Genomic DNA, 45,844 nt, shown 5'->3' with positions numbered 1-45,844 from the left:
GCTCCCCTCAAAACCAGGTTTCCCTATCAGAGCCGTGGAAGACCACCACGTTGATAGGCAGCATGTGGAAGCGTGGTAACACGTGAAGCTAAGCTGTACTAATCGCTCGATCGGCTTGATCGCCCATGCGTAGCGGCAAGCCCGACACATGAAATACTTGTATCAGTGCACGAAGGTACTAATCAGATCAGAAATTCTTCTTCGTTTCCTTCGACGACCAGGTGGTCATAGCGAGGGCCCTCCACCCGATCCCATCCCGAACTCGGACGTGAAACCCCTCTGCGCCGATGGTACTGTGTCTTAAGGCACGGGAGAGTAGGACGCTGCCTGGTCTTCAAAGGAAACGAACAAGAAAAACCTTCACGATGAAAACACCGGCCCATAAAGGCCGGTGTAACGCTTTTAAGGGCCCGCAAAGCCCAACGCCTTACCGCGGGGTGGAGCAGCCCGGTAGCTCGTCAGGCTCATAACCTGAAGGTCGCAGGTTCAAATCCTGCCCCCGCAACCAAATTAGCCCGTAAGTCCAATGACTTGCGGGCTTTTTGATTCTTCGGCTGCGATGGCCGGAAAGTCATGTCAACGCCATGTCAACAAATCCCCAGGCGACCATTGGCGCGGCGTGTCAATGCGTGGCGACCGTTATGCCGCTGCCGTCGCCACCCCGTCCAGCCGCACGCGCACCGTGACCGCGCCATTGCCGGCGGCGGTGACGGCAACGCCCACCGGGTACAGCCCGGCAGCGGGCGGGGCGATCACTTTGGCGGCATCGTCCCAGGCCACCCGATCACCAAGCGCGAACACGGTTGCCAGAGCCTTCGGCAGATCATAGACCCCGGTGGTGGCGATTTCCACATTGGTCGCTTCCGGCGCGGTGGTGGCGGCGATGCCGAACAGCGCCCCGACGATCACGCCCTGGCCCGACACCACGCCCCCGGTCGGTGCCGGCACGGTGATCATGTGGCCATTCTGGATGAAGTTCTTCATGGTCTCATACTCCCTTGCTCGAATTGATCCGCACCTGGGTGACGCGGTTTGCGATGCCGAGGCGGCGTTCCAGATCGGCCAGGGCCGAGGCCATCTCGGAATCGGAGCGGTATTCCACCTTGCGCCCGTCGCATTCCACAATGCGGGTGCCGGCGTAGCGGGCGCGCAGCAGCGCCTCCCGCCAAGCCAGAAGCTGGTCGCGGTCGGCCATTACGCAGCCCCCGCATTGGCGTACCAGCCGCGGTGATCGACGAAGCCAGCGCCGAAGTCGAGGATCACCCGGATCTCGACGCCGTCCACGTCCCAGCCCGACTTGGATTCCACCTGCGGTCCCTCGCTGCCCGAGAGGTAGGCGAATTCCAGTCCGTCGATCTCGGCAGGATCGGCGGTGACGTACCACCGGCTGGCGCTGGACAGGCGCGGCTCGACCACCATGGTCAGCGAGCCGGCGAAGGGATTGACGTCGGCCGCCTTGGCTGCCGCCACCGAGGCCAGCCAGCGTTCGGCCTCGGTCTCCAGGGTCGGCGGCACCAGCAGGTATTTGGGCGTCACCCGGATGACGCGATCCTCGATGCCCTTCTGGGTGCGCAAGCTGAGTCGGGCCGCCGACAGGGTGGTGTCGGAGATGGCAGCGCCCGATCCCGCCTTGTTGCCATGGTCGGCATGGAACAGCGGCTTGTTGTCCGACAGCTTCGGCCCGTTGCCGGAATTGGCCTCCACCAGTTCGACCAGCAGGCGGGCCTCGGTCTCGGCCGCGCCCTGGCCCATGCGCCGCGCGAGGTCTGAGAAGGCGTCGAGGTCGTCGTTGACGATCACCTGGCGGGTGATGCCGATCTTGCGCGCCCAGGTCTCGATCTTGTACGCCTCGCGGGCCTCGGCCATGGTGCCAGCCTTGATCTCGCCGTGCTCGCCCAGCTTCTCCAGCAGGGGCGCTTCCCCCAGCATGATCTTGTTGACGGCGCGGAAGTCGCGGGCCGAGGTCTGGCGGCCCAGTTGGCGGATGCCGGAAGGCGCGGCCTGATAGGCGGCGCGCAGGGTGCGCCCCACCGTGTCGCCCAGGATGATGCCGAAGTCGCTGGTGGTGTGGAGCGCGCGGGTGACCATGGCGGCGGGCGACAGGCCGGTGACCGCATGGCCGCGCAGGGTGAGCAGTTCCCGCGCCATCTCGGCGCAGGTGGAATAGGCGTAGCGCCGGGCCGGTTCCGACAGGGCATGGGCCGGATTGATGCGGGCATAGAGCGCCTCGCCCATCTGGCGGGCACGGGTGTCGGGATCGTCGTGGCTGGCGACGTGTTCGACGCGGGGCTGCTCGGTGCGGATGATGGGTGCGCTGCGCTGGGCCAGTTCGGCGAAGGCGGCGCGGCGGGCCTCGTCGGCGGTCGCGTCACGGTCGATCAGGCCATCGACGAAATCCTGGCCCAGCCCGGCAACGCGGGCGACGGAGCGGATTTCGGCATTGATGGCGGCGCGGGTCTGGACACCATCCCCTTCGGGGATGGTGGTGACGGGTTCGGGCATTCTCTCCTCCATGCGGATATGGGCACCGGGATCGGCCGGCGTCGGGACCAGGGAAATTTCGATGGGCGTCCAACGGGTGGCGGTCAGCACCCGCAGGCCCTTGTCCAGGCTTTCGGCCCATTGCTCGACGGTGTAGCCGACCGAGATGTGGCGCAGGATGCCGCTCATCACGTCTTGCCAGACCGGCTCCACCTCGGGCCGGGCCGAGAATTGCACCAGGGCCACGCCCTCGCGGCCATCGACCGAGGCGGAGCGGACGGTGCCCAGCACGTCGCGCACCGCGTCCTGGCGATGGGCGTCCAGCACCGAGGCACCGATCAGGCGCGACAGGTCCACCGCCTCGTGGGCCAGCGACAGCCGCTCCTCGTAGGGGCCGGACAGGTCGCGGCGGCGGACACCGGCCCCGGTGCTCCACACCACCTCGGCGGTGCGGGCCTGAGCATCGATGCTGGCGGGAGCCAGGGTGCTGCGGCGGGTAATCAGGTCAGCCATTGTTGGGCGCCTCCATGGTCAGGCCGAGGCGCTTTTCCCGCTCGCGGTCGGCGGCGATGGCGGCATCCACGTCCTCTGCGTCGTAGCCGCGTTCGGCGATGCTCATGCCTCGGCTCTTCAGCCCCGCCTTGATCTGCTCAATCTCGGCCCGCGCGTCCTTCAGAGGATCGACCCAATCCCATTTGGGCGGCAGCCAGTCGCAGGCGAGGAAGGCGGACGGATCGCGGTCGAAGCCGGCGGCGGGCAGGTGGCCCGCCAGGACGGCGAGGCGGACGAAGCGCTCCCACACCGGGCGGCAGAACTGATGCACCAGCACTGTGTGCTGGACCTGCTCGATGCGGCGGCGGAACTCCACCAGCCCGGCGCGGATGCTGGAATAGGTGACGCCCTCGAGGTCGCCCGAGACCAGCTCGTAGGGCAGGCCCAGCCCGCTGGCGATGGCCCGGATGTGGGTCTTGGTGTAGGCGCCGTAATCGCCGGGATCGGCCGGATCGGAGAACTGGATGTCGGCGCCGGGCGGCAGCGGGATCAGGCTGCCCGGTTCCATGCCGACCTGGAGCACCCCACCGATGCCGCTGCCGTCATTGAAGCCGGCCACCGTGCCGTCGGGATCGCGGATGAAGCCGGTGAACAGGGCGGCGACCTTGGCCTTGACCAGGGCCGCGTCCTCGTACTGATCGAGTTCATGGACGCGCAGCAGCACCGGGGCCAGCCAGGTGATGCCGCGAACCTGCCCCGGCGCCAGCGGCTGGAACAGATGGGCCATGTCGCCGGCCGGCAGGCGCACGGTGTCCAGCGACAGCGGCGCGAGTGCGTCGCCGGGGCGATGGGCATAGCAGTGATAGGCGACGCGGCGACCATTGGCGTTGAACTCGATGCCGGCCCGAATGCAGGCACCGGCCCCGATGTCGCGGTGAAGGTCGAGCGGCACCTGTTCGCGGTCGAGCAGGTCGATGGCCAGGGGCAGCGGGGAAACGTCCGCGGCAACGCGCAGGCGGGCGAAGCTCTCACCGCTTTCGACCATGGCGCGGAAGGCCAGGGCCTGGAGGCCATAGAAATCGGTCAGGCCGGCGGCATCGGCCCGATCCGTCCAGCGGTCCCACAGCAAATGCAGGGCGTCGCGGACCTTGGCATCGGGGTGGCGCGAGCGCGGCTTGATGCCGGCGCCCACCGCATTGGCCGCCAGCGACTGCACCGCCGCCGACACCCAGGGATTGTTGCGGGCGTACCAGCCGGCCCGCCGTGCCGCCGTGGTAGCACCGGCCTGGATCGAGCCATTGAGCCCGTCCACCGTGCGGGCGCCGTCCCAACGCCGACCACCGCCAGCCGCGTCAAACGAGCGGCGGCGGTCGAGCCCAACGGCACGGAGAAGTGATTTCCACATGCCCCCGATTATCGGAGACGGCGGATTCCCTGGCTATTCAGAGAGTTTGGGAAAGATTGGTGGGGAGAAGCAGAAAGGAGGTGTGGTCGCAACTGTCAGCAGGATTTTCAAACGGAAATGGCGCAGAAAGACAGGAGTTGGAGCATCACGGTCGCTCTTGGCCCCATTGTATGAGGGCCTGCCGACAGGCGGATTTAAAGGGGCGGACCTGACCCACAATGAGCCATTTTAAATGGGTTCTGAAGAGGCGTCTTGTTGACGGCATCGTGATACGATAACCTTTAAATTATTAGTACTTTTTGCGCAAACAGCACCGTAGTTATGGCCTTCCGAAGCATTGGGGATGCTGCATGAGTTCACCTGACGCCCTGGGCAAGCTCGGCCACCTCAAAAGTGGCGCTGGTGCAGCGAAAGTTAAGTCTGTAGGTGCCATTGTCGGAAAGACGGTACTCCCGCCCTCTAATCTTTCTGGGGTGGGCGCTGGAGCTGCCAAGGCTGCCCCTGCCAGCATCGCTCTCGGCAAGATCAGCATCCCCTACACCCACCTTACCGGGGTCGGCTCCGGAACTATCAACGTGACCTCAGCCGGGATCGCGAACGGGACCAAGCTGGTTTCATCCATATTTTCCGGAAAAGGGCTGAGCCTCGGCCTCGGCTTAGGTCTCGGCGCTTGGGGGCCTGCATTGCTTGTGGGAACCGTATGCGTTGCTGGGTATGGGGCCTATCGGATGTATGCCGCCAATCCAAAGGGCAAACCCCGCTCTCGGACCAAGAGTGGTCAAGAGACCGCCACACTAGTCTCCCAAGTCGCGTCAATGGCTGATGCTGTTTTCGCCGCAGGATACGGAGCATTTAGAAAGCTGGTATCCTCACCTGATGATGAAGCGGCCCTGGCTGCGGAGCTTGCCGCCGAAATTGCAGCCGCCGAGAAGCTAATCGCCGAGGCCAACGAAGCTGAGAAGCGTGCATTAGCGGCTGGCGCCAATGCCAAGCAGGCCATCAAGTTAGCAGCTGCCGCCAAGCGGAGGGCAAAAGCTGCTTTGGACCTTCAGCATTCAACAGAGTCCAAGCTGGCGGCTACTCGGGCGCGAAAGCGGAAGGAAGCTGCCGCCAACGTGTAGCCCCCTTTTTCATGAAGCATTATTTCCAGAAATAGGAAAACTCACAGCCAGATCGCCCCCGCACATAGTTGCGAGCGCCTCTTACTATTAGAGCAAACCAGTATCCACAATAAATTTCTCTGGACAGATTTCGCCTCAGCTTGCGAGAATGGGGGCGTGTTATGATATATGCGCATACCAGCCTATATCTCTCCGAAGGGACTCGGGGTATCTTCAGCAGAACGGTTTGTCGCTCTGCGTCATTGTTTAGGGAGCTGTTAGCATGCTTGACCAAATGATCATGGCCAAGGTCGAGGGAACCACCCAGGCAGCTCTCCTGTCGTCGATGACCGGAAATTCCTACACGGTCGGCCAAGTTACTGCTACTGGGAATGGAATGGGACACTGGTTATTCCTGAACCCCGCTGGCGCTACCGCTGGAAAGGGGGCCGTTGCCCTCAAGCTGGAGGGTGCCCGTCAGGTCGCGCAGTTGTCCGGGATGGTGGGCAAGACCGTTACCATCGGAAAAGCCCCCCTCGTTGCAGATGGCGTGAGCAAATGGCTTGTGCTGTGCCCCAAAGCCGGTATCGCGGCAAAGGGCGCTGCCGTTGCTGCGGGCGCTGCCGGTGCTGGTGGTCTGACTGCTGCCGCCACCCAGGGCGGCGGGAACGGCATGATCATGATGAAGCTCGAAGGCGCAAGACAGGCCGGGCAGGTCCAGATGATGACCGGCAAGACTTTCATGGTGGCGAAGACCACTGCCGCTGGGAATGGAGCCGCAAATTGGCTCTTCCTTCAGCCCGTTGGTGAAACCGCTGCCACCATGAAGGATCTGGTGGTCCTCAAGGTTCAACATGGTGCTGGGCAAATGCCGTGGCTGGTCGGCAAGACCTTCGCTATTGGCGAATCTCCGATGATGGCCGGTACGACGAGCAAGTTCCTGGTTCTCAATCCTGTGACTGGTGTCGCCGCCAAGGGCGCGGCCGGAACCGCAATCGCCGCCAAGGGTGCCATGCAGACTGTGGCATTGCAGACCGCCGGTAAAACTGCTGTGGCGGGTTCGGTTGCCAAGGGTGCCGCTGCTGGCGCCGCCACCAAGGGTGCCGCCGCTGTCGGCACTCTATGGACTGGTACCGGCATGAGCTTGGGCCTTGGTTTGGGACTCGGCGCTGCTGGTCCTGTCATCCTGGGTGGCGTCATCGCCGCAGCCGGTTACGGCATTTACCGCTACCGCAAGGCCCGGACCACCTCGACAACGTCCGAGGTTGATGACGCGATTTCGGACGCAGTGATGGCTTAGGCAGGACGATATGCTTACCCCTTACGTGATCACACTTCGTGCGGCGTAAGCTCGGTATGAACAGGAGGACGTTGGTCTGTGACTAATGTCCCTCAAAAAGGCCGAAAGCGGACAAGCCCCTGTTCCAATGCATCAGGTGAAATACCCTGCGCTGCTGCGTGTTCAAGCATTGTCACGCCCCCATCGGAGCGGAAAGACAACGACGTAGAGCGTGGGGATCGAGGCACATTCATTGATGAATGCCTCGCGCTCATGCCCAAGGTTGAAGCTGGTCTGAATGCATACCGTTCATCAGCAAATGCCCATCTCGAAAGCCCACCAAGTAGCATCATTCGTTTCATGGCCAATGGTGCAACCGTCCACGCCCTAACGGATTTGGCATGCTTTGCGACGGCTTTTGAAGCGGCCCTACTTTATGGGGAAACGGAGGGTTGGACGGACAGTCTGACCGAGGTTTCCGAAAAGAGCTTCGCCATGCTGTCACTTCATCTGGAGGTGGCTAAAGCCAGGGCGGCCTGGAACTCCGATTGGGACATTGATTTAGTCGCAGACCTGATGATCGCCGCCAGCTCGCTGGACCAAATTGTGGATAAAGTGGCGGATAACTCACCACACCAATCGGGCATGAGCGTTGGCGAAGAAAGCTCCTCGGCCCATCTACCCTCCAGCCCACAGATGTCCCAGGTTCAGTATCACAAGCAAACCGCCACCCTTTGGGACGGTCGGGAAAGTCTATTTCTCAAGCTTTGGAGCGTTTTGCAACGAACAACGGCGACATGGTCGAGTGTGAAAACGAGTAAGCCTACCAGCATGGTCAAACGCCCTAAAAAAGCTAGGCGCTCGCGCGGCGAAGACGATCCGATCCTGGAGGCTCTTCGCTAAATCAGAGGGTTGGGAGGATATCATGATCACAAGCACCGTGACTGGATCGAAAATCGCTGCCGCAAGTGCTCCAGGCTTGGGCAAAGCCGCCATCCTGATCTTGAGCGCCAGCATGGGTGTCGGTGTCTTGATCGGCTTGTCACTGGTGACCGCTGCGGGCGGTTTCTATGTCTGCCGCAAGTTGTCCGGTGCGGCTGAACCCATCACATAATGTTGCACTCGTTCCATATCTAGGATGCAGCGGTGTCCCATGGATGAGGAAGAACTGGCGTGGCTTGCATCAAAAGTCGTGATCGCATGGTCGCGCAGGAATGGGATTTTCGGCGATAAGCTCTTCGATTTGAATGAGGACATTACGCAGTCGATGCGTGCCATTCTCGGCCAAAACCCTGCGAAACTCGCCGCAGTTCGTGGCAGCCGTACACTCAGTGAAATCGGATGCCGGAAATCACTGCCCTCCCTCGTTCATCTGTTCTTTTGCGATTCCTGCGGAAAGATTTTCCGCAACATGGCATCAGAACTTCACCACAAGCGGTACTGTTCCTCTAGAGATGGGCAGCACCGTCAATTAGGATAAGATGATTTTCAGCGTCCTCCCTCTGTCCCTTGCTCACTGCTTTGTGGCAGTCTGGTCGATCCGGGTAATGATTTCTACCCACCGCATCCAGTCGTCGAGATTGTTTTCAAACTCGATCAAAAGGGCAACGGAGCGACTACCATCACGACGGATTTCCTGAAATTTATTCACCCCCAGAACCACATCCATATTCGGGCAGATAATCTTGGTGACGGCCTTGACCTCGGCTCCATGAGTTTCGAATTTGACACCGTGCATGGAAAGATTGATGGCAGCCGTTTCCCGCTTCTCACCATCAGCACTGATCCATTGAATTTCCATGGCTCCGGAAGGCACAGCAACACGCAATGAAAACCGTCGCTCGACCTTGACAGCTTCGCTTTCCGCGATAAGAAGTTTCCGCCGTAATTTCTCCGCGTCATCAAGGGCGCCTTTGACCTTGGCGTCTATGTACTGGGAGGCAAGGTCCACCGGAACGGCTGGTTCGGCCTTGGCAGCCGCTCGTCGCCGGTAGACGATCAAAGCTCCAATAACTCCGCCCAACAACACAAGAAAAATCCCCCATATGGGTGACTGACTGGCTTGCGTATCCGCAGGAGCTACGGGCTGGGGCGCAACCGGCTCAGCCACCCTTGTTTCGATGGGGGGAGATAGCGGCTTTGGGGCGGGTTGCTCCCTCGGCTGAACCTTCGCAGCGATCTCGGGAATTGTGGTCAAGGCGACTGCCGCCCGGTGCTCATGGTCGTCAGGTAGAGCCTCTTTGACGATAGCACTGGAATGCTGCTGCAAGGCCGTCATGGCCTTCTGCAATTGCTCGACCGGGTTTTCCTGAACAGCCACCCGCATGGGCAGATATTGGGCTCCCGCCGCCTTGGCCCAGGTCTTCAGATAGTATGATGTCCCCGACAAATCCCAGATGATCAGTCGATCCCCGATCAGCTTCGCGATGCCGGGCATCTGGCCTTCGATCAGATCGATATTGCGGGCGTGGTACAAAGCACCGAGCTTTTCAAATCGCTTGCGTTTAGAGACCCCGGCATCCTTCATCTGTTGATACTGACGGTTCAGATCGTCATAGCGGGGGTCCGCTTGAACCTCCTTGCTGAGATAGCCGAGCTTGGCATCCCAAATCTCAGGCTCACCATCGGATATGATCACGGCCAGTTTCGTCGAAGGCTTCGCGTAATTCAGCAGATAGCGAAAGGGCATCTCCAAATCCGTCGCCTTGCCGACCGTTTCAATGCCGTCAATGGCCCGGTTCACGGCATTGATGTCGGTGGTGGTGTCGCGATCGATGGCGAGGTGGCGGTACAGGGCTTCGTCGAACCCGACGATTTCGATCTTATACGGATTGTCGAAGGTCTTCAGGAAGGTAAGCAGCCAGGCCTTGGAGGCGAGTTTTGGATCATGCTTTCCAACCGATCCCGATTGATCGAACAGGATGATAATGTCCGGTTGCTCTTGGGCTGAAGCTGGACGAACCGGGCCAAGAACAACACTGACAATCAGGGCGGCAGCCAGAATGATGCGAGCAAGCATGTCCGCCTCCCGTCTATTCGAGGTTGGACAGAATGGTCGAACGCTTCTCCGCAAGGAAGTCCTTGATCTCGGTCTCGGCCATGAGCTTCCGCTCCGAGGCGAAGGTCGAGAAATATTCATGGATGCTGTCGAATTCGGCTGTAACTTTCTCGATCAGCTGACGCCGCAAGTCAGTGACCTCGGTCTGATAGCTGCTCTCGAACCGTTCCTGAAGCCGCGATTTCTCGGACTCCGTCCACGCCATGATCTTGGACAGTGCCAATTCCTTCTGTGCGGCGACGGCCTCTTCCATCTCGGCTACTTTTTCCCGGCGGCGCTCGTCGATATCCCGATCCAGTTCGGCCATCTCAGCCTCAATCTCACGCTGCCGAGCCAAGAGATTGGTGATGCTCTCATCGAGAGCGTCCTTGGTCCGAGTGAGATCGGCAACGTCGGCGGATAGTTCATCCACATGCAATTTCTTACGGTCGGCGTCGGCCTGAAGGTCAGAGACGACATCGGCCAGCTTCCGCCCACTCTCGCGAAGCTCGCTAACACGAGCCTCAACTGCATTTTTGGCCGTGACAGCAGCATTGATTTCGTCTTGCTCGGCAGCCAGCTTCTCGCCTTTACGGGCATCCACTCCCTGCTCAAATTCACGGATAGAGGCGAGAAGCGTATCTTCTCTTGCGGCAAGCGCATTCACCCGAAGCTGAAGCTCGGCCTTCTGCCGGGTCAGTTTCCCAGCGTCATCGATACCCTGAAAATTTATTGAACGGCTATCTTTGGGGGCTGGCTTTGTTTTGTTGCGATCAGCCAGTTTAGACACGCCAACCATGACGGCCAAAAATCCACATGCTGACAGAGCGATAAGAAGTATCGGCATAATCCCCCCCCAAATGGGCAACGGCCATAATCGCTTAGACTAGCACATCCGGTATTACCGCCCATGCCAAAAGCCGATAGCCCCCAACAGGGTTGGTAAATGACGGTTTGTGGCACAACCCCCCGGTCGCTCAAGATATGAATCTCGCCTACCCCATCCACCGCGACCGGATCTGCGCCAGCGCCGGGCGGGCGGCGGGAGCTGTGCTCGGCATGACCGGCGCCCCCCGTGTCGGCAGCATCGCCATCGCCGCCGCCTCGTCGTTGAGCCGCAGCCCCATGGCCACCAGCCCATGCAGTGCGGCTGTGGCGTAGACGAAGGTGTCCAGCGCCTCGTTGCGCTCGCCGTCCCGCTTCGGCTGCCACGAGCGGATGGGGCGGCCCCGGTCGTAGCGGGTGACGACCCGCTCGGCGGTGAGCTGGCGGAAGTAGTCGGCATCCATCCGGCGGGGGAAATGGACGGCGCCGGGGCCGGGTTCGGTCAGGCGCAGGCGGGCGTAGAGGGCGTCCTTGACGGCATCGACGCCGACGATGAACAGCGGCACCTTGCCGCGCACACGGGTGGGGCGGCGCGGCCAGACCGGGATGCCGGCGCCGCCACGGCCCTTGATCGCCCAGATGCGCCGGGCCAGCCGGGTGCGGCAGAACTCGTATGCCGCCTTGGTGTGGTGGCCGCCGGTGTCGATGCAGGCGGCGCGGATGGGCAGGTCGGCGACAGATTTGGGATGGGCGAAGGTGGTTGCGAGATAGGAATCGAGATCGGCCCAGACGCGCGGGCCGGAGGGATCGCCCCACAGCACGCGATAGTCCACCACCCAGGTTTCCTCGTCGGCGCCCCAGGCGACCACTTGCACCTCCAGCCGGTCGCCCTGGACATCGACGCCAGCGGTCAGCACGGTGGCCGCCTCGGGCAAGCGGTCGCCCCAATCCTCGCGCCGGGCCATCAGCGGATCGGCGGGCACGGTATCGCCGGCCTGGTCTTCCCAGGATTCGCCCAGCTTGGTGTTCACCCAGACCTGCAAGCGGGGCGGATCGGATTTGACGCGGCCATGCTCGGTGGCGATCTCGGCCCAGGTCTCCCATGGGCTGTACAGCGCCGACAGGTGGAAGCCGGCGGTGCGGCCATCGCCCGCCGTCGTGGCCCGCCATTCGCCTGCCGCCAGCAGGGCGGGCTTGTCGTGCTCGTGGTGGATGCCACCGCAGGATTCGCAGATCAGGAACGCCTGATCGCGGCGGCCCTCGGGCCAGCGGATGCGCGCCCAGGTGATCGGGGCCATGTCGCCGCAATGCAGGCAGGGGACATGGAAGGTGCGCTGGTCGGAGTCCAGGAATGCCGCCTCGATGCGGGAATGGCCCTTCAGGGTCGGCGTCGAGACCATGTAGATTCGGCGCCGGCCCCGGAAGGTGGCGGTGCGCTGGATGGCGAGATCGACGGGATCGCCTTCGCCATCCGCATCGCCGGGATAGCCGTCCACCTCGTCGAGGAAAAGGTAGCGCACCGGGGTGGAGCGCAGGCCAGCGGCGGAATTGGCCCCGGTCATCACCAGTTGGCCGCCGGGGAAGGATTTGCGGAACAGGCTGTTGCCGGCATCGCGCGACCGGGCGGGCGAGACCAGTTCGCGCAGGGCCGGGGTGGTCTCTATCAGCGGATCGATGCGCACGGTGGTGTTGCGGCGGACCATGTCCAGCGAGGGCTGCACCAGCATGGTGATGCCGGGCGCATTGTGGATGATGTAGCCCAGCCAGTTGAGGCCGGCCTCGGTGCCGCCGGTCTGGGCGCCCTTCATCAGCACCACCCGCTCGAACGGGCTGGCGGTGGAGAGCGCATCCATCACGTCCTTGAGATAGGGCGTGCGGCCGGTGCGCCAGCGGCCCGGCTCGGCGGAAGTAGGCGGCAGCACCCGGTGGCGGTCGGCCCATTCGGACACCGGGATGGGCGGCTCCGGGCGGATGCCCCGACGCCAGGCCCGATCCACCACCGCCAGGGCGGTTTCACCCTGCATCGCGCAGGCTCCACACTGGGGTGTCGGACAGATGCTCCAGGTGCTCGCGCATGAACCGGTCGAGCGCCGCGAAGGTCGCCTGGGGATCGGCGCCGGTTTCGGCGGCCAGCAGCGGCGCGGTGCGGCTGACCCAGGCCATGTGGGCATCGCGTTCGGCCTTGGCGCGGGAGAACACCGCCGCCGCCGCTTCCTTGGCGTCGATCACCTGGCCGCGTTCCTTGTCGTAGGCGAGGCGGGCGCGTTGCACCTGCACCACCATGTACATGCGCCGGGCCTCGGCCAGCGACAGGGTGCCGGTGGCGACCGGTGCCGGGGTGCCGCCCTTGTTGCGCCGGGCGGGGTCGAGATTGCTTTCCATCCAGGCCAGCCCCTCGGCGATGGCAATGGTGCCGTCGGGCTGGACCGGCAGGCCGTCGGCGACCAGCTGCGAGATACGGCCCTTGGTGAGGCCGACGCGGGCGGCGAACTCGGTCTTGGTCTCGACGGTGTTTAGTTTAGTCATTGTGCGGCCCCAGGCTGGCAAGGTCGTGCGCTGAGGCTCCCCGCATAGGGAAAGGCCCAGGAGGAACCGTGCCTTCCGGGCTGGTGGAGGACGTTCCTTCGTTCGACCTCAAAGACAGTATAGCCTGGGCGGCGGACCAGTTCATTGGGAACGATTTGTAGAGATTGTGAGGGGATGCGTTGCTTGAGACGGGGTGGTGAAACGCCATCCTCCTGCCCTGATCCGGGAAGGGGGGTAGCGAAACGTGCCCCCCCTTCAGGTCGTGGGTGGAATGCGGGCCGTGTGTCGCACCAGTGTCGCATGAATGACGCACCTGTGACGGCTAACCCTTTGAAAGTGTTGCAATGACGCACCAAGCCCCTAACCATCGCGTATGCGTGCGCGTGTGCGCACATAGGAAAGTTCTGTTGGGGTAAGTGCGTCATTGCAACACTTTCAAGGGCTTACGGTTCATGGAAGCGTCATTCATGCGACATTGCTGCGTCACCAGCCGGTGTGGCCGGTGAGAACCATGCCGAAGAAGAACCGCCCCTGGCCGGTGCGGCGGTACTCGACGCCGGTGGTGTTGGCGGTGATGCGCTGGACGAAGCCGTTGATGGAGGGCAGGGTGCGGTCGGAGAAACCCTCGGCGATGGCCCATTCGCGGAAGCGCTCGAAAGCGTGGCGGGTGGCGACGCGGGCTTCTGGGTTGTACAGCGGGCGGACTTCGACCTGCTCGGACAGCCAGGCCAGGACGGGATCGGCGCCGAACAGCCAATCGTTCATGGCGGTGCGGCTGGATTGCGGCAGGGTGAAGCCCTTGTTGCGGATCAGGCGTGCCGCTCCCGCCACCGCCCAGGCCAGCAGCAGGTCGGGCTCTTCCTCGCCGATGCGCCGACCGATGGCCTCAATGCGCTCCTCGGTCGGAATGACGCGGTTGAATGAGACCACCTGAAGGCGGCGCTGGACACCGCGATCCATGCCGCCCTGGAACACCGGCAGGGTGTTGGTGGCGAACAGGTGCTGGGCGACCGGGCGAAATTCGATGCGGGACTTGTATACATCGCGGCCCTGCACCGGCTCGCCGGTGATGATAGCCTTGAATGTGTCGGAGGCGATGGCGGTGGACGAGGATAGCTCGTCGGCGGCATTGAGCAGTTTGCCGACCAGCCCGACGATGTGGCGTTCGTCTCCCATGCGACCGGCGGTGACCGAGGAAATGGCGTTGGCGGGTAGCAGGCTGCGGATGAGGTCGAGGATCTGGCTTTTGCCGTTCTCGGCGGTTTCGCCCTTCAGGATGATGGCGCGGGGTTGGCGAAGCTTGGTAGCGTAGCCCAGGGCGGCGGAGCCTGCCACCTCGGCCAGCAGATCGACCTTCTGGGCGGCATCATCGTCGGCTTTGAACACTCCGTCCAGCAGGCGGGCCAGCAGCGATCCTGCGGTGGGGTGGGCTTCGGCGCCGGGCAGCCATTGGCCGGGCAGGGTGTGGCGGCTGCGGTGGTCCTGATGGTGTGGCTCCAGAACCGGCAGGCCCTCGCCCATGAAGCGGATGAAGCCGGAGGCACAGTTGATTCCGATTGGGGCGCGGGCGAAGAAATCCTCTTCCGCCATCATGGCCGCCATTTCATGGAGAACGGAATCGACGCGGAACTTGGATAGCTTGACGTTGGACGGTTCACCAGCCGGGGTCATGAATTCGGCACCGTCATAGACATGGACGACGCGGCGCAGTTCCGGTTCGGGGATCGGGTGCCAGCAAGTGCGCTCGTAGCGCCAGAAGGCTCCCTCGGTGTGGATGATGTCGCCGAAGGCCCTCTCCAGGTCGCCGCGAACGCGCCGGGCGATCTCGATGTCGGAACCGATGTTGACGACGACGATGCGGTTGGTGTGGGCGTTGGGCTGATTGAGGGTGGCCAGGCGGTCGAGGGGATCAGTGAGCATGGTGAGCCTCCCGACGGTCGATTTCCTTGCGGGCGATGCTGCGCACGGTGGCCGACACCTCGTCATCGTCCAGGGGCGGGTTACAATGGGCGCGGTTCCAGCACAGCATCAGGTCGAGGACGGCGAACGGATCGACGCGATTGCGCAGCAGGTGGCCGGTCAGGCTGGCCAGGGCGGTGTTGCGGGTGCCCTCGGCATGGGTGGCGCCGACATGGCCCCGCCAGTCGGTACGCTCCTGGGGCGCGTCCTTGGCTGCCGGCTTGCGGCGGGACAGGCGTTGCATCAGCCACTCGGGCGGCGGTGCCAGCAGCACGTCGTTGGGGTGGTGATCGACCGAGATGGCGTAGGCGCGTCGAGAGATGTGGCGGGACGGCGGAGCGACAATGTATCCGCCATCGCCGCGCACGTCCAGGCCGGGGCCGAGCAGCCCGGCGCTGTTGGCCACCGTGCCGCCGGGGTGGCGGAACAGGATATGTTCGCCACCGCCGCCGGTCAGGAAGCGCCACGTCGGCGGCAGGGGGCCGTGTTCGGCCTCCAGGCCCGCCAGGGTGGTATCGCCATCGTGGCGGGGATCGACATCCAAAGCGATGATGCCGCTGATGGTTCCGGTGGCGATGCCGATGTTGAGCGATCTGCCATCGAACCACCGCTGGACTGTCTCCGGGTCGCGGCTGGAATCCTTGAGGCCGTTCTTCGCCAACTGCCCGAAGGGATGTTTGGCGGGCTGGCGGCAGGTCGCCTTGCCGCAGGAACATTGCAGGCTGCCCTCCCGCTCGAACGGGAAATGCAGCGGCAGGACGGCGAGGCCCAGCGACAGGTACAGGTGGGCGTGGTGGAGGGTGTTTCCCATGCTCAACCCTCCACGGCCCAAACGATGAAGGCATCCTGTTTTTGGCTTACGGGATTGTCGCTGCGAATGCGGAAGCGGACGTCGGTGAAATAGACCAGGGGGCGCAAGCCACGCGGGTCCAGATGGTCTCCAACCTGCTGGTGCAACAGATTGTCCAGCACGGTGCGCAGGCGCTCCAGGCTGGCCAGCGCCGCCACGGCCTCGCGGTGGGCAGAGCTGTCGTCGGGGGCATAGCGGGTGACGATCAGGATTTGCTCCTGGGCGTCCTTGATGCTGTTGCCGATGTCGACGTGGTCATCGGCGGCGATCAGAATATCCCACGGCAGCATCACACCACCTCCTGATTGATGATCCACTGGCGCAGGGTGGATTTGCGGGCCGCGACCTGAAACCCCAGGCGGAACGAAGGCAGGCGGCATTTGGCGCGGCCCATCAGGTAGTAGACGCGGCGGGTGAAGCGATCCTCGTCCGAGCCGAAGATGTGGCGGGCGATCTGGGCCGCGCCGATCAGCAGATCGTCGGCCAGGGCGTCGGGGGCGGGGGCGCTCATTATTTGCGGCCTCCGGCGCGGGGCGCGGACGCCTTGCGCTCGACTTGGCGCTCACGGTCCAGCAGCCAGGTGCGGATGCTGTCAATACGGTACATGACGCGCTGGCCGACCACCGTATAGGGCGGGGACTGGCGAAGCTGGCGGTCGCGCTGGGCGGTGCGCACCGAGATGCCGCGCTGGCGGCAGTATTCGTCCTCGTCAATGTAGCCGAGGAAGATGTTGGTTTCCGTCGGGGTGGGGGAGGTCTCCGTCATGGTCGATTCCTTTCATGCCAAGCGGCGCAAGGCCGCGTCGGCATTCCAGATATCGACCGGAACACTTCCCCGACATTGGTGAGGGAATCTCCTTCTCTAGTGAGCGGTCGGGGCTCAGTAGTCAGGCACTTGGAACAGGTGCGCGATATTCCATGGCAGCCCGCAGAAGCACGCCGTCCAGCGGGGCCGCCTTGCGGGGGGAGTTCGGCCAGGGACGATATTCGGGAAACGTCCAGGTTTCGTCATGGGGGAGGAGTGGTTGTCCCTTGGTCCGAGGCGGCTGGTAACGCAGGCCGAATTCCAAATATGCTTCCGCTTCGGACAGGAACAGGAGGAATTCCTCGTTCAATTCCTCCTCGATCAGAACTGCGGATTCCTCCGGCGATTTGCCCATCATCATCGCTTCGAGGAACAGGTCGAACAACGCGGCGCAGAAATGGGCCACCGGCTTATAGGTCTTCCAGGCCCGCCGCAGATCATGGCTGTTGCGGGGCACCATGGGGAGGTGGACCCGCTCAAGGATGAACACCGCCTTGTTGATGCTTGCACCGCCGGGAAGGTCGCGGTGGTGGGTGGCCATGCGACGCACCAGGGCCAAGATCAGCCCGGCGGCAAACCAGTCGCCCAGGCGGCTTCCCATATCCGCCGTAAACGCCTCGAACCCTGGGGCCGCCGCGACGGTGCGGTATCCCCCAGCTTCGGCGAACCATTCCCCAAGCTGTTCTACATTGGCATACCAATCCTCGGCGTGCTCGATGGCCTCGATTGTGTCCTCCCAGCTTTCCCCGGAAGCGGGGTCGGGGAGGTTGGCTCCGGCTTCCTCCAGTTCCGCCAGATGCATCGACATCACCGTGGCCATGTACTGGCGGCGGCGGGCCTCCTCGGCGGGCCATGCCATCACCGTGCGGACCATCAATTGCGCACGGTACAGGGCGCCGGGGCCGAGCAGCATGCCATAGTCGAGAATAGGCATAGTGTTCTCACTTTGTTTCCGTGCGGGCAGTATGCTTTTTCTCTCCCGCCATGTCGATGGTTTTGCCGACATGGTCGGCGGCAGCCCGCAGCGGTTCGTCGTAGAGGTGGGCGTAGCGCTGGGTGGTCTGCACCTGGGTGTGGCCCAGCATGGCGCCGATGATCGGCAGCGACGCACCACCGCTGACCAGCAGCGAGGCGAAGGAATGGCGCAGGTCATGGATGCGGGCGCCGGTGATGTCGGCCGCCTTGCACACAGCCGCCCAGGACCGTTTGACGTCGGTCAGCGGCTGGTCGCCGCCCTTGCCGGGGAAGACGTATGGCCCTTCGGCGGTTTCCCTGATCCGCTTCAGCAGCGTCAGGGCATTGGCCGAGACCGGCACCCGGTGTTCCTTCCGCTGCTTGGTGTGGGCGCTGGGCTTGGTCCACACCCCGGCATCCAGGTCGAACATCTCCCAGGTGGCCCCCAGCACCTCGCTCTTGCGGGCGCCGGTCAGCATCAGCATGCGGATGGCATCGGCCGACACCGGCTCGTGGTGGGCCGTCAGCGCCGCCGAGAGCCGGGACAGTTCCTCGGGCGACAGGTAGCGCTGGCGCTTCTCTTCCGGGTTGCGCAACTGGCCCGAGGCGGGATTCTTCTCGATCCATTCCCAGCGGATCGCCAGATTGAAGGCGCGGCGCACAACCTCGATGACGCGGTTGGCCCGTACCGGCGTGCCGCGACTCACTGTGATGTCGCGGTGCAGGGCCTCGATATCGGTGTGGGTGACGTCGCCCACCTTGTGCTTGCCCAGGGTGGGCAGCACCAGTTTTTCCCACATCATGGTTTCGTCGGCCTGGGAGCGGGCGGCCTTGCGCGGCAGGTGGTCGCGCTTGTAGCGGTCCCACAGGTCGCGCATGGTGGGGGCGGCGCGGTCGGCATGGCGCTCGCCCATGGGGTCGTTGCCCAGGTCCACTTCCCGCTTCAGGTTGCCGGCCTCGGTGCGGGCGGCGGCCACCGACCAGTCGGGATAGCTGCCGATGGTGATGCGTCGCTGGCGACCGCCGATGCGGTAATCCAGGATGAAGGACTTGGCGCCGCGATTGGTGACGCGCAGGCCGAATCCCTTCACGTCGGCGTCCCAGAAGAAGACCTGGGGCCGGTCGCCCGCGCTGACCCGTTTGGCGATGGCGTCGGTGATGCGTTCTGACATGGCGCTATTCCTGTCAACACTGTGTCAACACACCGTATGGTGCCGTTTGACGTGACATTGCGTCGATTTACAGAGGACATCAACAGAAAAGCGCGGAAATGCAGGGGTTACAGGACGAACACGAAAAATATGTCAACGGATCAAGGTGCTAGATATAGGGCTTTCTATGGCTCATAACCTGAAGGTCGCAGGTTCAAATCCTGCCCCCGCAACCAGTCCAAAAAGCCTGCAATCCCAACGGATTGCAGGCTTTTTCTTTGGGCATTCGAATGGGGCAAATATCATGCTCTGCTCCAAATTTGCTCCATTGGGATTGGCTTTGCAGTTTTCATGATCTGTTCCAATTTGGTCCTATCGACTTCTTGCGGCCTCCGATGCCATCCTTTTGGCACGGAGATTTTTCATGGCGGATTTTATCAAGCGCGTTGGAACAAACGGGAAGGTCAGCTGGCAGGCCAGGGTCCGCCGCAAGGGTTTCCCGGATATGTTTAAGACATTTCGGACCAAGGTCGAGGCTCAAAAGTGGGCCGCGGTAACGGAGTCCGAGATGGCCCGTCACGTCTTCACCGATCGCAGTTTAGCCGAGCGCACCACTCTGGGCGACGCCCTCGAGGTCTATCGGGACGAGGTGACGGTGGAGAAGGCCGGCCATCAGGAAGGCTACGTGATCAAGGCTTGGCTCAAGCATCCCTTGGCTGCACCATTGCCGTAGCTGTTGTAGGGGGGCATGTCGGGCCGTCTTAGCCAAGACCCGAACATCCCCCCATATCCGGCATCAGGGAATTCTGCCCCCCATTTGCGCAAAGTGATGGCCGGGTCAACGTCGTCCAGAAGAGCCTCGAGCACCGCCATGGTGCAGACGGTGTCGTCCGTGAAGAACGAATCAGCAGTGAAAAGCGGGAATGCCTTGCTCTTGTGGTTCTCGAACTCGTAGATCGAGCCGATGATGTCGCCTGCAATTGCCCCGTACATGATCGGCCTCCCTTAAAATTGGTTTGCATCATGATTTAATTCGAGGCCCGAACCGTACTAGCGCCCCATGACAGATTCGGACATCATTATCGAAACGCCGTCCGGAAATTTCCGTCAATGCGCTACAACAGAACCGAGACTCTCCTCCAGTTGGCGCTGGAACTGTCCGCATCCCATAGCGGTCTGTCCCTGACCGACATCGAGCAAATGTTCGGGGTCGGTCGCCGGACGGCCCAGCGGATGCGAGATGCAATCGAGCGCGTATTTCCGCAGCTTGAAGAAGTGCCTCAACCTGATCGGACCAAACGTTGGAGACTGCCAAACAGGGTGTTGGGCCGGGTCAGCGATCTGAACATTGACGACATCATGGCGATGGAAACGGCAGCTGAAATTCTTGAGCGTGACAATCGCCCGGACGCGGCTGCCTCAGTAAGGAGAGCAGGGGCGAAGGTTCGGGCATCGCTGCGCCCAGACGATGCGCGCAGAATAGAGCCCGATCTTGAAGCATTGATGCAGGCAGAAGGGATTGCGATGCGTCCTGGGCCACGTCCCAAGGTCCGCCCCGAACTCGTTGAGACGCTAAGGCACGCCATCATGGGATGCCGCGAGATACGGGTTCAGTATCGGCGACGGTATTCGACCAACGAGCATTCTCGGGTCGTCCAACCCTATGGCCTTCTCTATGGGCAGCGGCATTACCTTCTGGCGTTCGTGCCCGAGGAGAACGAGGTCCGTAGCTATAGCTTCCCGAACATCATCGGAGTGGAGGAGACGGGGAATTCGTTTGTTCGTGATCCCGCTTTCTCGCTGACGGAGTACGCCGCCCGATCATTCGGCCTATACCAAGAGGAGCCGTATGAGGTGATGTGGAGGTTCTCCCCAGATGCGGCAACTGACGCCAAAGAATTCCTGTTTCACCCAAGCCAGACCCATGAATCGCAGCCTGACGGAAGTCTGATCGTGCGGTTCAAAGCTGGCGGCCTGCTGGAAATGGCGTGGCACTTATATCAGTGGGGAGATGCCGTGGAGGTGTTAGAGCCGGAGAAATTGAGAGCCATCCACGAACGGAGTAAAGTGTCCTGGGTCGCCCGACCCTGAGTTGGGCGATAGTGACGCCGCGCGTACCCCGCAGCCTCAATCCCGTGGGCCGACGACTGCGCATCCTCTTCGCAAAATTGCCCGTATTCTTGGGTGGTTAATAGTCAAGCGAACAAGTCCGCCCGGCCATGATAGCGATCTACAAGTAGATCGCGCGCTCAATGGCGTACTGGCGTTAGAACGTACCGACAATGGTGGCTAGGCCACATAGCGCTCGACACGCATTCATCTCAGCCCTTCAACCATAAGGCATTCAGGTTGGGTTGGTCTTCAAACTGATGGGACATGAGAACGCATCTGTCACACTCGGCCATTACACTCAGACGGCCAGAGTAAGTGAACAGCCTGTGGCAACGACGGACAGGCCCTACGGGGCAAGGTGACCATATCTGACATCTCACGCGGAGATACTGCCTGGATGATGCGGGTGGGCCCCGTTCCGAAAACCGATGGCAGAATTAAGAGGCAAGAGATGGTCACCGCATTGAGAATCAGTCGCCGGTCCTTGCTTCAGGGCGCCGCAGCCTCTCTCGCAGTCACATCTCTAGTCGGCCGTCCAGGGGGCGCCATGGCTTCCCCGCCTCGCCCCGTATTTCCACTGCATACCCCCAAAGTCAAGGTCATCGGGGTCGGTGGTGCCGGAATCAGCGCCGTCAACACCATGATCGCATCTCGCATGGAAGGCGTCGATTTTATCGCCGCCGACATCGATTATCATTCACTGCACCAAAGCCGCACCGAGCAGCGTGTCCAACTGGGGAAACAAGTTCCCCCAGGGTTTTTCTGCGGCTCCAGGCCCAACTGGGGCCGTATCGCCGCTAAGGAAAGTCTGGGGGAAATCCTTTCCCAAATCCAGGGCACGGACATGCTGTTTATCATCGCCGGTATGGGAGGATGCACCGGAGCGGGTGTCGCTCCGGTCATTGCCCGGGCGGCCCGTGAGCAAGGCGTCCTCACGGTGGGCTTGGTGACTACGCCCTTTTTCTTCGAGGGCACTCACCGCATGCGTACCGCCAAAGGTGCGATCGACGAACTTCAGAAGCACGTCAACACCCTGATCATCATCCCCAACCAGAACCTGTTCCGCGTCGCCACCGAGCGCACCACCTTCGCCGACGCCTTCAAGTTGGTGGACGACGAACTTTATTCCAGTGTGCGAGGTGTCACCAACCTGGCGACCAATCTGGACTTCTCCAACATTCGTACGGTGATGGGTGAAATGAGCAACGCCGTGATAGGTGCCGGTGAGGCCGAGGGCGACAAGCGCCCGCATGATGCCGCTTTGGCGGCCATCTGCAACCCGCTGCTCGACTCTACTACCCTTAAGGAAGAGCGCTTGCTTATCAACGTTGCTGGCGGCGCGGACATGACGTTGTTCGAGGTGGACGACGCCGTCACCTGCATCCGTGACCTTATGCCCCCCGAGGCCAGAATCACCGTCGGCTCCACCTTCGACAATAAGCTCAAAGGCAAGATGCGGGTCACGGTGTTGGCTGCTGGTGAACTTCTAGACACCGGACTCCGTCACAGCGGTGGACCCGGTTCAACACAGTCCATCGCAGCACCATCTTGGCGTCCATCCAACGTTTGAGGTAGCGACCGCGAGTGCATTTCACAATTTTGATGATTCTGTCCAGTGACCGACGCGGTTCGGCCGACCAAACACGTGGGGCGGAGTTATTCTCAAGGAGCGAACATGGGCGTCACTATAGAGTTCATAACCATCATTGTTCGCAAGGACGCTATCGCGTTCAAATATCCGGGCGGCCTTCCAGCCTTTGAATATGACTTTTGTGGCGGACCGTATCGAGCCGACAGCCATCTTGCCGCCTTCGGGCATATGGGGCCGCAGGATGTTGAGGCGAGCCTATCTGATCTTGAATCCCTTGGGATGGAACTTGTGTCCGATGGGGAGTGGAAAGACGTCGCCGTCGTTGACCAGTTTTTTGGTCTTACTCGGCCTTGCCCCTGGCTTGAATTCGAAGATGGCGCAGCGCATCTGGCTGGAGTTCCAAGGGAACCAATCCGGCATTATGCAGATGCCCCTTCACCAGCAGACCCTTCCATAACTGACCGCCGAAGCGGTGTGCTGCTGGGATTGGCAGCGGGCGACAAGATCGGCGGGCCTCGGGCAATGGCTTTGGAATTGGCCTTTTCGCTGAACGAATTCGACGGGCTCTACAACACCGATGTGAAGAGGCGATATCTCGCATGGTGGCGGGCCGAAGGGTACGACACGGGACAAGTATTTGACGCAGTGATGATGAAGGTGGACGCGGGGGTGCCTTGGGACGACGCTGTTACATGCGTGGATCGAGAATTGGGTGGCATGACCGGGGGGTGTAATCCTGCCCACCGAGCTGCCCCACTTGCGATGGCACGCATTTCGACCGATGGCTTGGTGATTGAAGCGCACCGCGAAGCTTCCTTCACCCATAAATCTGAAATCGCAGCCTCGGTCTCCGCCTTCGTGGTGGTGCTGTGTCGGTTATCCAAATAGACAGCGAGGTCTGCTTGACTGAGATGGAGGTCTTGGCGGTGCTCACGCAAGGCCCGACGGATCCAACCGGTGGGCGTGGTGGTGCTGATAGTGCTGGTCATGGCGTCATCCTCCCTCAAAATCGTTCCTGGGCGGCCCAGGCGAGCGCCTCAACGGCATCTTCACGCAGGCCGTCGTCGTCGATAGACAAACCGAGCTCGTTCTCACGAGACCACGGGATGGAGACGGCGGTGGGCTTGGGGGAGAATCTAGCCACCAGCGCAGTCTCGGAGCGGGCGTCGCTATCATCCGGTTCGCCCAGCGGGACAAGCCGTGCCAGTCGACCGCAGTGGAGATACATTCCGGCGGCCGCCAGCTCCTGGAGTGCCTGGCTGAGGCGGCCGCGCTCAATCGATCCGTCGGCGCCCGACCGGTGCCAAGCTCGAAGGGCAGATCTGACCAGATCGTAAGCGCGGTTGGCGGCCTGGCAATTATCCATGTCGGCCGGCACAAAGTTGGCATCATCGAGGTCCAGGCGACGCGCCTTCCGCAGGGAAAACTCCAGCCAGGTAATGGCATCGATGGACGAGTCAATTGTGCACATTGGCAGGACAAAATTGGACAGTCGGTGCCGGTCTTGCTCCATGCGGTCGCGGTCGATCTCGACGCCCTTGTTATTGAGCAGGGTTCGGACCAGATCGAGTGGATCGATTCCAAGGGGGTTGGAGATGGTGAGAGTCGTCTCCCATGTGACGATGTGCCCATCTTCGAGCCGGCGCAGCGTCTTATCTACGGCGCTTGTTTTGGCATTGGGTCCTGAGAGCGCAGCGATGCGGTCAGCAAGGCCATTGATGGTCAGGGCTTCACCCGTTTGGCGTTGGAAGGCTGCCAGCACTGCGGCGATGCATCCCTTGCTGCCATAGACGGCATTTTGGGAAAAGTTGCCCTTACCGTCCTTGGAACGGACGATCTGGAAATTCGGGCCTCGGTCCTTCTCGCGTCCAGCCTCCGGGATCAGCGAGTCCATGAAGGCGATGTCGGGGCGGATGCGGCCGTGCCAAATGTCGGTCTTGGGTTCGAGCAGGGTGGTGAGAATAGCCATTGGATAAACCTCCGAAGGGGGTGGGTCGTTGGTGGAGGGGATCCTATGTCCGGACCTGGCCGAGGTGTTCGACACCTTGTAAGCGATTTCTGACACTGGCGTGAGGGTGGTGCAAGATGCGCGGTGATAGCGGCAAAATGGCACACGGTTATCCCTCGGCCAGGGTTTACCGGCAGCCCTGGGCTGGATGCTGGTGGATGCCGGTGGCCGAGCTGGCGGGGGATTTGCGGAAGATGGCTGCGGCACAGCAACACAGGCTGGCAGCGTGAACCGTATGGCGTAATTCACATATCTAGCGACATAATATGAATTTTCACGACCTAAGAAGATAATTCACTTCGCCACGGTTGCGTTTTTCACGCAACGCCGCCATATTTATAATAATTCACCGCTGTGGAGGATAATTCATATGGCATCGCCAGCGAACCACTCTCTTCGCGCCCAGCCGCCGAGTGAAACGTCGCTGGTTGGGTATGCGGCCTTGGTGGATTTCGTCTTGCGCGTCCGCCCTGATCTCCCATGCCCACCTCCTGTCTATGGGCATAGCTGTCTTCATCACCGAATGGTCAACCCAGCCGACAGGGCATCGCTGTCCGATGGCGTTGAGTGGCGCGTTTTCGGCGCGCGCACCGCCATCGGCGCCGGGGAGCCCTGGGATCATATTGAGTTTGCCCTCAAGCATGAAGGGGTTGACCTTTTGACTCTGAAGAGGACATTTCAGGTCCTCGGTCCGCAACGCTGTCGCGATGCCATCGCCACCAGAAGCGCAGCTGGGATTCACACCAGACGGGCATGGTTCCTGTGCGAGTGGCTGATGAATCACCGACTCGACCTTCCAGACCTGCCTTCTACGGCCGGCGGTTACATCGACGCCCTCGATCCGGACGATTACCTGGTTGGCAAGACACAGGGTGCACCATCGACTCGCCATCGAGTGCGTAACAACATGCCTGGGGTGCCAGGCTTCTGTCCGCTGACGCGGCGGAGGTCCGAGGCCAAGCGAGCAGCAGAGGCGTCAACTGATACGCTCCTGCTGGCCGATGATGCACAGGCCTACCGGCAGCGCATTGGCGCGATCGTGGCGAGCCACGATCCAACCATGGTTCGGCGCGCCGCGGCGTTCCTTTTGCTAAAGGACAGCCAGTCCTCCTGGGCCATCGAAAGCGAGACGGCGCCACGTGATCGCCTTGAGCGATGGGGGCGGGCCATGGTTGCGGCTTGCCACAAGCCCATCAGCCTCGATGTCATGGTCCGTCTTCAGGAAGAGGTTCTGGCTGATGCTCGCTTCGTGCGCCAAGGATTACGTGATGACGGTGTGTTCGTCGGCGGGCGAGGGAAGAATGGAGAGCCGATACCTGATCATATTGGCGCCAAAGCTGCCGACGTGTCGGCACTGATGACCGACATCGTCGCGGCGTCGGAGGTCATGCTGAAAAATGGTGTGCCACCCGCTGCCGTCGCGTCGGCCATCGCCTTCGGTATGGTTTACGTGCATCCATTTCAGGATGGCAATGGTCGCGTTCATCGCGCCCTGATCCATCAGGCGCTAGCCCATTCTCAGGCGGTGCCGTTGGATATGCCGGTCCCCATCACTTCGCGCATTTTGGCGAACCTCGATCGCTACCGGCAAGTTCTTGAGTGTCATTCGAGTGTCATTCTGCCTCACATTTCATGGCGGCCAACAATCGACGGCAATGTCGATGTCCTCAACGACACGGCGGATCTCTACCGCTATTTCGACGCTACGCCTCATGCCAGCTTCCTTGATGACTGTCTCAAGGAGGCAATCGAGTGCGACTTACCCAATGAGATCGACTGGCTGACCCGCTACGACGCCGCAGCGAAAAGGATTGCCGCGGGAATCGACGGCATTCCGTCGCGTCTGATCGACACTCTGATTGGCGTCATTCTCAACAACGAAGGCGCCCTTGGTCGCGGCAAACGCAAGAAGTTGGTCCCCGAAATGACGGATGAGGAGGTGACCTTCCTCGAAGAGGTTGTCGCCGAGGAGTTCGACATTTCTCCGCGAGAGGAACATCCGGAAGAGGACACCGAAAATATGCTGACATCCGCTCCCTGATGCACGGTTTCTTTCCGGGTGCAGGGTTAGCCCTCTCGTCGTCATCATCGCCGATGGCCTCGGGATTGGCCACAGCGACGAAGCGGCAGCCATGGGCTGGATGCTGGTGGATGCCGGTGGCGGAGCTGACAGGTGATCTGAGAAGGATGGCGGGCGAGGGGAGGACGGCCGCATGAGTTAAACGTCGTCTGCGGATGGAACTGGCAGGGGAGGGGGCCGGAAGCTTAACGGCAGTGTCGTATGTAGATAGGGGGCAATTTAATCTATTTTATAATAAATAGCTTCTCGTTTGATAGTTCCGATATTATATCTAGCTTCACCATTCCGTCGTCATCAGATTCGCCATTATGTGTAAACCACTGGCCGTTCATTAGCACAAGGTCTTTGGTGACGTTGCTAGAAATTACATTCAGCATCTCCATGCCGTAGACTGCAATTTCCTCATCAATTATATACTCATACTGTGATGGTGTCGTATCTCCATCAATCGGTGTTGTGTCGAAGTGCTCTTTCGTAATGCCGTCTACGTTCCACCAGTGTTGCGAAATCTCAGTAAGACATTTTTCTTTGTCGAACGCTCCAACAATCCACCCGCTCACCATAAAGTTCTGCTTTGATCCCGTCCCATTAATATCGATGTTTTTGAATTTATCAGCATTATAGCAGCACATGCCGTATTCACCGCCGCCGATCCTCCGGACTGTAATTTTCCTTAACTCATATCTGCTGAATGGTTGCCTATCCTTTATCAGCTGCCTGCTACTCTTGTACATGGTTGACGACTCCTGGATCTTGGCCATTTGCAACCTTCCCAGCTGTAAGGACGGCGGGCGAGGGGAGGGGGCTGCGTGATACTCTTGGCGCAAAACGCACCGCCAGCCATTTTCAGCGATATAATGCAGCGTAAGCATACTTATTGAATTCGAAAATGTACTCGTCACTGAGGCTGTCGCGTCAGCACCAGCAAGCCCCCGCCAGCAATGACGGGGTTTTGCTTTTCCGGTCTGATTGACTCTTGCCTCGGCCGCGGGCTATCTTTCGGACGTTGACGCGTGTGGATGTCGCTTCGGGCGTTGTGATGCTGGCCTTCGGGCATTTATCCCACACGGTCAACAACAAGCCCCCGGCTTCGGCTGGGGGTTTTGCTTTTGGGCCTGATTGACGGTAACCGCAGAGGGGGCTATCGTCGTCGCTGGCGCCAAAGGGAATAAGACCTCTCCCTGCATGTCGGTCGGGCGTGACGTTGCACCGACAGGGCGCTACGGAGTCGAGATGAACCACTACACCGGACGAACAGCCTGATTCCCATTTGGCCGTGAGCAGTAATCGCTCAGGCAACGGGGCTGGCGTAGCTCAATCTGGTAGAGCAGCCGCATTGTAGGCGGACGGTTGCGGGTTCAACTCCTGTCGCCAGCACCAATTCACAGGTAGAACCATGACAGACGACACAATGCGGGCAATGCATAACGGTCTGGTGTCTGGCGGATTGGCCACCGTGATCTCCCTGATTGGCGATCATATCCAGCGAAACTCAAGCCCTGATGGCCAAGGCCACGTTTACAACTACTTCTTCGCCCTCGGCAAGAAGACACGGCGGCTATGTCGTCGGCTATGGCAGGGCGTCACGGCATAGCAAAAGCCCCACCAGATCACGATTATATCCACGTGGTATCAAGGCAGCCGGTAGATCTGAGCTGGTGCCCCATCCGCCTTGTGAGAAGGCACCAGCTCGGCTCTGAACCGCTCGGCTGCGTCGGCATCCTCGAAGTAGATGGTCAGCAGTTCAGCTTGTTTAACCGGCAGAATGCGGGTGAAGGTCGTCAGCTTGGATCGCGCCAGACCCTCGGCAATCTCATCCTCCTTGCCCTCAGTGCGGAGCTGAACCGAGGTCGTCGCCCATAACGGCGACGCGCCTACTTCGTTCTTGATCGCCGCAATCATGGAGGCTCCATGATCGGCCGAGGGCTTCCTGCGGCCATACCAGAGGCCATGCGGGCCACAACAGCCTTCCTCTCCGCAGCCGCCGCCATAAACGATGTTCTCGAACATCTTGAGTGCCACCGCCTCAGCGGCGAGGAACCGTTCGGAATCTCGGTCATCGCCCGGCTCGTCGCCATCAACGAACGAGCTACATAGATCTCCGCCGCCATACAGGATTCGTTCATTGCGGAGCACCGCCCTAACCTTTGCGGTCGTGTCCACAGCTTCCGGTGCTTCGGCTACACAGCGGATCAGCACGCGCAGCATCTCCAACACCAGACGGATTTCCGGGATATTTGCGTCCGGGACGGTATTGTACTCGTACATTTCAATGCACCCTGTGACTGCCGCCAGCCGGGATACCCTTATTGGGGGTGGCCGATGCGCTCAAAGCCGCACCAAGGCTTGGTTTCATAGCCATTTTTCACCTCTACAGATATTCAATGTGACTGTGTGCCAAACCAGCTCGCAAACATGAAAAACGCGACCAAAATAGTGGTGAAATTAAAAGGTCTTCTAGTTTTGACTGACTGCAGGCGTCGCCAAAGCAATACAATAATGGCAGCAAGAGTCGTGTAGCCCAAGCCAGTGCCAATTGATTCGGCCACGGTTAAATCAATTGCACCATATGGCTTTATTACTAATAAATTCAGAAGCATTGCGTAAATTGTACATACGGCAAACACCTTCATAAGGTATGAAAACTCTTCACTTTTATAGAATTTTCGCTCTTTGCCCTGCTCCATTTGCGCACCTATGATCTATTTGCGACAGCATCAACGCGCTTCTTGATCCACTTCCACAGCTCGGCAATCTCTTGCGCCGCCTTGCTGTCTGGCTCGGTTTCCTGCGCAGCCTGCCCAGCGACGACAGCATGGGAGAAGCCATAAAACGCCCGCCCATTCGGTCCAATGTGGCTCAGAAGTTCTTCATGCGACTTGATTCCCTTGATCTGTGGTCCTGACATAGGTCACGTAAAATCCCTTGATCGTCCGGTGATCCTGCAATCGGTCCCCAAGAGAAAATCCGTCTTTTCTTATGGGCGCCTGGAAAATGTCGAGCCCACGATCTAGAACGATCTTCCAGCCGGTATCGGTGGTGATATCCCGTGCATGTCCCGAACCGGTGCCGTCGAAGACCCACGTAAATTCGATGCCTGTGCCAACGCAGGCGTCGGCAATGGAATCCAGAAGCTCACGCTGCTTGGACACATTCCCGTCATCGGGTCCTGTCACCAGATGAATGTGGACCTGATCTTCTGGCGGCTTGCGCTGGATGACCATTTCGACGAATTCCATCAAATTCTTAATCTGGTAAAAATAACGGACATAGGGATCGGTCACCACGATCCTTGATGCGCCAGCAATATAGGGACCAAATATCTTGTCATAGCTGATGCCTTTGCGATTCTCTGCGAAGACATGATGGCCTTCAGAAAGGGATTTGACTTTCGGTGCTGGGCTGCTTGGCGCCGTAGCAACGGGACTCTTTTCTTGCGTTACATCGTCAGCCCGTTCGTCACTTTTCTCTTCGCTCTTTTCTTGTTCTTGATTTTTCGGATCCTGCGCTGGTTTCAGATGGTAGAATTGCGGATATTCCTCTTCCTCGACCGTCGTCACACCGCGTTTTTCGCCGTCGGAACCGATGTAGTGAAAATCCACTTCGGGATAGGTACTGTCGATCCTCGCGAGCTGATCCTTCACTCGTTTGCGGCTTTCCATGGCCAAGCGCAGCAATTCCTCGACTTCCGCTTCGGTCTGACTGCCATCAGGGAATATCAGCTTTAGAAGGCCGGACATGGTCTTGTAGATCGCATCTCGGTCTCGGGTCGAAATCTTCTGGCTGACCTTGAAGAACTGGTCAGGCCGGTTAGAGAAATCCTCGGACCGCAGGTGGCGCAGTATCTCGGCTAGGTAATCGACGATGAAGCCGTAGCCATTGGTGAACATCTCGCCCCGAATGACGTCGATCTCCCAGCCAGGCAGATAGGCATGCAGACGGTCGATAAAGGCTGAATCGTGGAACTGGCTCGGCAGCGCCTCGAAGAGATCACTATTCTTCAACATGAAGGGCACATTGTGATCGGTGTTGCCAACGAAGGAAAAGCTGGCCTCCGCCCCCATCGGGTTGACCCCGCGCGAGAAGGACTTGTTGGCCATGTAATTCTTCATGATGTCGACCAGCGCCTTGTTCGCGGTCTTTTCGCGTCCGGCGAATTCATCGAAGGCCACCACGTCCCAATAGCCGACCAGACCGATGCGGCCGTTCGAGTTGTTCACGAAGAGCTTGGGAATCGTGACCTCGCCTCCCGAGATCAGCTGACCGTGGGGAGAAAATTCGGAATAGATATGCGACTTGCCTGTCCCTTTCGGGCCTAGCTCGATCAGATTGTAATTGCGCTCGACAAATGGGATCATGGTATCAGCGCAAAGGCGGGCTTCACGCTCTTTTTCGGTGCCTTTTACGCCATAACGATAGGCGGGGTTGCAGGTGAGGGTGATCTCCTCGATCGGCACCTCGGGGGTCAGCTCGTCCTGCAGACCATAGGCGTCGATGAAGATGCGGTTGTTCTCTTCCTCCAGCCGCTGCATCTCGTCTGTCATGCCCTGCCAATGGGTACGCAGGCGGGCATAGGTGGTCTCCAGCGTTCCGGCCTGGTGATCAGGCGAGAGCAGCGGGAGCGTGGCAAAATCCCAGGAGGTTTCGTAGGCGTCCCAGTCGGAGCGAGCCAATTGAGTTAGCGCAGCCGAACCGCCCGATGGCAACTTTGCATTTGCAATCGGCAAATTCATAATATGGCCAATCTCAATCGATAGGCCCGGGCTCGTGATTTTAAAGGCTGCCTCTGCGGCCCGTGAATTCAACAGGCATAAAAGATCTTCGAGTGATTTTGGTCCGATTCGAATCAGCGCTGGACCTTTGTGGCCAAAAACAAAAGAGGTATCACCCGCTCTAAAGGCAGGCAGACCTCCGCCGATCAAGGACCACGTGATGTGATGCGAAAAGTAGGTCTCCTCGTTTCTGATTACGGATCTTTCAAATGCCTTCAAACGACGACCGTTGTCCTCCCAATCCACAAACAGGAAGTTGTTTCCATACCACTTCCTCCACTCGCCCCCTTTTGTGAAGGGAAACCAGCGAGAGTCCTCAGAAGCGGCAAAAACCGAAGATTTTCTTTTTGCAATTTCGAACCATTGTCGAAGAAAGGTATCATCTTCGGCTGTAGCCAAGCCTTGACGGGCCAAATAATATTGCGACAGGGGAGGTAAACTTGCGAACGCCTCTCTGAGATTTGAAGATATCCAATAAACTACGGGCGCCCCCGGGATCTTCGTAAAAATCTTAGTCGAAATCCGATATCTGATTGGTGATCCAAGGTCGCGGATAGCTTCAAGGAAATCGGTTTGCTTCGCCGCTTCTGACCTTCCATCCACCAATTTCAAGAAAGTGCCTTTGTATTCCATCGGTTGCCCTTTCCCAAGAACAAATGCGGTCGTTGAAACTACCGCACCACCAATGGAGTCAAAGGCGCGATCGCCGAGATGTGCCATGGAAATGATTGGGCATTTTGAAAGTATATTTGATCTCATACCTTCATAAGATGAAAGAAACATCCACGACTGCATGTTGATCATCCCAGTGAGTCCAAAATTTAAATTGAGTCTCACTGCGCGATCCATAAACATAGCAAAAAGATCATACTTACTATATTTGTAGTAATATTTGGCAAATTCTTGGAGTGGCCCGTTCATGCCTTTCCCACCCATATACGGCGGGTTAGCCACCACAACGTGATATCTCGGAGACAGTGCCTCGGCCATGCGCAGCACGGCCATGACACGTTCCTGCAATTCCTTCAGCAGCAGATCCCCGCTGAAATCCTGCGTTATAACCTCCCGTAGCGTCTCTGCCGTATTGCGCAGTTTCGGCACTACCAGCGAGCCAAAGTTCTTCGCCTGTTCGAACTGCCCCAGCGTCTCGCGCAGCTCGTCGGTGAACAGGTCCTTGCCCACTATGCCAGCCACGTCCCGCATCTCGGCGGGCGTGAAGCTCACATCCTGCAACACGCAGATGTAGGGCTTCGCCTCCAACCGCAAGAATCGCCGCCGCCCCAGCTTCGCGGCCGCCTTCATCGCCAGCGCAAAGGCCGCCAGTGCCCCCGCGCGGTCGTCGATCTCCACCCCCGTCAGGTTGTGCTGCAAAATCAGCGCCGGGATCTGGGCGGGGTCGTATCCTTCTTCCTCATAGATCGCGAAGAGCAGATCGAACGCATAGGTCAGCATGTGCCCGGATCCGCAAGCGGGATCGCAGAGTTTGATCTCCTCTGGCTTGCCGATGCGCAGGAAATCCTTCTCTGGCTCTTCGGGCGCGATGTAATAGTCCATCCGCTCAGCCAGCTTCGACCCCGGACGGTTGAGCAGCCAGAGGCGGCCCAGCGAATTTTCCACCAGATAGCGCACGATCCAGTGTGGGGTAAAAAGCTGCGTCGCGGCGGGGATGTTCGAGCGTGACAACCGAGAGGATGAAGCTGCCGAGTTGGTGACCCTCGCGGCTAAACTCAAAGCGCTAATGAAACCTGATGTGGCCCGTCGCGTTGAACCTGACCTTGAAGCCTTGTTGGAGGCCGAAGGTCTGGCAATGCGCCCAGGCCCCCGGCCAATGATCGACACCGATCTCGTCCAAGAGCTTCGCCAGGCGATGATCACATGCAGCAAGGTAAAATTACGCTACCGTAACCGACGGACCCGACAAGCCAACGAGCGAATTGTCCATCCTTACGCCTTCCTCCACGGCCATCGAAATTACCTGATTGCATGGCATGAGCACCCCAAAGCCAACAAGGTTGCGCTATTCGCGCTTCCTCACATTGAGGCTGTCGATGCTACTGGAGAGCCGTTCGTTCGGGATCCCGGCTTTCAATTGCAGGATTTCGCGGCCCGATCCTTCGGTCTATTCCAGGATGAACCGTTTCAGACCGCTTGGAAATTCGCGCCCGATGCTGCTGACGATGCCGCTGAATTTCTCTTCCACCCCAGTCAGGCCCAAGAGCGTCTGCCAGATGGTTCTCTGATTGTCAGATTCGTAGCCGCCTCCGAACTGGAAATGGCATGGCATCTCTATGCCTGGGGCGACAAGGTCGAGGTGCTGGAACCCCAGAAATTGGCCGAGATGGTGAACCCTGGTCGGGTAGCCTGGCCGGCTCTTCCTTGAAGTCCGCACTGGATGTAAGACCAACGAAAATTCTGCCGCCCTAAATTCAATCCGTAAAAATCGTATCCTTATCAAGGATCTGCAGCAGTCCCTCCATTTTCCGGAAAGTTGGAAGATCATTCATAGCGTTCAGAATGGTCGGCATGACGCATCCAGTTCGTGCGGTACTTCCTGGCCAGATCCTCATCCTGAATGATGATCAGGTTCTCAGCGTTCTTGTCCTGGGCGGCTCGCGTGAAATTGAAGCTTCCGGTGATCGCGCGTTGCCCATCGATGATGATGATCTTGTTGTGCGCGATGGCGTGACGGCGGTCAACCAACACCGTCGCTTTGGCGATGGACAACGTGTCCGCCGCTATAGCGCCCTTCTTTTCGCAATCTCCACCGTCGCGGCAAGTGTTCGATTTGTCGAGAATGACCCTGACATCAGTTCCGCGGCGCTTGGCGGCGGCCAGCGCCTTTACGATCTCGGGGCTGGTGAAGCTGTAGGCCTGCACCAAGACCTCCCTTCGAGCCGACGTCACCTGATCGACGATGATGCCAGTGCAATCCTCGCCAGGAGTGAAACACACTTGAGGGTCGCGTGCGATTGCTCCGGAGGTCGAGAAAAGCAGCGCCCCAAAAGCGGCGAAGGCGATCCGCCAGCCTCCCGATCGAATCCGGGCTTTTTGCATTCTCAACATCCCCCCTTGGTGTCGGCAAACAATATGTCGAGCATGTTCGGCGTTGTGGCCTCGTCGAAAGGCAATGGGCGGCATACAGCAATCGCCACCAGTCCGAGGCGAACCATCCGCTGGCCGGCGACCGTGCCTTCGGCGGCGGCGACCGTGACGGTTTCAAGCCCCTTTCCCAAGGCTTCCGCGAGCGCCGTTGTCAGGGCGTTGCCGACCGCGTCCGCCGCCGCCACAATGGTCAACTCCCGCAATATGCGCCTGAAGGTAACACTGAACCAGCATGCCCGAATTTGACACATCAGTGAGCTCATATAGGGCGAGCCATGTAAGTGCAGGCTTGGTGCCAAGATATTGGTGCCATGCCGATTATATGGAGCATGGCTCTCACACATAATTCAAGGTTGCCATGATGAACGACCAAGATGGTTCAAATAATAATATTACTGATATCCATCTGATACTTGAAGTCGGAGCAGATGGAGGTAGCATCATGCTCTTTGGGCGAAAATCAGGCCGTGGCTATTTGTTCACTGTTACAACAAATGAAGCGGCGCTACTGGACGACATTGAACACCACTCTGTACCCGCACGTCCTTGGGTTCCGTGGGAGGAAGCACTTCAGCAATTAGATACATACCCGTGGGTTCGGCTATACCCGCTTAGCGTACATCCGGAGTTCCAGTCTGCCGTGAAGGCCGCGCTGAAAGAGCGGGGGATATCAGGGCGTAGCAAAGCCATGCAAAATTGGGCTCCCGTCTTCCATGAGCATGGCCGACTCTCTTAAAGTCGGCCACACCATGAACGATTAGAACACCTTGAGGTTGACCGCGGAGGTCTTGCCCTTCTTGGGGTCGCGCTCTTCGTCAAAAGAAACCTTCTGACCGTCATTCAGACCAGAAAGACCGGCCCGCTCGACGGCAGAGATATGTACGAACACGTCGGCGCCGCCATTGTCCGGAGCGATGAAGCCGTAACCCTTGGTGCTATTGAACCATTTGACGCTGCCGTTCGGCATGAAGAAGTCTCCGATAGTGATCTGGCAGGTCACGCTCATCGCCACCTGCATCAAGATGCCGATCAACTCTGAATGTTGCTCTGGGCACAATTGACCCTGATACTCTTTGTCGGTTGGCGCTCAAAAGCAAGCCTGCTCGCGGCGATGCCCGGCAGGGCAATGCGCCACGCGAGACGAGGATGACCATAATGGCGGAAAAGACCCTCACTCGTTCCCATCTGAGCGAAGCTATCTACCAAGAGGTGGGGCTATCCCACAACGAGTCCGCCGATCTGCTTGAGTCTGTCCTGAGCCTGATCTCAGAAGCTCTGGCGAAAGGAACTCCTGTCAAAATCTCATCTTTTGGCAGCTTTTCCGTTCGCGCGAAGAAACAACGTATCGGCCGCAATCCAAAAACTGGTGAGGAGGTCCCGATCACACCACGCCGCGTATTGGTTTTCCGGCCATCCGCGATTCTTAAAACACGCATGAACCAAAAGTCTGCTTCGTGATCGCCAAAACCAAACCAATGGCCCCCTCCATAACGCAGGCTTGATCCGCAGGCTGCATCATGTCAGATGATCCCCATCATCACCTTTTTTAGGCATTGAGGCCGCATCTGGCCTAGCGCCTCTGACGCCCCTAGGGATCCCTGACATATGCCCGAATCCGATATGAAGTTCGCGACTGCGCGTCTCGTCTTCGCCTATCTGCGAGGCAATGCTCTGGATCTACCTGACTTAGCGGAACTGATCCGATCAACCCATGCCGCGTTACTAAGCGCTATTGAGCTGGATCCAAATCAGCCGAACCCTGTCGAATTGAAGCCTGCCATTTCGCCCAACAAAGCAATCAGCCCGGACCTGCTGATTTGCTTGGATTGTGGCAAGAGATTCAAATCGCTGAAACATCATCTCATGGTCGCCCATGGCCAATCTCCAGACGAATATCGTGCCAAATGGGGGTTGAATGCGGACTATCCCTTGGTGGCGCCGAACTACTCTCTTCGTCGCGCAGAGATTGCAGTGAAGACGGGCCTCGGCAGCAAGAAGCAGGCCGCCACCACGCCGGAGAGTACCACCATCAAATCTGAAATTGGAACACTTCGGCTGCCGGTGAAAACTCGGCCAGAGCCAGCTGAACTGGACTTGGCGATTAGCCCGGAACCGGAGAGAACCGAGGTCGAATCCGCGCCAACGTCACCTCAGACTTGGCATCGATATCCGGCATCACGCTGGTCGAAAACAGGGGCCTAACATCGGCTGCCATTTGGCACCCCAGTCCGATGGATCAGGCCGTCGTGCGCTATCTGACTACTGCGGATGCAATATCGGTGCGGGAGAAATCCTCCCCGACAAACAGCAGTGCACATCCCCGGTTCTTCGCCAGGGCATAGGCGAAGCAATCGCCCAAGTTCAGCGCCGCCGGATGAATACCCTTGCCCCAGCGGTCATAGGCGTCGGCCACCGCAGCTCCATCGGCCAGCGGGATGATATCCGCCCCCAGGCGGGCGATCAGCTTTTCCATTTCGGCCCGCCGTCCACGCCGCGCAGCCACGATCAGGGCTTCCGCCTGAGTGGCGGAGGACAGCAACACTTGACGCGCCTCGGCCAGGACCGTGATGCAATGGAGGCCCGCCTCCTCGCCGAACAGAATGGCCATCAACGCCGACGTGTCCACCACCACAGTCGCCGAATCGCTCACTGGGGCAATCCCTGCTCGTCATAGAGAAAATCCTGGCTTCGTGCCGCAATATCCCCATTCTCCGGCCGGGCGCTGCCGAACATCTCCTCCAGCAAGGCACGCCGTTCCGTCCTATCGGGTCTGACATGGGCGGGGACCAAGCGCACCACGTCCTGGCCATGCCGGGTCAGAACAACCTCTTCACCCGCCTCGGCCCGGCGTACCAGGTCCAGCAATTGTCCCTTGGCGTCGCTGACACTGACCTGCATTGGGCCACTCCATTGGTCCATTTTCTGCTTACGCCCATAGTGGTCCACTGCTATGGACCAGGTCAAGGGAATCACGCGGCACTGCCGCCGCCACGATCTTCAGAGCGGTGATTTCAACCTCATCAGGCGCACTGGCTTTCGCCGTCGGATAATTGAGCATGCTTGGAAAGCCACTGGCGTGCCTCCTCGCAGCCTTCATCAGCAGATTCCTGGATCCACCGCCTTGCTTCCTCAAGGTCCCGATCAACACCATCACCATCCCAGTAAAGGAGGCCAATATGGTATTTGGCGATCGACTGCCCCCTTTCGGAAGCGGTTTTCAGCCAAGCCATTGCGGCCTTAAAGTCACGCTCGACCCCATTGCCTCTCAGAAACATCATGCCGATGAGAAACGCTGATCGGGGTTCGCCCTGCTCAGCCGCCAAGCTGATCCAGTGAGCGGCTTCCCCATAGTCATGCGCGACGATCTCCCCAAACAGATAGGATTCTCCGAGATAGACCTGGCCGAGAGAATCGCCAGCTTTGGCCGCTGTCTTAAAGCAGCTGAGGGCTTTTTGAGCATCCTGTGCGGTACCAATTCCCTTTCTGTATAGATCACCGAGGAGAGCAGTCGCGCGGGTCAACCCTTGAATGGACGCGAGCCGCAGCCATTTGAAACCGCTTTCGCGCTCGGCTTCACCTTCCCGTCGATAGGCATATTGAATGCCAAGAGCCAATTGGGCTGGGGCATATCCGGTCTGAGCCGCCTTTCCGTACCAAACTAAGGCCTCTGCCTCGTCCTCTTCGGCACCTTCTATCCCGTAGAAAAGCGCCTCTCCAAGGCGGTACTGGGCCGCATTCAGTCCCCCTTCGGCGGAGCGGCGAAACCATCTGAGGGCTTCGGCATAGTTCTTAGGCGCCTCTTTCCCGCGGATGAAAACTAGGCCGAGATTGTACTGGGCAATCGCATCGCCTTGGTCGGCAGCGAGCTTTAGCCACTTAACCGATTCTGCCCCGTCTTTCGGAACGCCCTCGCCCTCAAGATACATGACGCCCAAAATGGATTGAGCCGTCGGGTCTTCTCGCTCCGCGGCCCTCAAATACCAGATCGCGGCCTGAGCCGGATCGGCCTTGATGCCGCGGCCATAGCGCAAGCGCCGAGCCAATTCCAATTGAGCGCTGTCGTGATCCATCTCGGCGGATCTGCGAAGCCACTTGATGCCTTCTGGCTCGTTTACTTCGACCTCGTAGCCCTCAAGAAGGAGCTTGGCCATATGGTAAGCGGCGCTTGAGCACCCTGCCTCATAGGCATCGGCCAACATGCCCATCCCGGTTGCGACGTCCTTGTCACATCCCTCACCGCGTATGGCGATCAAACCAAGAATGCCCTTTGCACTCGGCTCACCATTTCCTATGGTTGGTTAGGCTTTGATCCCTTGGTTCACGACTGCGGAAAAACCTCTTGACACGATGGGAACGAATAGAGAACATGGGGCATTGTCTTCAGGAGATCCCGCTATGGCTCAGTCCGTTCTGTTTGCCGTCGATTACAATCAGGCTCCGTTCTGCATCGTCCGCGCTGGCGATTTCCGCCAAGCCGTTAAGGTGGCCTCGTGCTTTCTGGCCATGCCTGTGGCTGGGTCAGATGAATGGCGCGGCCCCACCCCCGATGAAGTAGCCAAGCTTCGGGCTCGTCGTCCCATTGATAAGGAGCGATATGCCTTTGCCGTGATGCAGACCCAGTTCAGCGCAGGTGGCGAAGTTGAATTGTCGGCAATTCCGTTGGGACGCACAGCCTAAACTAGGCCGGGCTGGCATTGTCGGACAGAATCACCTCGCCGATGAGGTATCCGGCCAGCTCAACCTCGGTGGCCAAAGAAGACGTGAGCGTCCCGCCGCGTTCTCGCCCTGGGAAAGGGCCACGCGCAGCATCCCGATGAGGCGTTCGAAAAGATCGATCGCACGCAGGGATGTGGGGCCTTCCTCGGGTACGGAAGGCATCGACGAATGGCTGGCATTGAGCGCCTGAGCATCATTCTGAGTACATTAGCTTCTCAACAACATCGTACAAGCTGGGCACGTTGGCCTGCCCCTCCTCGAGAGGAGCATAATAGTGGCCAAGTGGGTCGTAGGTCAGCAACACGCGTCCCAGCGGTCCGTAGTGCTGCTTGACAAGAAGAAGATCGACCCGAGCTCCGACCGCCTCAAGAGCATTGAGCCATCCAGAGTGACGAGCCTTGAAGCATGTCATCCTCTCACCCGCGTCAGGGTCATGGGCGGGTTCCATGCGTTCGAGCACATAACGGAAATGATCGAGCAGAATGATATTGTCGAAGGCTTCAGTGAATCGCTTTCCAAGGTACGTGAGACCGCCCAAACACGGTTCGGCAGCAAGAATGATCTGCCTCGCGTCTGTTCCAAGGAACTCAATTTCCTGCTGCAAATTGGTGGTAATGAAGATGTGGATTCCGGTTTTCCGCGCCGCTGCGGCGAGCAGTCGAGCAATAGCGAATGGCTTCTTCCGTCGGTCGCAGGCCTCTGGAGGGGTGCCGTAGAAGAAGTCGGCCCCGTCGATAATTATCAGTGGGATCGGCCGACACTCGCAGTAGCGGTATATCTGCTCCACCATCATCGGAATCGACAGAGATGGATCGTCGATCACATAAGTCGATGCCAACGTGCAATCAAGACGCTGTTTGTCGCCGCCAAGCCTATTTGTGGTTCGGTTGCCAAGCACTCGAGCGGGCAACTCCTGGGAAAACACGAGGATAGTCGGTGGCATTGCACCCGAATCCCTTCCATCAACACCAGGAAAGGATGTTAGGCGGTTATATTCTGCGACCTGACAGGCGAAATCGACCTTGTCGATCGGGCGATGGCCTGCGACCAAAGTGATTTCACCAGGCCGGAAGCCAAATGTTAGTGTATCCAGTTCGTGGAATCCGGACCTAATCCGAAATTCATCCTTCTGAGCACTGACCTTCGACAGTAGACTTAAGCATTCCAGTTCGCACGTAGTGTTCATGTTGGCTGAAACCTTCTGCGATGATCGGAACCTATAGGGGGGATCGAGCAATGGTCACCCGAAGCGGGAAATTCTGCTGTTGTGCATTTGACACGGCGTCTGCAGCCTTTTCTTTAGCGATTTCGTGCGTGGTGGTCATGACGACGGCCTGGCCATCCTCATGAATGGTCAAAGCCGTCCATTCGGCGAGCTCCACACTCATCCGAAAGTCGTCGATGAGGATGAGAACAACGAAAAGATATGGGGTGATGTCGTCATTGATCATCACCACGTCGAAAAGTGTAGGAGCACCATCTTCTTCCTGCTCCCCATCAACAGATTCCATCAATTCAATGGTCATTGTAATTTCTCCTTCCGGCTCGACGGGCCAGACACAGCGCAAGCGCTCCATAACGTAAAAACGAGCAATCCTGTGTAATCACAGCACATCTAATGCCGCATCACGCGTGACCACCGGACAATCCGTCGCAATGCGTTTCGCATGCCCCGCTTGCCGCGGCCATGGCCATCTAGGGCGCAGCTACGGATGGCGGTGAGCAGAATGTCGAAAAGGACCGGGTCGGGATCGTTGCCAAGAAAGATGTCGTGCCAGCGAGGAAGGGCCCTGGCAGGGCACGCGTCCCACTCGACGTCTCCCTGCGCCTCCATGCTGGCAACTAGCGCCATGATCTCATCCTGAGCGGCCTTCATCGAATCTGCCGGGACCGGATGCATAGTCCCCAGCGATACCAGGAGGCTTCGACGACACGAGCCTGAGAGGACTGACAGAAAGCGAGATAGAACGGCCGGACCGGATCCGTATAGGGCCAGTCTTATTGTGCGCCCGTCAGCCCTTTGCCAGATGGCCCACGCCGTCTGAGCGCTTACCCAAGAGAGACGCTCGAAGTTGGCGTCTGGCCCCGCTGAATGCTTCATGGTTTGGCTCCGGCTTCCATGCCCGCGAGAAGTTGCCTGCGCGAGAAGGGGACGCCAAGAACGGCGAATTTGGGGCCGTGAATTTTAGACGAGCCGGTCATTGCGATTGTCCTGAACGGCAGTGTGTCGGTGCTTGTAACTGGCCATGCCGCGGCTGCGCTTGACCACTTCTGTGAAATTGAAGCATTAGTGCGCCAAATATGGTCGTACAGCTGCCTCGCCCTCCCCCTTGGTACCTAAGTGGGTGGGCAAGACTGGCAGCTGCCATGCGCCTCGATTACGGCTCGTGCCCGATCCAGAGCGAGTGGGTCTCGACTACAATCGGCAAAGATCATCCGATCGAGACATTGCTCTTGGTTGAGAAGCTCCAGATCCCAGAGCAGGGGCGCGGCTACCAGCCAGACGAAATTCTGCCGCATGTCGATCCCTCGGGCTTTGCCCCCTTCCCAGCAGGTCGTACCAACGCGCAACAGCCGACCCCGCGTTGCTTCATCGAGCCGCCCCCCGAGTGCGGTACGGAAAGCGTCAAAAATCCCATCATAGCCACCGGATCGATCATGATGGGTCAGCCAGCGGGGATGGTGGTGATACGTGACCCAATCGAGAAAGGCCCAACTCCTAGCCCCGACCGTCCAACCACCTGTCCAGGAGCCTCCCTGCCTTCGGGGCTGAAGCAGGACGTAGTTAATGCCCATATATACCACCACCGCAGACATCGCCCCCTCCACACCATACTTGCCGATTCGGAGATTGCACGCTCTGCACGTCAGGAACGGACGTCCTAACACTCAATCGGCCTGCCAAAATCTCTCTGAACGAAATGAATCGCTAGGATCAGGGGTTCATGGCCGCCTTACAAACGCTGCATTGACGCACTTCGCCCGACAGTACGTCCATATCTGGCGCATTGTTAGATCAGATTGGCTGCCGGCCAAGACGGAGAGCGTCAATGGGAATCCAATATCAGTACTGGCTAATTGCCAACTATTGCGCAAACGTTCTGATCAACGGAAAGCAGGAGCATTCGCTCTGCCATCAGATGCTTCGCTGGATTCAGGAAAACCATCAAGAGATTGGCTGCGAATTCTCTTTTCAGGAAGACAATGTAGATAACATTTCAGTTCGGCACCGTCGCGGACGGTGCCGGCCACCTGAGAATTCTCCTGTGCAGAATAGCCAGATCTGGAATGAAGCCGTTCAAGAGTTGAAAGGCGTCCAGAGTATGACGCCTACATATCAGGCGTTCGACAATAATCTCAAACTTCTCTGCGCCTATTTTGGGCTCGAGGATATCGAGCGCAAAATTCTTGAACTATCGTGCTACTACCGGATCTTCCCGATGATGAAGAATCTCTGGGACGATATTAACGCCATGAACAGTCGTGGTGACAACCATCTCATTTCTCTGTTGCTCGGCATAACCCCGATAGAACTTGAGAAATGGCTTTCCGGTAACGCGTCACTACTGCGCCTTGGGCTGCTCAGCAACCGCATGCAATTCAGCGCCTTCTCCTTCTCGGCCGTGGTCGCCGACGGTCTAATTGAAGCCCTGATGCCACCCGCCATAACCGTAGAGGACTTTTGTAGTAGACTGATTGGTCCGGCAACGGTGCCCACCTGTGAGTGGTCAGATTTCGATCACCTTGTCGCGGAACGCGACATGGCCTTCCGCCTTCTCAAAGGGGCGATTGGCCGGGGCGTCAAAGGGATCAACGTCCTGGTCTACGGCCCTCCCGGCACAGGCAAAACCGAGTTTTGCAAGGTCCTTGGTGCCAAGCTAGGGGTGCGGACCTACACGGTGGGCGAGGCCGACGGTGAAGGGGGCGAACCGGATAGGTCTGCGCGTCTGGCCCGTCTCCGCTTGTCCCAAAATCTCCTGGGCGCCAACTGCGAGAACCTGATGCTGTTCGACGAGATGGAGGACCTGCTGGGTGGAGCCGGTCCCGGCTATCACTCCCTATACCGGCACCGCGAGCGGCGGGACTACTCAAAAGTCTACCTCAATCGGCTGCTCGAAGAGACGCCGATCCCGACCTTGTGGACCTGCAATGAGGTGGATGGATTTGATCCCTCGGTTCTAAGGCGGATGACCCTAGCCATTGAAATCCGGACCCCACCGCAGAAGGTCCGGGAGCGGCTGTGGTCGGCAACCCTGAAGCGCCATGACCTTGAAATTGGGCCGGACAAAGTACGGACGTTGGCCAGCCAGTTCTCCGTCCCCCCTGCCTTCGCCGCCAATGCAGTTCGCGCCGCCAAGCTCGCCGGTGGTTCAGAGGATGATCTCCGGCTTGCGCTGCGCCTATCTGGCAAAGTTATGGGGGGCGGCATGGCCCCTATCCCCCCCCAGCCCCACTGCGACCATGAGTTTGCCTTGGATCTCGCCAACGCCGATCACCCGCTCGACCGTCTGGTGCAGCGGTTGGCCAGTATCGGCCCGAAAAGGGGCGTCTCCCTGTGTCTGTTCGGCCCTCCCGGCACCGGCAAGAGCGCATTTGCCCGCCACCTCGCTATGGCCATGGGCCTGCCGGTCTTGCAGAAGCGTGCCTCCGACCTCTTCAGCAAATGGGTTGGTCAGAGCGAGGCCAATATCGCCCGCGCCTTTGCAGAAGCCCAGGAACTCGGGGCCTTCCTGATCTTCGACGAGGCGGATTCTCTCTTGGGAGAACGGGCCGGAGCCCAACGCTCATGGGAAATCAGCCAGGTCAACGAGATGCTGACTTGGATGGAAAGTCACGAATTGCCGTTTGCCTGCACGACCAATCTTGCTGATCGGTTGGACAGTGCCAGCCTGCGCCGGTTTACCTTCAAGATCCGCTTCGATCCATTGACGCCGGAACAGATCCGAACCGCCTTCACCGTCTTTTTTGGTATTGATGCTCCGGCTGCTGTCTCTCGGATTTCGCCACTTACTCCGGGGGACTTCGCAGTCGTCCGCAGGAAAGCCGAGCTCCTGGACCTTCTAGACGACCAAGGCGCGCTTTTGGCTGCGTTGCGATCCGAGGCCGAAGGCAAACCGACTTACAGCAAGCCCATAGGATTTATGTGATCCGAAGTGAACAGGAGGGACTGACGATGTTCACGGTCTACATTTCTCGCGGCCGCGGCGGCATTAGAATGAGTTCACCAGAAACCTTTGACTCTGTCGAAGCGCTCAAGAATGCACTGACCGCCGAGGGGTATAAAACGTATCGTTTCACCAAGCCGTCCCCATTTGATTCAACAAATGACGTATACAGGGAAGGTGAGATCGCCATCATAACAGATGATGATCTTGATTTCTGCCGCAATAAAGGGTGTGAAATCATGGTCCTTAGAATCTAGGCTTCCAATTGCAATGACATTGCACGCCATTTCATAATGGAAACACCCATACCAAAATCCAGCTATTGGAATATGGCTGAAAATTATTTTGCATTAGTTTTAACTCATGCGCTTTGCGTATCCCACTATTACTCATTTCCAACAGAAGGCTCATCCATTTGGCTGGTCGAACGTTCGGCGCCCCCATCCACTCTTTTGCCACCTCCGCATCGGCAGTGTACGCAACAATTGCACCGTAAATAGGGTCCGGAATTACTGGTGCTGTAGCGTCAAGACTACCATGGAACTCTACCACTGATTGTTTAAAATTTTTCATCCGACCAATATCGGCTATTATAGATTTGGCAGACTCCTTACGGGGATAAATCCGCTTTGCCTCAATTAGATAACTTTCCTCAGCGCCGCGGGCCAGCATAATATCAATTTTGTCTTTCCCATTAATCGGGATCTCAGCATAAACATTATATCCCTTGGCCCCCGCCATGCGACAGATATGCGCCGTAATGTTTCGCTCTGCGATGTAGTTATACGTTATGTTGTTCGATCCATTTCGCTTTGCCGGAACGCATGGCATCCATATTTGAAGTGAATCTTTTAGAGAAGCAGAGGCATCACTAATTAACTTGTCAAATTCAATGAAATTTTTATTTTTGAGGCATTCCCCATCTTGATTCTTCCCCATGACACGGCTCCAATACATATTATTAATACTTATTGCTGCAGCCACCTTCATATCTCGACGGCTGATCCTAAAAATTTGGCGCTAGTTCTTCGCTAGTGTCAAAGGCATAAAAACGCCAAAATTGTAAATTCAATAACCCCGCTTACAAGGCAATTCGCGCATTATGGCCTACATCATTCCCTCCGACATCAGCGCCGCAGCCCTGGCGGGGGCCCATGGCCCAGAGCTCGAAACCCTGGCCGGGCTGAAGACAGCGCTTTCATCCGACTACACCGTCTATCATGGGGTCCACTGGAGCTACGATTACCGGGGCCAGATCCGCTTTGGAGAGGCCGATTTCGTCGTGGTCAACCAGGCCGGCGAGATGGTGGTGATTGAGCAGAAGAACGGGCGATTGGAGGATACCGCGGAGGGCCTGATCAAGGTGTACGGCAACACCCGCAAGGATGTTCAAAGCCAGGTTCGCCGATCCGTGGAGAACATCCGCGAGAAGATG

50 protein-coding genes, 2 tRNA genes and 2 rRNA genes (1 of these 54 running past the window's edge) are annotated in these 45,844 nt (G+C 59.0%); 23 read left to right on the top strand and 31 right to left on the bottom strand.

Going from position 1 to position 45,844, the window contains the following annotated elements; all coding sequences use genetic code 11:
* The 3 genes from CCC_RS20750 to CCC_RS20740 all read left to right on the top strand — a co-directional run.
* A 23S ribosomal RNA gene (locus CCC_RS20750) occupies positions 1-123 on the top strand; the annotation flags it as partial.
* Between the two features lie 94 nt (positions 124-217).
* Positions 218-332 (top strand): 5S ribosomal RNA (gene rrf, locus CCC_RS20745).
* Positions 333-431: 99 nt separating this feature from the next.
* Positions 432-508: transfer RNA gene (locus CCC_RS20740), tRNA-Met, on the top strand.
* A gap of 131 nt (positions 509-639) precedes the next feature.
* Here CCC_RS20740 and CCC_RS20735 read toward each other — a convergent pair.
* From CCC_RS20735 to CCC_RS20720, 4 genes are read right to left on the bottom strand one after another with little or no spacing between them, the layout of a single operon-like run.
* The gene (locus tag CCC_RS20735; protein WP_009870285.1) at positions 640-984 is read right to left on the bottom strand and encodes a DUF2190 family protein; all 345 of its coding nucleotides are present in this window, start codon (positions 982-984) and stop codon (positions 640-642) included.
* Positions 985-988: 4 nt separating this feature from the next.
* Positions 989-1,195 (bottom strand): phage head-tail joining protein, encoded by a 207-nt coding sequence (locus CCC_RS20730; protein ID WP_009870286.1) that lies wholly within the window; start codon positions 1,193-1,195, stop codon positions 989-991.
* Positions 1,195-2,994, bottom strand: coding sequence for a prohead protease/major capsid protein fusion protein (locus CCC_RS20725; RefSeq protein WP_009870287.1), 1,800 nt, complete (start codon positions 2,992-2,994; stop codon positions 1,195-1,197). Before CCC_RS20725 ends, CCC_RS20730 begins: the two co-directional genes overlap by 1 nt.
* The gene (locus CCC_RS20720) at positions 2,987-4,378 is read right to left on the bottom strand and encodes a phage portal protein (protein WP_236686431.1); all 1,392 of its coding nucleotides are present in this window, start codon (positions 4,376-4,378) and stop codon (positions 2,987-2,989) included. The genes CCC_RS20725 and CCC_RS20720 overlap by 8 nt, the downstream gene beginning before the upstream one ends.
* 350 nt (positions 4,379-4,728) lie before the next feature.
* Between CCC_RS20720 and CCC_RS22885 the strand changes: the two genes are divergently transcribed.
* The 5 genes from CCC_RS22885 to CCC_RS22310 all read left to right on the top strand — a co-directional run bounded on the left by CCC_RS22885 (position 4,729) and on the right by CCC_RS22310 (position 8,237).
* Positions 4,729-5,499 (top strand): hypothetical protein, encoded by a 771-nt coding sequence (locus CCC_RS22885; protein ID WP_236686430.1) that lies wholly within the window; start codon positions 4,729-4,731, stop codon positions 5,497-5,499.
* Between the two features lie 262 nt (positions 5,500-5,761).
* Positions 5,762-6,778, top strand: a complete 1,017-nt coding sequence (gene mamD, locus CCC_RS20710; RefSeq protein WP_041042997.1) for a magnetosome protein MamD — start codon at positions 5,762-5,764, stop codon at positions 6,776-6,778.
* A gap of 252 nt (positions 6,779-7,030) precedes the next feature.
* The gene (locus CCC_RS20705; RefSeq protein WP_152619837.1) at positions 7,031-7,660 is read left to right on the top strand and encodes a hypothetical protein; all 630 of its coding nucleotides are present in this window, start codon (positions 7,031-7,033) and stop codon (positions 7,658-7,660) included.
* Between the two features lie 22 nt (positions 7,661-7,682).
* Positions 7,683-7,871, top strand: coding sequence for a hypothetical protein (locus CCC_RS20700; protein ID WP_041042993.1), 189 nt, complete (start codon positions 7,683-7,685; stop codon positions 7,869-7,871).
* Positions 7,872-7,910: 39 nt separating this feature from the next.
* The gene (locus CCC_RS22310; RefSeq protein ID WP_152619836.1) at positions 7,911-8,237 is read left to right on the top strand and encodes a hypothetical protein; all 327 of its coding nucleotides are present in this window, start codon (positions 7,911-7,913) and stop codon (positions 8,235-8,237) included.
* A gap of 33 nt (positions 8,238-8,270) precedes the next feature.
* Here the strand turns inward: CCC_RS22310 and CCC_RS20695 are convergent, their stop codons facing one another.
* The 11 genes from CCC_RS20695 to CCC_RS20640 form a co-directional block, all read right to left on the bottom strand.
* Positions 8,271-9,776 carry a VWA domain-containing protein gene (locus tag CCC_RS20695; protein ID WP_041042991.1) on the bottom strand — a complete coding sequence of 502 codons (1,506 nt, stop codon included), beginning with the start codon at positions 9,774-9,776 and terminating at the stop codon, positions 8,271-8,273.
* Positions 9,777-9,789: 13 nt separating this feature from the next.
* Positions 9,790-10,641, bottom strand: coding sequence for a hypothetical protein (locus CCC_RS22305; protein ID WP_152619835.1), 852 nt, complete (start codon positions 10,639-10,641; stop codon positions 9,790-9,792).
* A 148-nt stretch (positions 10,642-10,789) separates the two neighbouring features.
* Positions 10,790-12,643, bottom strand: a complete 1,854-nt coding sequence (locus CCC_RS20680; protein WP_009868898.1) for a phage terminase large subunit family protein — start codon at positions 12,641-12,643, stop codon at positions 10,790-10,792.
* Positions 12,633-13,145, bottom strand: a complete 513-nt coding sequence (locus CCC_RS20675; protein ID WP_009868899.1) for a hypothetical protein — start codon at positions 13,143-13,145, stop codon at positions 12,633-12,635. The genes CCC_RS20680 and CCC_RS20675 overlap by 11 nt, the downstream gene beginning before the upstream one ends.
* Positions 13,146-13,628: 483 nt before the next feature.
* A complete protein-coding gene (locus tag CCC_RS20670) occupies positions 13,629-15,065 on the bottom strand; it encodes a DNA primase family protein (RefSeq protein WP_009868900.1) in 1,437 nt (478 codons plus the stop codon).
* Positions 15,055-15,915 (bottom strand): bifunctional DNA primase/polymerase, encoded by an 861-nt coding sequence (locus CCC_RS20665; protein WP_009868901.1) that lies wholly within the window; start codon positions 15,913-15,915, stop codon positions 15,055-15,057. Before CCC_RS20665 ends, CCC_RS20670 begins: the two co-directional genes overlap by 11 nt.
* A 2-nt stretch (positions 15,916-15,917) precedes the next feature.
* Positions 15,918-16,244: a hypothetical protein gene (locus CCC_RS20660; protein ID WP_009868902.1), complete on the bottom strand. Its 327-nt coding sequence runs from the start codon at positions 16,242-16,244 to the stop codon at positions 15,918-15,920.
* Positions 16,244-16,465 carry a hypothetical protein gene (locus CCC_RS20655; protein ID WP_041042988.1) on the bottom strand — a complete coding sequence of 74 codons (222 nt, stop codon included), beginning with the start codon at positions 16,463-16,465 and terminating at the stop codon, positions 16,244-16,246. Before CCC_RS20655 ends, CCC_RS20660 begins: the two co-directional genes overlap by 1 nt.
* A complete protein-coding gene (locus tag CCC_RS20650; RefSeq protein WP_009868903.1) occupies positions 16,465-16,719 on the bottom strand; it encodes a hypothetical protein in 255 nt (84 codons plus the stop codon). The genes CCC_RS20655 and CCC_RS20650 overlap by 1 nt, the downstream gene beginning before the upstream one ends.
* A 121-nt stretch (positions 16,720-16,840) precedes the next feature.
* Positions 16,841-17,692: a hypothetical protein gene (locus tag CCC_RS20645; RefSeq protein ID WP_009868904.1), complete on the bottom strand. Its 852-nt coding sequence runs from the start codon at positions 17,690-17,692 to the stop codon at positions 16,841-16,843.
* Positions 17,693-17,699: 7 nt separating this feature from the next.
* Positions 17,700-18,884: a tyrosine-type recombinase/integrase gene (locus CCC_RS20640; protein ID WP_009868905.1), complete on the bottom strand. Its 1,185-nt coding sequence runs from the start codon at positions 18,882-18,884 to the stop codon at positions 17,700-17,702.
* A gap of 403 nt (positions 18,885-19,287) precedes the next feature.
* Here CCC_RS20640 and CCC_RS22300 point away from each other — a divergent pair, with 403 nt between their 5' ends.
* Entirely contained in the window at positions 19,288-19,596 is a 309-nt protein-coding gene (locus CCC_RS22300; protein ID WP_152619834.1) for a hypothetical protein, read from the top strand.
* Here the strand turns inward: CCC_RS22300 and CCC_RS20635 are convergent.
* Positions 19,545-19,856 carry a hypothetical protein gene (locus CCC_RS20635; protein WP_052473439.1) on the bottom strand — a complete coding sequence of 104 codons (312 nt, stop codon included), beginning with the start codon at positions 19,854-19,856 and terminating at the stop codon, positions 19,545-19,547. The two genes, CCC_RS22300 and CCC_RS20635, sit on opposite strands and share 52 nt — an antisense overlap.
* A 117-nt stretch (positions 19,857-19,973) precedes the next feature.
* Between CCC_RS20635 and CCC_RS20630 the strand changes: the two genes are divergently transcribed.
* The 3 genes from CCC_RS20630 (at position 19,974) to CCC_RS20620 (ending at position 23,454) form a co-directional block, all read left to right on the top strand.
* Complete coding sequence (locus CCC_RS20630; protein WP_041042985.1) at positions 19,974-20,954, top strand: helix-turn-helix transcriptional regulator; 981 nt, start codon at positions 19,974-19,976, stop codon at positions 20,952-20,954.
* 568 nt (positions 20,955-21,522) lie between these two features.
* Positions 21,523-22,545 carry a cell division protein FtsZ gene (locus tag CCC_RS20625; RefSeq protein WP_052473437.1) on the top strand — a complete coding sequence of 341 codons (1,023 nt, stop codon included), beginning with the start codon at positions 21,523-21,525 and terminating at the stop codon, positions 22,543-22,545.
* 105 nt (positions 22,546-22,650) lie between these two features.
* The gene (locus CCC_RS20620) at positions 22,651-23,454 is read left to right on the top strand and encodes an ADP-ribosylglycohydrolase family protein (RefSeq protein ID WP_041042983.1); all 804 of its coding nucleotides are present in this window, start codon (positions 22,651-22,653) and stop codon (positions 23,452-23,454) included.
* 115 nt (positions 23,455-23,569) lie between these two features.
* Here CCC_RS20620 and CCC_RS20615 read toward each other — a convergent pair whose 3' ends face one another.
* The gene (locus CCC_RS20615; RefSeq protein WP_009868908.1) at positions 23,570-24,535 is read right to left on the bottom strand and encodes a hypothetical protein; all 966 of its coding nucleotides are present in this window, start codon (positions 24,533-24,535) and stop codon (positions 23,570-23,572) included.
* 562 nt (positions 24,536-25,097) lie between these two features.
* On the opposite strand from CCC_RS20615, the gene CCC_RS20610 reads away from it, so the two are divergent.
* Entirely contained in the window at positions 25,098-26,615 is a 1,518-nt protein-coding gene (locus tag CCC_RS20610; protein WP_052473434.1) for a Fic family protein, read from the top strand.
* A gap of 263 nt (positions 26,616-26,878) precedes the next feature.
* Here the strand turns inward: CCC_RS20610 and CCC_RS20605 are convergent, their stop codons facing one another.
* Positions 26,879-27,415: a hypothetical protein gene (locus tag CCC_RS20605; protein WP_041042981.1), complete on the bottom strand. Its 537-nt coding sequence runs from the start codon at positions 27,413-27,415 to the stop codon at positions 26,879-26,881.
* Between the two features lie 542 nt (positions 27,416-27,957).
* On the opposite strand from CCC_RS20605, the gene CCC_RS20600 reads away from it, so the two are divergent.
* Positions 27,958-28,034, top strand: a tRNA-Thr gene (locus CCC_RS20600).
* Between the two features lie 252 nt (positions 28,035-28,286).
* On the opposite strand, the gene CCC_RS20595 is transcribed toward CCC_RS20600, so the two are convergent.
* The 3 genes from CCC_RS20595 to pglX all read right to left on the bottom strand — a co-directional run bounded on the left by CCC_RS20595 (position 28,287) and on the right by pglX (position 33,109).
* Entirely contained in the window at positions 28,287-28,922 is a 636-nt protein-coding gene (locus CCC_RS20595) for a hypothetical protein (RefSeq protein ID WP_041042979.1), read from the bottom strand.
* Between the two features lie 113 nt (positions 28,923-29,035).
* Complete coding sequence (locus CCC_RS22295) at positions 29,036-29,341, bottom strand: hypothetical protein (RefSeq protein WP_152619833.1); 306 nt, start codon at positions 29,339-29,341, stop codon at positions 29,036-29,038.
* 183 nt (positions 29,342-29,524) lie between these two features.
* A complete protein-coding gene (gene pglX, locus CCC_RS22625; protein ID WP_201773324.1) occupies positions 29,525-33,109 on the bottom strand; it encodes a BREX-1 system adenine-specific DNA-methyltransferase PglX in 3,585 nt (1,194 codons plus the stop codon).
* Between pglX and CCC_RS20580 the strand changes: the two genes are divergently transcribed.
* Positions 33,093-33,806, top strand: coding sequence for a helix-turn-helix transcriptional regulator (locus CCC_RS20580; RefSeq protein ID WP_082036724.1), 714 nt, complete (start codon positions 33,093-33,095; stop codon positions 33,804-33,806). The genes pglX and CCC_RS20580 overlap by 17 nt on opposite strands.
* Positions 33,807-33,922: 116 nt before the next feature.
* Here the strand turns inward: CCC_RS20580 and CCC_RS20575 are convergent, their stop codons facing one another.
* Both CCC_RS20575 and CCC_RS20570 read right to left on the bottom strand, forming a co-directional pair.
* The gene (locus CCC_RS20575) at positions 33,923-34,480 is read right to left on the bottom strand and encodes a phospholipase D family nuclease (RefSeq protein WP_052473431.1); all 558 of its coding nucleotides are present in this window, start codon (positions 34,478-34,480) and stop codon (positions 33,923-33,925) included.
* A gap of 2 nt (positions 34,481-34,482) precedes the next feature.
* Entirely contained in the window at positions 34,483-34,791 is a 309-nt protein-coding gene (locus CCC_RS20570) for a DUF697 domain-containing protein (RefSeq protein WP_160295552.1), read from the bottom strand.
* 95 nt (positions 34,792-34,886) lie between these two features.
* Between CCC_RS20570 and CCC_RS22285 the strand changes: the two genes are divergently transcribed.
* Positions 34,887-35,264, top strand: coding sequence for a hypothetical protein (locus tag CCC_RS22285; RefSeq protein WP_152619831.1), 378 nt, complete (start codon positions 34,887-34,889; stop codon positions 35,262-35,264).
* 21 nt (positions 35,265-35,285) lie between these two features.
* On the opposite strand, the gene CCC_RS20565 is transcribed toward CCC_RS22285, so the two are convergent.
* Positions 35,286-35,495, bottom strand: coding sequence for a cold-shock protein (locus CCC_RS20565; protein WP_041043035.1), 210 nt, complete (start codon positions 35,493-35,495; stop codon positions 35,286-35,288).
* A 113-nt stretch (positions 35,496-35,608) separates the two neighbouring features.
* On the opposite strand from CCC_RS20565, the gene CCC_RS21885 reads away from it, so the two are divergent.
* Together CCC_RS21885 and CCC_RS21880 are read left to right on the top strand one after the other, a co-directional pair.
* Positions 35,609-35,986, top strand: a complete 378-nt coding sequence (locus tag CCC_RS21885) for an integration host factor subunit alpha (RefSeq protein WP_269078897.1) — start codon at positions 35,609-35,611, stop codon at positions 35,984-35,986.
* Between the two features lie 147 nt (positions 35,987-36,133).
* The gene (locus tag CCC_RS21880) at positions 36,134-36,730 is read left to right on the top strand and encodes a MucR family transcriptional regulator (protein WP_152619830.1); all 597 of its coding nucleotides are present in this window, start codon (positions 36,134-36,136) and stop codon (positions 36,728-36,730) included.
* A 49-nt stretch (positions 36,731-36,779) separates the two neighbouring features.
* Here the strand turns inward: CCC_RS21880 and CCC_RS20560 are convergent, their stop codons facing one another.
* From CCC_RS20560 to CCC_RS20550, 3 genes are all read right to left on the bottom strand, one after another.
* Complete coding sequence (locus tag CCC_RS20560; protein WP_009867818.1) at positions 36,780-37,178, bottom strand: type II toxin-antitoxin system VapC family toxin; 399 nt, start codon at positions 37,176-37,178, stop codon at positions 36,780-36,782.
* Positions 37,175-37,426 (bottom strand): type II toxin-antitoxin system Phd/YefM family antitoxin, encoded by a 252-nt coding sequence (locus CCC_RS20555; protein WP_009867820.1) that lies wholly within the window; start codon positions 37,424-37,426, stop codon positions 37,175-37,177. Before CCC_RS20555 ends, CCC_RS20560 begins: the two co-directional genes overlap by 4 nt.
* Positions 37,427-37,548: 122 nt before the next feature.
* Positions 37,549-38,781: a tetratricopeptide repeat protein gene (locus tag CCC_RS20550; protein ID WP_152619829.1), complete on the bottom strand. Its 1,233-nt coding sequence runs from the start codon at positions 38,779-38,781 to the stop codon at positions 37,549-37,551.
* A 142-nt stretch (positions 38,782-38,923) separates the two neighbouring features.
* Between CCC_RS20550 and CCC_RS20545 the strand changes: the two genes are divergently transcribed.
* Entirely contained in the window at positions 38,924-39,205 is a 282-nt protein-coding gene (locus CCC_RS20545; protein WP_041042973.1) for a hypothetical protein, read from the top strand.
* A 232-nt stretch (positions 39,206-39,437) separates the two neighbouring features.
* On the opposite strand, the gene CCC_RS20540 is transcribed toward CCC_RS20545, so the two are convergent.
* From CCC_RS20540 to CCC_RS23045, 3 genes are all read right to left on the bottom strand, one after another.
* Positions 39,438-40,430, bottom strand: a complete 993-nt coding sequence (locus CCC_RS20540) for a P-loop NTPase family protein (protein WP_082036722.1) — start codon at positions 40,428-40,430, stop codon at positions 39,438-39,440.
* Between the two features lie 31 nt (positions 40,431-40,461).
* Positions 40,462-40,770 carry an ATP-dependent Clp protease adaptor ClpS gene (locus CCC_RS20535; RefSeq protein ID WP_041043031.1) on the bottom strand — a complete coding sequence of 103 codons (309 nt, stop codon included), beginning with the start codon at positions 40,768-40,770 and terminating at the stop codon, positions 40,462-40,464.
* 89 nt (positions 40,771-40,859) lie between these two features.
* Complete coding sequence (locus CCC_RS23045) at positions 40,860-41,345, bottom strand: FliG C-terminal domain-containing protein (protein WP_082036721.1); 486 nt, start codon at positions 41,343-41,345, stop codon at positions 40,860-40,862.
* A 266-nt stretch (positions 41,346-41,611) separates the two neighbouring features.
* On the opposite strand from CCC_RS23045, the gene CCC_RS20525 reads away from it, so the two are divergent.
* From CCC_RS20525 to CCC_RS20515, 3 genes are all read left to right on the top strand, one after another.
* On the top strand, positions 41,612-42,130 hold the full coding sequence (locus tag CCC_RS20525) for a hypothetical protein (RefSeq protein WP_041042966.1): 519 nt from the start codon (positions 41,612-41,614) through the stop codon (positions 42,128-42,130).
* A gap of 164 nt (positions 42,131-42,294) precedes the next feature.
* Positions 42,295-44,391 (top strand): AAA family ATPase, encoded by a 2,097-nt coding sequence (locus CCC_RS20520; protein WP_082036720.1) that lies wholly within the window; start codon positions 42,295-42,297, stop codon positions 44,389-44,391.
* A 26-nt stretch (positions 44,392-44,417) separates the two neighbouring features.
* Positions 44,418-44,666, top strand: a complete 249-nt coding sequence (locus CCC_RS20515) for a hypothetical protein (protein WP_041042964.1) — start codon at positions 44,418-44,420, stop codon at positions 44,664-44,666.
* Between the two features lie 31 nt (positions 44,667-44,697).
* On the opposite strand, the gene CCC_RS22280 is transcribed toward CCC_RS20515, so the two are convergent.
* Positions 44,698-45,348, bottom strand: a complete 651-nt coding sequence (locus CCC_RS22280; RefSeq protein WP_152619828.1) for a hypothetical protein — start codon at positions 45,346-45,348, stop codon at positions 44,698-44,700.
* 163 nt (positions 45,349-45,511) lie between these two features.
* On the opposite strand from CCC_RS22280, the gene CCC_RS20510 reads away from it, so the two are divergent.
* On the top strand, positions 45,512-45,844 hold the 5' portion of the coding sequence (locus CCC_RS20510; protein ID WP_009867676.1) for an ATP-binding domain-containing protein. It continues 1,320 nt past the right edge of the window; only the first 333 of its 1,653 coding nucleotides appear in the window; it begins with the start codon at positions 45,512-45,514; the stop codon falls past the right edge of the window.

The organism is Paramagnetospirillum magnetotacticum MS-1 (assembly GCF_000829825.1).
GTDB lineage: Bacteria > Pseudomonadota > Alphaproteobacteria > Rhodospirillales > Magnetospirillaceae > Phaeospirillum > Phaeospirillum magnetotacticum.
The sequence above is the reverse complement of the archived record's forward strand: the minus strand, read 5'-3'. Positions and strand labels throughout refer to the sequence as shown.

Excerpts from the sequence above, each read along its gene's own strand:
- CCC_RS20735 (WP_009870285.1), bottom strand. The coding sequence starts at position 984 with ATGAAGAACTTCATCCAGAATGGCCACATGATCACCGTGCCGGCACCG.
- CCC_RS20730 (WP_009870286.1), bottom strand. The coding sequence starts at position 1,195 with ATGGCCGACCGCGACCAGCTTCTGGCTTGGCGGGAGGCGCTGCTGCGC.
- CCC_RS20725 (WP_009870287.1), bottom strand. The coding sequence starts at position 2,994 with ATGGCTGACCTGATTACCCGCCGCAGCACCCTGGCTCCCGCCAGCATC.
- CCC_RS20720 (WP_236686431.1), bottom strand. The coding sequence starts at position 4,378 with ATGTGGAAATCACTTCTCCGTGCCGTTGGGCTCGACCGCCGCCGCTCG.
- CCC_RS22885 (WP_236686430.1), top strand. The coding sequence starts at position 4,729 with ATGAGTTCACCTGACGCCCTGGGCAAGCTCGGCCACCTCAAAAGTGGC.
- mamD (WP_041042997.1), top strand. The coding sequence starts at position 5,762 with ATGCTTGACCAAATGATCATGGCCAAGGTCGAGGGAACCACCCAGGCA.
- CCC_RS20705 (WP_152619837.1), top strand. The coding sequence starts at position 7,031 with ATGCCCAAGGTTGAAGCTGGTCTGAATGCATACCGTTCATCAGCAAAT.
- CCC_RS20700 (WP_041042993.1), top strand. The coding sequence starts at position 7,683 with ATGATCACAAGCACCGTGACTGGATCGAAAATCGCTGCCGCAAGTGCT.
- CCC_RS22310 (WP_152619836.1), top strand. The coding sequence starts at position 7,911 with ATGGATGAGGAAGAACTGGCGTGGCTTGCATCAAAAGTCGTGATCGCA.
- CCC_RS20695 (WP_041042991.1), bottom strand. The coding sequence starts at position 9,776 with ATGCTTGCTCGCATCATTCTGGCTGCCGCCCTGATTGTCAGTGTTGTT.
- CCC_RS22305 (WP_152619835.1), bottom strand. The coding sequence starts at position 10,641 with ATGCCGATACTTCTTATCGCTCTGTCAGCATGTGGATTTTTGGCCGTC.
- CCC_RS20680 (WP_009868898.1), bottom strand. The coding sequence starts at position 12,643 with ATGCAGGGTGAAACCGCCCTGGCGGTGGTGGATCGGGCCTGGCGTCGG.
- CCC_RS20675 (WP_009868899.1), bottom strand. The coding sequence starts at position 13,145 with ATGACTAAACTAAACACCGTCGAGACCAAGACCGAGTTCGCCGCCCGC.
- CCC_RS20670 (WP_009868900.1), bottom strand. The coding sequence starts at position 15,065 with ATGCTCACTGATCCCCTCGACCGCCTGGCCACCCTCAATCAGCCCAAC.
- CCC_RS20665 (WP_009868901.1), bottom strand. The coding sequence starts at position 15,915 with ATGGGAAACACCCTCCACCACGCCCACCTGTACCTGTCGCTGGGCCTC.
- CCC_RS20660 (WP_009868902.1), bottom strand. The coding sequence starts at position 16,244 with ATGCTGCCGTGGGATATTCTGATCGCCGCCGATGACCACGTCGACATC.
- CCC_RS20655 (WP_041042988.1), bottom strand. The coding sequence starts at position 16,465 with ATGAGCGCCCCCGCCCCCGACGCCCTGGCCGACGATCTGCTGATCGGC.
- CCC_RS20650 (WP_009868903.1), bottom strand. The coding sequence starts at position 16,719 with ATGACGGAGACCTCCCCCACCCCGACGGAAACCAACATCTTCCTCGGC.
- CCC_RS20645 (WP_009868904.1), bottom strand. The coding sequence starts at position 17,692 with ATGCCTATTCTCGACTATGGCATGCTGCTCGGCCCCGGCGCCCTGTAC.
- CCC_RS20640 (WP_009868905.1), bottom strand. The coding sequence starts at position 18,884 with ATGTCAGAACGCATCACCGACGCCATCGCCAAACGGGTCAGCGCGGGC.
- CCC_RS22300 (WP_152619834.1), top strand. The coding sequence starts at position 19,288 with ATGGCGGATTTTATCAAGCGCGTTGGAACAAACGGGAAGGTCAGCTGG.
- CCC_RS20635 (WP_052473439.1), bottom strand. The coding sequence starts at position 19,856 with ATGTACGGGGCAATTGCAGGCGACATCATCGGCTCGATCTACGAGTTC.
- CCC_RS20630 (WP_041042985.1), top strand. The coding sequence starts at position 19,974 with ATGCGCTACAACAGAACCGAGACTCTCCTCCAGTTGGCGCTGGAACTG.
- CCC_RS20625 (WP_052473437.1), top strand. The coding sequence starts at position 21,523 with ATGGCTTCCCCGCCTCGCCCCGTATTTCCACTGCATACCCCCAAAGTC.
- CCC_RS20620 (WP_041042983.1), top strand. The coding sequence starts at position 22,651 with ATGGGCGTCACTATAGAGTTCATAACCATCATTGTTCGCAAGGACGCT.
- CCC_RS20615 (WP_009868908.1), bottom strand. The coding sequence starts at position 24,535 with ATGGCTATTCTCACCACCCTGCTCGAACCCAAGACCGACATTTGGCAC.
- CCC_RS20610 (WP_052473434.1), top strand. The coding sequence starts at position 25,098 with ATGGTCAACCCAGCCGACAGGGCATCGCTGTCCGATGGCGTTGAGTGG.
- CCC_RS20605 (WP_041042981.1), bottom strand. The coding sequence starts at position 27,415 with ATGGCCAAGATCCAGGAGTCGTCAACCATGTACAAGAGTAGCAGGCAG.
- CCC_RS20595 (WP_041042979.1), bottom strand. The coding sequence starts at position 28,922 with ATGTACGAGTACAATACCGTCCCGGACGCAAATATCCCGGAAATCCGT.
- CCC_RS22295 (WP_152619833.1), bottom strand. The coding sequence starts at position 29,341 with ATGGAGCAGGGCAAAGAGCGAAAATTCTATAAAAGTGAAGAGTTTTCA.
- CCC_RS20580 (WP_082036724.1), top strand. The coding sequence starts at position 33,093 with ATGTTCGAGCGTGACAACCGAGAGGATGAAGCTGCCGAGTTGGTGACC.
- CCC_RS20575 (WP_052473431.1), bottom strand. The coding sequence starts at position 34,480 with ATGCAAAAAGCCCGGATTCGATCGGGAGGCTGGCGGATCGCCTTCGCC.
- CCC_RS20570 (WP_160295552.1), bottom strand. The coding sequence starts at position 34,791 with ATGAGCTCACTGATGTGTCAAATTCGGGCATGCTGGTTCAGTGTTACC.
- CCC_RS22285 (WP_152619831.1), top strand. The coding sequence starts at position 34,887 with ATGATGAACGACCAAGATGGTTCAAATAATAATATTACTGATATCCAT.
- CCC_RS20565 (WP_041043035.1), bottom strand. The coding sequence starts at position 35,495 with ATGCCGAACGGCAGCGTCAAATGGTTCAATAGCACCAAGGGTTACGGC.
- CCC_RS21880 (WP_152619830.1), top strand. The coding sequence starts at position 36,134 with ATGCCCGAATCCGATATGAAGTTCGCGACTGCGCGTCTCGTCTTCGCC.
- CCC_RS20555 (WP_009867820.1), bottom strand. The coding sequence starts at position 37,426 with ATGCAGGTCAGTGTCAGCGACGCCAAGGGACAATTGCTGGACCTGGTA.
- CCC_RS20545 (WP_041042973.1), top strand. The coding sequence starts at position 38,924 with ATGGCTCAGTCCGTTCTGTTTGCCGTCGATTACAATCAGGCTCCGTTC.
- CCC_RS20540 (WP_082036722.1), bottom strand. The coding sequence starts at position 40,430 with ATGAACACTACGTGCGAACTGGAATGCTTAAGTCTACTGTCGAAGGTC.
- CCC_RS20535 (WP_041043031.1), bottom strand. The coding sequence starts at position 40,770 with ATGACCATTGAATTGATGGAATCTGTTGATGGGGAGCAGGAAGAAGAT.
- CCC_RS23045 (WP_082036721.1), bottom strand. The coding sequence starts at position 41,345 with ATGAAGCATTCAGCGGGGCCAGACGCCAACTTCGAGCGTCTCTCTTGG.
- CCC_RS20525 (WP_041042966.1), top strand. The coding sequence starts at position 41,612 with ATGCGCCTCGATTACGGCTCGTGCCCGATCCAGAGCGAGTGGGTCTCG.
- CCC_RS20520 (WP_082036720.1), top strand. The coding sequence starts at position 42,295 with ATGGGAATCCAATATCAGTACTGGCTAATTGCCAACTATTGCGCAAAC.
- CCC_RS20515 (WP_041042964.1), top strand. The coding sequence starts at position 44,418 with ATGTTCACGGTCTACATTTCTCGCGGCCGCGGCGGCATTAGAATGAGT.
- CCC_RS22280 (WP_152619828.1), bottom strand. The coding sequence starts at position 45,348 with ATGGGGAAGAATCAAGATGGGGAATGCCTCAAAAATAAAAATTTCATT.